Origin of the sequence: Aquicoccus sp. SU-CL01552 (genome assembly GCF_040365005.1) — a bacterium.
Lineage (GTDB): Bacteria > Pseudomonadota > Alphaproteobacteria > Rhodobacterales > Rhodobacteraceae > Antarcticimicrobium.
Genome location: NZ_BAABWV010000011.1, coordinates 1 through 56,351, shown reverse-complemented (window position 1 = coordinate 56,351; position 56,351 = coordinate 1). Strand labels below are relative to the sequence as shown.

At 65.4% G+C, this 56,351-nt stretch carries 52 protein-coding genes and 1 tRNA gene; 32 read left to right on the top strand and 21 right to left on the bottom strand.

The window, feature by feature from the left end; translation table 11 throughout:
- Nucleotides 1–4: 4 nt before the first annotated feature.
- Together ABWV23_RS13365 and ABWV23_RS13360 are read right to left on the bottom strand one after the other, a co-directional pair.
- Nucleotides 5–760: a class II aldolase and adducin N-terminal domain-containing protein gene (locus ABWV23_RS13365; protein ID WP_353348537.1), complete on the bottom strand. Its 756-nt coding sequence runs from the start codon at nt 758–760 to the stop codon at nt 5–7.
- A gap of 72 nt (nt 761–832) precedes the next feature.
- Nucleotides 833–1,267, bottom strand: coding sequence for a VOC family protein (locus tag ABWV23_RS13360; protein ID WP_353348535.1), 435 nt, complete (start codon nt 1,265–1,267; stop codon nt 833–835).
- Nucleotides 1,268–1,420: 153 nt separating this feature from the next.
- On the opposite strand from ABWV23_RS13360, the gene ade reads away from it, so the two are divergent.
- The 10 genes from ade (at nt 1,421) to msrA (ending at nt 10,325) form a co-directional block, all read left to right on the top strand.
- Nucleotides 1,421–3,142 (top strand): adenine deaminase, encoded by a 1,722-nt coding sequence (gene ade, locus ABWV23_RS13355; RefSeq protein WP_502901656.1) that lies wholly within the window; start codon nt 1,421–1,423, stop codon nt 3,140–3,142.
- Nucleotides 3,139–4,602 carry an AMP nucleosidase gene (locus tag ABWV23_RS13350; RefSeq protein ID WP_353348531.1) on the top strand — a complete coding sequence of 488 codons (1,464 nt, stop codon included), beginning with the start codon at nt 3,139–3,141 and terminating at the stop codon, nt 4,600–4,602. Before ade ends, ABWV23_RS13350 begins: the two co-directional genes overlap by 4 nt.
- 129 nt (nt 4,603–4,731) lie before the next feature.
- Nucleotides 4,732–5,019, top strand: a complete 288-nt coding sequence (locus tag ABWV23_RS13345) for an HU family DNA-binding protein (protein WP_353348529.1) — start codon at nt 4,732–4,734, stop codon at nt 5,017–5,019.
- Between the two features lie 158 nt (nt 5,020–5,177).
- A complete protein-coding gene (locus ABWV23_RS13340; protein ID WP_502901655.1) occupies nt 5,178–6,062 on the top strand; it encodes a cation diffusion facilitator family transporter in 885 nt (294 codons plus the stop codon).
- A gap of 141 nt (nt 6,063–6,203) precedes the next feature.
- Entirely contained in the window at nt 6,204–6,878 is a 675-nt protein-coding gene (locus tag ABWV23_RS13335) for a phosphatidylserine decarboxylase (protein WP_353348525.1), read from the top strand.
- Between the two features lie 10 nt (nt 6,879–6,888).
- The gene (gene pssA, locus ABWV23_RS13330) at nt 6,889–7,641 is read left to right on the top strand and encodes a CDP-diacylglycerol--serine O-phosphatidyltransferase (protein ID WP_353348523.1); all 753 of its coding nucleotides are present in this window, start codon (nt 6,889–6,891) and stop codon (nt 7,639–7,641) included.
- A 4-nt stretch (nt 7,642–7,645) separates the two neighbouring features.
- The gene (locus ABWV23_RS13325; RefSeq protein ID WP_353348521.1) at nt 7,646–8,263 is read left to right on the top strand and encodes a class I SAM-dependent methyltransferase; all 618 of its coding nucleotides are present in this window, start codon (nt 7,646–7,648) and stop codon (nt 8,261–8,263) included.
- Nucleotides 8,264–8,389: 126 nt separating this feature from the next.
- Nucleotides 8,390–9,286, top strand: a complete 897-nt coding sequence (locus ABWV23_RS13320) for a DMT family transporter (protein WP_353348519.1) — start codon at nt 8,390–8,392, stop codon at nt 9,284–9,286.
- 76 nt (nt 9,287–9,362) lie between these two features.
- Nucleotides 9,363–9,806, top strand: coding sequence for a peptide-methionine (R)-S-oxide reductase MsrB (gene msrB, locus ABWV23_RS13315; RefSeq protein ID WP_353348517.1), 444 nt, complete (start codon nt 9,363–9,365; stop codon nt 9,804–9,806).
- 3 nt (nt 9,807–9,809) lie between these two features.
- Nucleotides 9,810–10,325 carry a peptide-methionine (S)-S-oxide reductase MsrA gene (gene msrA, locus ABWV23_RS13310; RefSeq protein WP_353348515.1) on the top strand — a complete coding sequence of 172 codons (516 nt, stop codon included), beginning with the start codon at nt 9,810–9,812 and terminating at the stop codon, nt 10,323–10,325.
- 3 nt (nt 10,326–10,328) lie between these two features.
- Here the strand turns inward: msrA and mtaB are convergent, their stop codons facing one another.
- Nucleotides 10,329–11,591, bottom strand: coding sequence for a tRNA (N(6)-L-threonylcarbamoyladenosine(37)-C(2))-methylthiotransferase MtaB (gene mtaB / locus ABWV23_RS13305; protein ID WP_353348513.1), 1,263 nt, complete (start codon nt 11,589–11,591; stop codon nt 10,329–10,331).
- The gene (gene dapF / locus ABWV23_RS13300) at nt 11,588–12,436 is read right to left on the bottom strand and encodes a diaminopimelate epimerase (protein WP_353348511.1); all 849 of its coding nucleotides are present in this window, start codon (nt 12,434–12,436) and stop codon (nt 11,588–11,590) included. The genes mtaB and dapF overlap by 4 nt, the downstream gene beginning before the upstream one ends.
- A 220-nt stretch (nt 12,437–12,656) precedes the next feature.
- Between dapF and ABWV23_RS13295 the strand changes: the two genes are divergently transcribed.
- Nucleotides 12,657–12,732, top strand: a tRNA-Lys gene (locus ABWV23_RS13295).
- Between the two features lie 216 nt (nt 12,733–12,948).
- Here ABWV23_RS13295 and panC read toward each other — a convergent pair.
- Nucleotides 12,949–13,815, bottom strand: coding sequence for a pantoate--beta-alanine ligase (gene panC, locus ABWV23_RS13290; protein WP_353348509.1), 867 nt, complete (start codon nt 13,813–13,815; stop codon nt 12,949–12,951).
- A gap of 313 nt (nt 13,816–14,128) precedes the next feature.
- Between panC and ABWV23_RS13285 the strand changes: the two genes are divergently transcribed.
- The 5 genes from ABWV23_RS13285 (at nt 14,129) to ABWV23_RS13265 (ending at nt 19,515) form a co-directional block, all read left to right on the top strand.
- Nucleotides 14,129–15,619, top strand: coding sequence for an ABC transporter substrate-binding protein (locus tag ABWV23_RS13285; protein ID WP_353348507.1), 1,491 nt, complete (start codon nt 14,129–14,131; stop codon nt 15,617–15,619).
- A gap of 79 nt (nt 15,620–15,698) precedes the next feature.
- Nucleotides 15,699–16,103, top strand: a complete 405-nt coding sequence (locus tag ABWV23_RS13280) for a (R)-mandelonitrile lyase (RefSeq protein WP_353348505.1) — start codon at nt 15,699–15,701, stop codon at nt 16,101–16,103.
- Nucleotides 16,104–16,166: 63 nt separating this feature from the next.
- Complete coding sequence (locus ABWV23_RS13275) at nt 16,167–17,114, top strand: ABC transporter permease (protein WP_353348503.1); 948 nt, start codon at nt 16,167–16,169, stop codon at nt 17,112–17,114.
- The gene (locus ABWV23_RS13270; protein ID WP_353348501.1) at nt 17,111–17,926 is read left to right on the top strand and encodes an ABC transporter permease; all 816 of its coding nucleotides are present in this window, start codon (nt 17,111–17,113) and stop codon (nt 17,924–17,926) included. Before ABWV23_RS13275 ends, ABWV23_RS13270 begins: the two co-directional genes overlap by 4 nt.
- Nucleotides 17,923–19,515: an ABC transporter ATP-binding protein gene (locus tag ABWV23_RS13265; protein ID WP_353348499.1), complete on the top strand. Its 1,593-nt coding sequence runs from the start codon at nt 17,923–17,925 to the stop codon at nt 19,513–19,515. Before ABWV23_RS13270 ends, ABWV23_RS13265 begins: the two co-directional genes overlap by 4 nt.
- Nucleotides 19,516–19,777: 262 nt before the next feature.
- Here the strand turns inward: ABWV23_RS13265 and ABWV23_RS13260 are convergent, their stop codons facing one another.
- Nucleotides 19,778–20,296 carry a TetR family transcriptional regulator gene (locus tag ABWV23_RS13260; protein ID WP_353348497.1) on the bottom strand — a complete coding sequence of 173 codons (519 nt, stop codon included), beginning with the start codon at nt 20,294–20,296 and terminating at the stop codon, nt 19,778–19,780.
- 141 nt (nt 20,297–20,437) lie between these two features.
- Here ABWV23_RS13260 and ABWV23_RS13255 point away from each other — a divergent pair, with 141 nt between their 5' ends.
- The 4 genes from ABWV23_RS13255 (at nt 20,438) to ABWV23_RS13240 (ending at nt 27,379) form a co-directional block, all read left to right on the top strand.
- On the top strand, nt 20,438–21,601 hold the full coding sequence (locus tag ABWV23_RS13255; RefSeq protein ID WP_353348495.1) for an efflux RND transporter periplasmic adaptor subunit: 1,164 nt from the start codon (nt 20,438–20,440) through the stop codon (nt 21,599–21,601).
- Between the two features lie 3 nt (nt 21,602–21,604).
- Nucleotides 21,605–24,712 (top strand): efflux RND transporter permease subunit, encoded by a 3,108-nt coding sequence (locus ABWV23_RS13250; protein ID WP_353348493.1) that lies wholly within the window; start codon nt 21,605–21,607, stop codon nt 24,710–24,712.
- The gene (locus tag ABWV23_RS13245) at nt 24,709–26,064 is read left to right on the top strand and encodes an efflux transporter outer membrane subunit (protein WP_353348491.1); all 1,356 of its coding nucleotides are present in this window, start codon (nt 24,709–24,711) and stop codon (nt 26,062–26,064) included. The genes ABWV23_RS13250 and ABWV23_RS13245 overlap by 4 nt, the downstream gene beginning before the upstream one ends.
- Before the next feature lie 109 nt (nt 26,065–26,173).
- A complete protein-coding gene (locus tag ABWV23_RS13240; RefSeq protein WP_353348489.1) occupies nt 26,174–27,379 on the top strand; it encodes a multidrug effflux MFS transporter in 1,206 nt (401 codons plus the stop codon).
- 298 nt (nt 27,380–27,677) lie between these two features.
- Here ABWV23_RS13240 and pncB read toward each other — a convergent pair whose 3' ends face one another.
- From pncB to pncA, 3 genes are all read right to left on the bottom strand, one after another.
- A complete protein-coding gene (gene pncB / locus ABWV23_RS13235) occupies nt 27,678–28,967 on the bottom strand; it encodes a nicotinate phosphoribosyltransferase (protein ID WP_353348487.1) in 1,290 nt (429 codons plus the stop codon).
- Nucleotides 28,968–29,031: 64 nt separating this feature from the next.
- On the bottom strand, nt 29,032–31,284 hold the full coding sequence (locus tag ABWV23_RS13230) for a PAS domain-containing hybrid sensor histidine kinase/response regulator (RefSeq protein ID WP_353348485.1): 2,253 nt from the start codon (nt 31,282–31,284) through the stop codon (nt 29,032–29,034).
- 66 nt (nt 31,285–31,350) lie between these two features.
- Nucleotides 31,351–31,944, bottom strand: a complete 594-nt coding sequence (gene pncA / locus ABWV23_RS13225) for a bifunctional nicotinamidase/pyrazinamidase (protein WP_353348483.1) — start codon at nt 31,942–31,944, stop codon at nt 31,351–31,353.
- A 106-nt stretch (nt 31,945–32,050) separates the two neighbouring features.
- Here pncA and trhO point away from each other — a divergent pair, with 106 nt between their 5' ends.
- Together trhO and ABWV23_RS13215 are read left to right on the top strand one after the other, a co-directional pair.
- Nucleotides 32,051–32,956, top strand: coding sequence for an oxygen-dependent tRNA uridine(34) hydroxylase TrhO (trhO, locus tag ABWV23_RS13220; protein ID WP_353348481.1), 906 nt, complete (start codon nt 32,051–32,053; stop codon nt 32,954–32,956).
- A 131-nt stretch (nt 32,957–33,087) separates the two neighbouring features.
- Nucleotides 33,088–33,753: an SDR family NAD(P)-dependent oxidoreductase gene (locus tag ABWV23_RS13215; RefSeq protein WP_353348479.1), complete on the top strand. Its 666-nt coding sequence runs from the start codon at nt 33,088–33,090 to the stop codon at nt 33,751–33,753.
- Nucleotides 33,754–33,763: 10 nt separating this feature from the next.
- Here ABWV23_RS13215 and ABWV23_RS13210 read toward each other — a convergent pair whose 3' ends face one another.
- Both ABWV23_RS13210 and ABWV23_RS13205 read right to left on the bottom strand, forming a co-directional pair.
- Complete coding sequence (locus ABWV23_RS13210) at nt 33,764–34,435, bottom strand: NnrU family protein (protein ID WP_353348477.1); 672 nt, start codon at nt 34,433–34,435, stop codon at nt 33,764–33,766.
- Nucleotides 34,436–34,475: 40 nt separating this feature from the next.
- Nucleotides 34,476–35,420, bottom strand: a complete 945-nt coding sequence (locus ABWV23_RS13205) for an MBL fold metallo-hydrolase (RefSeq protein ID WP_353348475.1) — start codon at nt 35,418–35,420, stop codon at nt 34,476–34,478.
- Nucleotides 35,421–35,790: 370 nt separating this feature from the next.
- On the opposite strand from ABWV23_RS13205, the gene ABWV23_RS13200 reads away from it, so the two are divergent.
- Entirely contained in the window at nt 35,791–36,519 is a 729-nt protein-coding gene (locus tag ABWV23_RS13200) for a metallophosphoesterase family protein (RefSeq protein WP_353348473.1), read from the top strand.
- Here ABWV23_RS13200 and ABWV23_RS13195 read toward each other — a convergent pair.
- The 4 genes from ABWV23_RS13195 to ABWV23_RS13180 all read right to left on the bottom strand — a co-directional run bounded on the left by ABWV23_RS13195 (nt 36,516) and on the right by ABWV23_RS13180 (nt 40,436).
- Nucleotides 36,516–37,472 (bottom strand): PLP-dependent cysteine synthase family protein, encoded by a 957-nt coding sequence (locus ABWV23_RS13195; RefSeq protein ID WP_353348471.1) that lies wholly within the window; start codon nt 37,470–37,472, stop codon nt 36,516–36,518. The genes ABWV23_RS13200 and ABWV23_RS13195 overlap by 4 nt on opposite strands.
- Nucleotides 37,473–37,538: 66 nt before the next feature.
- On the bottom strand, nt 37,539–38,579 hold the full coding sequence (gene tdh, locus ABWV23_RS13190; RefSeq protein ID WP_353348469.1) for an L-threonine 3-dehydrogenase: 1,041 nt from the start codon (nt 38,577–38,579) through the stop codon (nt 37,539–37,541).
- Nucleotides 38,576–39,763: a glycine C-acetyltransferase gene (locus ABWV23_RS13185; RefSeq protein ID WP_353348467.1), complete on the bottom strand. Its 1,188-nt coding sequence runs from the start codon at nt 39,761–39,763 to the stop codon at nt 38,576–38,578. Before ABWV23_RS13185 ends, tdh begins: the two co-directional genes overlap by 4 nt.
- A 106-nt stretch (nt 39,764–39,869) precedes the next feature.
- Nucleotides 39,870–40,436, bottom strand: coding sequence for a helix-turn-helix domain-containing protein (locus ABWV23_RS13180; RefSeq protein WP_353348465.1), 567 nt, complete (start codon nt 40,434–40,436; stop codon nt 39,870–39,872).
- A 169-nt stretch (nt 40,437–40,605) separates the two neighbouring features.
- Between ABWV23_RS13180 and ABWV23_RS13175 the strand changes: the two genes are divergently transcribed.
- On the top strand, nt 40,606–41,781 hold the full coding sequence (locus tag ABWV23_RS13175; RefSeq protein WP_353348463.1) for an acetyl-CoA C-acyltransferase family protein: 1,176 nt from the start codon (nt 40,606–40,608) through the stop codon (nt 41,779–41,781).
- 78 nt (nt 41,782–41,859) lie between these two features.
- Here ABWV23_RS13175 and ubiB read toward each other — a convergent pair whose 3' ends face one another.
- Nucleotides 41,860–43,392, bottom strand: a complete 1,533-nt coding sequence (gene ubiB / locus ABWV23_RS13170; RefSeq protein WP_353348461.1) for a 2-polyprenylphenol 6-hydroxylase — start codon at nt 43,390–43,392, stop codon at nt 41,860–41,862.
- Nucleotides 43,389–44,141, bottom strand: a complete 753-nt coding sequence (gene ubiE, locus ABWV23_RS13165) for a bifunctional demethylmenaquinone methyltransferase/2-methoxy-6-polyprenyl-1,4-benzoquinol methylase UbiE (protein WP_353348459.1) — start codon at nt 44,139–44,141, stop codon at nt 43,389–43,391. Before ubiE ends, ubiB begins: the two co-directional genes overlap by 4 nt.
- 87 nt (nt 44,142–44,228) lie before the next feature.
- Here ubiE and mutM point away from each other — a divergent pair, with 87 nt between their 5' ends.
- The 8 genes from mutM to gyrB all read left to right on the top strand — a co-directional run bounded on the left by mutM (nt 44,229) and on the right by gyrB (nt 53,424).
- Nucleotides 44,229–45,080: a bifunctional DNA-formamidopyrimidine glycosylase/DNA-(apurinic or apyrimidinic site) lyase gene (gene mutM, locus ABWV23_RS13160; protein WP_353348457.1), complete on the top strand. Its 852-nt coding sequence runs from the start codon at nt 44,229–44,231 to the stop codon at nt 45,078–45,080.
- Between the two features lie 67 nt (nt 45,081–45,147).
- Nucleotides 45,148–45,924 carry an acryloyl-CoA hydratase gene (gene acuK / locus ABWV23_RS13155; RefSeq protein ID WP_353348455.1) on the top strand — a complete coding sequence of 259 codons (777 nt, stop codon included), beginning with the start codon at nt 45,148–45,150 and terminating at the stop codon, nt 45,922–45,924.
- A 183-nt stretch (nt 45,925–46,107) separates the two neighbouring features.
- Entirely contained in the window at nt 46,108–46,371 is a 264-nt protein-coding gene (gene rpsT, locus ABWV23_RS13150) for a 30S ribosomal protein S20 (RefSeq protein WP_353348453.1), read from the top strand.
- A 552-nt stretch (nt 46,372–46,923) separates the two neighbouring features.
- Nucleotides 46,924–48,339, top strand: coding sequence for a chromosomal replication initiator protein DnaA (gene dnaA / locus ABWV23_RS13145; protein WP_353348451.1), 1,416 nt, complete (start codon nt 46,924–46,926; stop codon nt 48,337–48,339).
- A 172-nt stretch (nt 48,340–48,511) separates the two neighbouring features.
- Entirely contained in the window at nt 48,512–49,630 is a 1,119-nt protein-coding gene (dnaN, locus tag ABWV23_RS13140; RefSeq protein WP_353348449.1) for a DNA polymerase III subunit beta, read from the top strand.
- 55 nt (nt 49,631–49,685) lie between these two features.
- A complete protein-coding gene (gene recF / locus ABWV23_RS13135) occupies nt 49,686–50,786 on the top strand; it encodes a DNA replication/repair protein RecF (RefSeq protein ID WP_353348447.1) in 1,101 nt (366 codons plus the stop codon).
- Nucleotides 50,783–50,929 carry a hypothetical protein gene (locus tag ABWV23_RS13130; protein ID WP_353348445.1) on the top strand — a complete coding sequence of 49 codons (147 nt, stop codon included), beginning with the start codon at nt 50,783–50,785 and terminating at the stop codon, nt 50,927–50,929. Before recF ends, ABWV23_RS13130 begins: the two co-directional genes overlap by 4 nt.
- Nucleotides 50,930–51,006: 77 nt before the next feature.
- On the top strand, nt 51,007–53,424 hold the full coding sequence (gene gyrB / locus ABWV23_RS13125; protein ID WP_353348443.1) for a DNA topoisomerase (ATP-hydrolyzing) subunit B: 2,418 nt from the start codon (nt 51,007–51,009) through the stop codon (nt 53,422–53,424).
- A 395-nt stretch (nt 53,425–53,819) separates the two neighbouring features.
- Here gyrB and ABWV23_RS13120 read toward each other — a convergent pair whose 3' ends face one another.
- From ABWV23_RS13120 to ABWV23_RS13105, 4 genes are all read right to left on the bottom strand, one after another.
- Nucleotides 53,820–54,404: an exonuclease domain-containing protein gene (locus tag ABWV23_RS13120; protein ID WP_353348441.1), complete on the bottom strand. Its 585-nt coding sequence runs from the start codon at nt 54,402–54,404 to the stop codon at nt 53,820–53,822.
- Between the two features lie 196 nt (nt 54,405–54,600).
- Nucleotides 54,601–54,933 carry a helix-turn-helix domain-containing protein gene (locus ABWV23_RS13115; RefSeq protein WP_353348439.1) on the bottom strand — a complete coding sequence of 111 codons (333 nt, stop codon included), beginning with the start codon at nt 54,931–54,933 and terminating at the stop codon, nt 54,601–54,603.
- A 379-nt stretch (nt 54,934–55,312) separates the two neighbouring features.
- Nucleotides 55,313–55,714, bottom strand: a complete 402-nt coding sequence (locus ABWV23_RS13110) for an IS3 family transposase (RefSeq protein ID WP_353348437.1) — start codon at nt 55,712–55,714, stop codon at nt 55,313–55,315.
- Nucleotides 55,715–55,722: 8 nt separating this feature from the next.
- A complete protein-coding gene (locus ABWV23_RS13105; protein ID WP_353348435.1) occupies nt 55,723–55,857 on the bottom strand; it encodes a hypothetical protein in 135 nt (44 codons plus the stop codon).
- Between the last annotated feature and the right edge of the window lie 494 nt (nt 55,858–56,351).

The following is a 56,351-nucleotide window of genomic DNA, read 5'->3' as shown; positions in this document are numbered from 1 at the left end:
GGCTCTAACTCGCGTAATTCGACCCTTCCGCGTCGAGGATCGCCTTGAGTTCCGACAGGTGCCGGGTGTCCTGTTCGGGATACGCCTCCAACTCCCGCGCGGTCTTTTCCGCCACCGCGTCGGACAGCACCCGCAGCTCCCGTCCGGTCTGCAGTGCGCGGATATAGGTCTCGGCGGCGCGCTCGAAGTAATAGAGCCTGTTGAAGGTCTCGGCGACGGTGTCGCCGATCACCATCACCCCGTGATTGCCCATGATCATCACCTTCTTCTTGGGGTCGGTGAGCAGCGCGGCACAGCGTTCCCCCTCGTCCTCGAAGGCCAGCCCGCCATACCCGTCATCGATCACATAGCGGTTGAAGAAGGTGGCGCAGTTCTGGTCGATCGGCGGCAGGGAACTGTCGGCGAGGCTGGCCAGAACGGTGGCATGGATCGAATGCACATGCATGGCACAGCGCGCATGCGGGCAGTGCCGGTGCAACCCGCCGTGCAGCCCCCAGGCGGTCGGGTCGGGGGCGTCGGGGCCGGCCAGCGTTTCGGGATCGTTGGCGTCGACCACGATCAGGTCGCTGGCGCGGATGCGGGCGAAATGCATCTGGTTGGGGTTCATCAGGAACCGGGTGCCATCCGCGTTGATGGCAAGGCTGAAGTGGTTGGCGACGCCCTCGTGCATGTTCAGCCGCGCGGTCCAGCGAAAGGCGGCGGCAAGGTCCACGCGCTCGGGCCAGTTTTCCAGGTTGGGGCGCAGGTCGGTCACACTCATGTCAGGCTCCTTGCTTTGATCGGGCGCAGATTGCCGCTTCGGGGCGTCCGGCGCCAGCGGAAAGCGGCGCCATCACCCTTTGGGTTCGGGGATCGGGCGGCTGGGCACCCAGGCATAGCCGTTCGGGCACAGGATATAGGCTTCGCGCAGCCCGTGGGGCTTGTCGGTGGGCGGCTGCAACAGGGTGCCTCCCGCCGGTTCGGCGCGGGCGGCGGTTCTGTCGGGATCGCAATCATAGAGTCTGATTTCGATCCCTGCCCCCCGCGGCGGGGTCTCGGGCAGGAGCGACAGCAGCGGGTTGGAATGATAGCCGTGATCGGCATGCAGTTGGAGCATTTGATCGCCAAGCGTCAGGATGGCGAAATCGTCGCTGACCCGGTGGGACGAGACGTCGAAAACAGTCTCTAAAAAGGCAATTTCGGCCCGAACATCCCGCACCAGCAGGTTCAGCCCGATGCCCCGCAGGGATCGGCCGAAGTCCTCGGCCGAAACGGTTTCAAGATCCATCTGAAACACCTTTCGAAAAAGCTTCACGATGGGTGAGCTTGATTGCCGAAAAATCCCGTGTCAACGTGCGTCATGGAGCAGAACACCGTGAAAACCTGGGCCGAATGCGCCCCCCGCCTCATCGCCGTCGCCGCCGGGCGCGCGCCCGCCGACATGGTCATCCGCAACGGCCAGTGGGTCAACGTGCACAGCCGCGAGGTGCTGCCGGACAACGATATCGCCATCGTCGAGGGTCGGATCGCCTGCGTCGTGCCCGATGCCACCTATTGCATCGGCGAGGATACGCAAGTGATCGAGGCCGACGGGCGCTTCATGATCCCCGGGCTTTGCGACGCGCACATGCATATCGAGAGCGGCATGCTGACCCCGGCGGAGTTCGCCCGCGCGATCATCCCGCATGGCACCACCAGCATCTTCACCGACCCGCACGAGATCGCCAACGTGCTGGGCCTGGACGGCGTGCGCTACATGCATGACGAGGCGCTGATGCAGCCGATCAACGTCTTGACCCAGATGCCCTCCTGCGCGCCCAGCGCGCCGGGGCTGGAGACGACGGGGCACGAGATTTCGCCCGAGGACGTGGCCGAGGCGATGACCTGGCCCGGCATCATCGGACTGGGCGAGATGATGAACTTTCCCGGCGTGGCGGCGGCCGATCCCAAGATGCTGGCCGAGATCGCGGCGACGCAGGCGGCCGGCAAGACCGTGGGCGGGCATTACGCATCGCCCGATTTAGGGCCTGATTTCGCCGCCTATGTCGCCGGCGGCCCCGCCGATGATCACGAGGGCACCTGCGAGGCGGATGCGATTGCCCGGGTGCGGCAGGGGATGCGTTCCATGATGCGGCTGGGCTCGGCCTGGTACGACGTGGAAAGCCAGATCACGGCAGTGACCGAAAAGGGGCTGGATCCGCGCAATTTCATCCTCTGCACCGATGACAGCCATTCCGGCACGCTGGTGCAGGACGGCCATATGAACCGGGTGGTGCGCCACGCGATCGCCTGCGGCTGCGATCCGCTGGTCGCACTGCAGATGGCGACGATCAACACCGCCACCCATTTCGGGCTGGAGCGCGAGTTGGGTTCGCTGACACCCGGGCGGCGCGCCGACGTGATCCTGTCCTCCGACCTGCGCGAACTGCCGATCGAACTGGTGATCGCGCGTGGCCGGATCGTGGCAGAATCAGGCTCTATCAAGGTGGATTGTCCGCATTTCGACTGGCCCGACAGTGCCCGGGGCACGGTGCACCTGGGCCACGTGCTGACCGATGCGGATTTCGAGATCACCGCGCCCGAGGGGGCCAATACCGCCCGCGCCAACGTGATCGGCGTGATCGAGAACCAGGCTCCGACCAAGGCGCTGCAGGCCGATCTTCCGGTTCGCGACGGGCTGGTCGAGGGCGAGGGCGAGGTGTGCCAGATCGCTCTTGTCGAACGGCACCGGGGCACCGGCGGTGTGGTCAACGGCTTTGTCTCCGGTTTCGGGTATCAGGGGCGGATGGCGATGGCCTCGACCGTGGCCCATGACAGCCATCACATGATCGTGGTGGGCACCGACCGGGAACAGATGGCGCTGGCTGCCAATCGGCTGGCCGAGGTCGGCGGCGGCGTCACCGTGTTCCGCGACGGGCAGGAATTGGCGCTGGTGGAACTGCCGATTGCCGGGCTGATGTCGGATGCCCCCGCGCGGGAGGTGGCCGCCAAGGCCGGGCGGATGATGCAGGCAATGCGCGATTGCGGGTGCGATCTGAACAACGCCTACATGCAGCATTCGCTGCTGGCGCTGGTGGTGATCCCGGAACTGCGGATCTCGGACCTCGGGCTGGTCGACGTGCGGAAGTTCGAGAAAATCGACTTGTTAGAGCCACAATCATGACCGCTCTGCTCGCGCCCGACGCCCCCGCGCCGGAGCGGTTCACCGACGCGGTGTCGGCGGTGGACCGGCTGCAACAGCTCTATGACGGCGCGGTGGCGTTCCTCTGCGCCCGCTTTGCCGAGGTGATGGCGCAAGGCGCCCCCGAGGCCCGCATTCGCGCCTATTACCCCGAGGTTCGCCTCACCACCACGAGCCATGCGCAGGTCGACACGCGGCTCAGCTTCGGTCACGTGCCGTCGCCGGGCACCTATGCGGCGACGATCACCCGCCCCGACCTGTTCCGCAACTACCTGATCCAGCAGATCGGTCTGCTGCTGGAAAACCACCGGGTGCCGGTGACCATCGGTCTGTCCGATACCCCGATGCCGGTGCATTTCGCGGTGTCCAACGATGCCGCGATCACGGTCCCGCAGGAGGGGGCGACCGATTTCATCCTTCGCGACGTTTTCGACGTGCCGGACCTCAACACCACCAACGACGATATCGTCAACGGCACCTACGCCCCGCCCGACGGAGTCGGGGCGCTGGCCCCCTTTACCGCGCAACGGGTGGATTATTCGCTGGCGCGGCTGGCCCATTACACCGCGACCGACCCCGAGCATTTCCAGAACCACGTTCTGTTCACCAACTACCAGTTCTATGTCAGCGAGTTCGAGGCGTTCGCGCGCGCGCAGCTTGCCGATCCCGACAGCGGTTACAGCAGTTTCGTCAGCACTGGGAATGCCGAGATCACCGATCCGGCCGCACCGATCTTATCGGCGGACAAGCTGCCGCAGATGCCGTCGTTTCACCTGAAGCGGCCCGATGGCGGCGGCATCACGCTGGTCAACATCGGGGTCGGCCCGTCGAACGCCAAGACCGCGACCGATCATATCGCGGTGCTGCGCCCGCATGCCTGGATCATGGTCGGCCATTGCGCGGGCCTGCGGAATACCCAGGCGCTGGGCGATTTCGTGCTGGCCCATGCCTACCTGCGCGAGGACAAGGTGCTGGACGACGATCTGCCGGTCTGGGTGCCGATCCCGGCGCTGGCCGAGATCCAGGTCGCGCTGCAGGAGGCGGTGGCCGAACTGACCGAGCTGGAGGGCTACGACCTCAAGCGGGTGATGCGCACCGGCACCGTCGCCACGCTCGACAACCGCAACTGGGAGCTGCGCGAACAGTCCGGCCCGGTGCAGCGGCTGAGCCAGAGCCGGGCCATCGCGCTCGACATGGAAAGCGGCACCATCGCCGCAAATGGCTATCGGTTCAGGGTGCCCTATGGCACCCTTCTGTGCGTGTCGGACAAACCCCTGCATGGCGAGCTGAAGCTGCCCGGCATGGCCTCCGACTTCTACAAGACCCAGGTCTCGCGCCACCTGAACATCGGAATCCGGGCGATGGAGCGCCTGCGAACGATGCCGTTGGAGCGGTTGCACAGCCGGAAATTGCGCTCTTTCGACGAAACCCCTTTCCTGTAAGGGCGAAAACAGGCAAATATCGCTCGAATCGGGGCGGGATCACGCCACTACGCGTTGTGTTCACCCACAAAATAACGCTAAACTCACGCGATGAGGCCCAAGATAGGGCAGACGAAGGAGACAGAAAAAATGGCAAAACCAATGACCAAGACCCAGCTCGTCGCCGCACTGGCCGAGGAAATGGGCGCCGACAAGAAGGCCGCCGGCGCGGCACTGGACGCGATCACCAACCTGATCACCCGCGAAGTGTCGGGCGGTGGTGCGGTGACCCTGCCGGGTGTCGGCAAGATCTATTGCCGTGAGCGTCCGGAGCGCATGGTGCGCAACCCCGCCACCGGCGAACAGTTCAAGAAAGAGGCCGACAAGGTGGTCAAGATGACCATCGCCAAGGCACTCAAGGACAGCGTCAACGCCTGAGCGGTTGCGCCGTACCAGTTGCGACAGGGCCGCCGGACCGGGCGGCCCTTTTTCGTTTCCGCGCCGCGCGGATCGCCGCAGGCAGGATCGGGCGGCTTGATCCGCCGCCGCGCCCGGTCTACCCCGCCGCCGATGCCAGAAGGACCCGCCGCGCCGTGATCTCCGCCACCAAACTCGCCCTGGGCAGCCTGCTGGTCGGTATTGCCGTTCTTGGGATCAAGCTGCTGTCCTGGCACCTGACCGGGTCGGTGGCGCTGCTGTCGGACGCGCTGGAAAGCATCGTCAATGTCGCCGCCGCCCTGGCGGCGCTGGTCGCGGTCCGCTACGCCAGCCGCCCCGCCGATGCCAACCACCCCTATGGCCACCACAAGGCCGAGCTGTTCAGCGCCGTGCTCGAGGGGGCGCTGATCGTGATCGCCGCCCTGATGATCCTGCGCGAGGCCTGGGGCGCCTTCCATGACCCGCGCATGATCGCCGCGCCGTTTGCCGGGCTGGCGATCAACGGGCTGGCCAGTGTTCTCAATGCGCTCTGGGCGATGGTCCTGATCCGCCAGGGGCGGCGGCTTCGGTCGCCGGCGCTGGTCGCCGACGGCAAGCATCTGCGCGCCGACGTGGTCTCTTCGGTCGGGGTGATCGTCGGGCTGGTCGCGGCGGTGCTGACCGGCCTGCCCTGGCTGGATCCGCTGATGGCGGTGCTGGTGGCGCTCAACATCCTGTGGTCCGGCTGGGGCGTCATGCGCCAGTCGTTCGGCGGGCTGATGGACGAGGCGCTGCCCGAAGACACGCTGGAAGAGATCCGCGAGGTGATCGCCGAGGCGGCGACCGGCGCCTATCAGGCGCATGACCTGCGCACCCGCCAGGCCGGCAGCGCGACCTTCGTCGAGTTTCACCTGGTGGTGCCTGGCGAGGCGACCGTGAACACGGCACATGAGGTCTGCGATCGGGTCGAGGCCGCGCTTGAGGTTCTGTTGCCCGGCAGCGTGATCACCATCCACGTGGAGCCCGAGGAAAAGGCCAAGCGGACCGGAATCATGGTGCATTAGGGTCTGTTCAAGGGGCGTCGTCCCGCTCCAAACCGGTCGGCAAGGATTGTCGCGCCGGGGCCGCACCCGGACACAAGCCCTTTGCAAGCGCGCCTGTTCACCCTATGAGTGTCACACATATCGACCGGGGGAAATCCGACCATGCAGATGCTCAGCACCTTCATCAAGCCGATGCATCGAGAAGGCATCCGGTTCGTCGCCATCTTTGCCGCTGTCACGCTCGGCCTGTTCCTGATCTCCGATGTCCTCGGATGGATCGGCGTCGGCCTGACGGTCTGGTGCTATTACTTTTTCCGTGATCCGGAAAGGGTGACGCCCGAACGCGAGGGGCTGATCGTCAGCCCCGCCGACGGCATCGTGTCGCTGATCGAGCCGGCGGTTCCGCCGGCGGAACTGGGGCTGCCGGATCAGCCACTGACCCGTGTCAGCGTGTTCATGAGCGTGTTCAACTGCCACGTGAACCGCCTCCCTGTCTCGGGAGAGATCACCGCCATCGCCTATCGCCCGGGCAAGTTCCTCAATGCCTCGCTCGACAAGGCCAGCGTCGACAACGAGCGCAACAGCCTGGCGATCCGCATGGAGGACGGGCGCTCGATCGCCGTGGTGCAGATCGCCGGGCTGGTGGCCCGCCGCATTGTCTGTTTCACCGAGATCGGCGCCAAGCTGGCCACCGGCGAACGGTTCGGGCTGATCCGCTTCGGCTCGCGGCTGGATGTCTACCTTCCCGAGGGGGTGGAACCGCAGGTGCGGATCGGACAGACCATGATCGCCGGTGAAACCGTTCTGGCCGACCTGCATCTCTCCGACCCGGCATAGAAGGCGCACGATGACGGACTCCCCTGAAAAGACCCGGTCGGAAATCGGACTGATCCAGCTGTTGCCGAACATGCTGACTGTGGCGGCGATCTGTGCCGGGCTGTCGGCGATCCGTTTCGCGGTGCACGGCGATTATTCGCTGGCGGTCCGCCTCATCCTGGTGGCGGGGGTGTTCGACGGGCTGGACGGGCGGCTCGCCCGGATGTTGCGCAGTGACAGCAAGATGGGCGCCGAACTGGATTCGCTGGCCGATTTCCTCAATTTCGGCGTGGTGCCGCCGCTGGTGTTGTATTTCTGGGCGCTGCAGGACACGCGCAACGCCGCCTGGCTGGCGGTGATGATCTATGCGGTCTGCTGCGTCATGCGGCTGGCCCGGTTCAACGTCTCGGCCAAGTCCGAGGACCGCGAGGCCGAGGCCGCCTATTTCACAGGCGTACCGTCGCCGGCCGGCGCCTTGCTGGTGCTGATGCCGATGATCGTCTCCTTTGCCTTTCCCGCCGCGCCGCAGCTGCCCGATGCGGTGTTGTGCGTTTACATCGTGCTGATCGGGCTGCTGCTGATCAGCCGCATTCCCACATGGTCGTTCAAGACCACGAAAATCTCGCGCGAGAACGTGAAGTTCTTTCTCGTGGGCTTCGCCCTCGTGGCGGCCGGTGTGCTCACCTATGCCTGGACCACGCTGGTGGTCCTGTGCCTGGCCTATGTGGCCATGATCCTCTGGGCGCTGGTCTCGAAACGCCGCTCAAAGAACAACGAAGAGTGATCCTTTGGATATCAAGGCCGTTCAAAACTCCTACGCGCGCTGGGCGCCGATCTATGACAAGACCTTCGGGGCGATCACCAACGACGGCCGGCGCCGCGCGGTGGGCTATATCAATTCCACCGCCGGGCACGTGCTCGAGGTGGGCGTGGGCACCGGGCTGTCGCTGGGTCATTACCGCCCCGACATGAAGGTGACCGGCATTGATTTCAGCGAAGAGATGCTGGGAAAGGCCCGCACCAAGGTGCAGGAGATGGGGCTGCGGCAGGTGGTCGATCTGCGTCAGATGGATGCCCGTGCGCTGGACTTTCCCGAGGCCTGTTTCGACACCGTGGCGGCGATGCACGTGCTGTCTGTGGTGCCCGAGCCCGAGCGCGTGATGTCCGAGATCGCCCGCGTCTGCAAGCCGGGCGGCCGGGTGGTGATCACCAATCACTTCAAGCGGACCAGGGGACCGCTCGCGGCGCTGGAGCGGGTCTCGGCGCCCTTTGCCAACGTCTTGGGCTGGCACTCGGATTTCGCTATCGAGAGGGTGCTGGGCGAACCCGACCTGGTGGAGGAGGAGCGCACCCACCTGCCGCCGCTGGGCATGATGACCTTCCTCGTCTTGCGCAAGACCGCCTAAGCACGGGACAGGGTCGCGACAGGGGCCTGCGCGTTCATGTCGTTTCCGCCTCTGGCCGCCCCTTGTCTTCCCCGCGTGCCGCGTCTAGCCATTTTCCCGAGCAACCGGCAGGGACAGGGACAGGTAATGGATATTCGCGCAATCGCCATGGGGCTGGCATTTGCCTTCATGTGGTCCTCGGCCTTTACCTCGGCCCGGATCATCGTCGCCGACGCCTCGCCGCTGTTCTCGCTGGCGCTGCGCTTCCTGATCTCGGGGCTGCTGGGGGTGCTGATCGCGCGGGCTATGGGGCAAAGCTGGCGGCTGAGCCGTAGCCAATGGTACGCCACCCTGCTGTTCGGCATCTGCCAGAACGCGCTTTATCTCGGGCTGAACTTCATTGCCATGCAGACAGTCGAGGCCGGGCTGGCGGCGATCATCGCCTCGTCCATGCCGCTGCTGGTGGCGCTGGCAAGCTGGCTGTTGCTGGGCGAAAAGCTGCGGCCGCTGGGCGTGTTGGGGCTGGCCGCCGGCTTTGCCGGGGTCGGGTTGATCATGGGCACGCGGATCGGGGCCGGTGTCGACCTCTACGGGGTGATGCTCTGCGGCATCGGGGCGCTGGCGCTGGCCTTTGCCACGATGGCGGTGCGCGGCGCCACCTCGGGCGGGAACTTCATGATGGTGGTCGGGCTGCAGATGCTGGTCGGTTCGGCCATCCTGTTCGTTGCCGCCCCGCTGACCGAGACCATTCACGTCACGCTCAGCCCGCGGCTGGTGGCGGCCTTTGCCTATACCACGCTGGTGCCGGGGCTGGCGGCGACCTATGTCTGGGTGGTGTTGCTGCACCGGATCGGGGCGACGCGGGCGGCGACCTTTCACTTTCTCAACCCGGTGTTCGGCGTGGCCGTCGCGGCGCTGCTGCTGGGTGAGAGGCTCGGACCGCTCGATGTGGTGGGGGTGTTGATCGTCACCGCCGGCATCCTCGCGGTGCAACTGTCGCGCCAGCCCGCGCCGGTGAAACCCGTCGCCGCCGCCGAAAGCTGACACGCCGGTGTGATCGCCCTTTGCATTTGGCGAAACAGGACCATCTAATACATCAAAGACGCGCAGGAGGCCGACCATGACCCGATACCAGAAGGACCCCGATGCCATCGCGGCACTGTCGCCCGAGGAATATTACGTCACCCAGGAGGCCGGCACCGAACGGCCCGGCACCGGCAAGCTCTTGTACAACAAGGAGCCCGGATTGTACGTCGACATCGTCTCGGGCGAGCCGCTGTTCGCCTCGTCCGACAAGTACGAATCCGGCTGCGGCTGGCCGAGCTTCACCAAGCCCGTCGAGCCGGCCAATGTCGCCGAGCTTCAGGATGGCTCGCTCGGCATGATCCGGACCGAGGTCCGCTCGGCCCATGGCGACAGTCACCTGGGGCACGTGTTCCCCGACGGGCCGCGCGACCGGGGCGGGCTGCGCTATTGCATCAATTCCGCCTCGCTCCGGTTCATTCCTCGCGACGACATGGAGGCCGAGGGCTATGGCGAGTATCTTGACCAAGTGGAGGGCTGAGAGATGAGCAAGACCGAACGCGCCGTTCTGGCGGGCGGCTGTTTCTGGGGCATGCAGGACCTGATTCGCAAGAAGCCCGGCGTGATCGGCACCCGAGTCGGCTATACCGGCGGCGATGTGCCCAACGCCACCTATCGCAACCACGGCACCCATGCCGAGGGGATCGAGATCACCTTTGATCCCTCGGTGATTTCTTACCGCGATTTGCTGGAACTGTTCTTTCAGATCCATGATCCCACCACGGTGAACCGGCAGGGCAACGACATCGGGCTCAGCTATCGCTCGGCGATCTTCTACGTGGATGAGGCACAGAAACAGGTCGCGCTGGACACCATCGCGGATGTCGAGGCCTCCGGCCTCTGGCCCGGCAAGGTCGTGACCGAACTGGCGCCGGTGGGTGATTTCTGGCAGGCCGAGGAAGAGCACCAGGATTACCTGGAGAAACATCCGCACGGCTATACTTGCCACTATCCCCGTCCCGGCTGGGTGCTCCCCAAGCGCGGGCAGGCGGCGGAATAGACCCTAGACCTCGGCGGTCAGGCGGGTTTCCGTCTGGCCGGTGATGCGGGCGGTGACGATCTGCCCCTCGGGCTGGGGCGTGGCGAAATCCACCTCGGTGAAATGCTCGGTCCGGCCCATGTGCGGGTTTTCCATCAGCACGCGATGGGTTGCCCCGAGTTGCGCCGCGAGATGGCGCGCCACCTGCGCCGCGCCCGCTGCGCGCAACCGGGCGGCGCGGGCCTTGGCCACATTGCCATCGACCTGGTTGGGGATCCGGGCCGCCGGCGTGCCTTCGCGCCGGGAATAGGGAAAGACATGCAGCCAGGTCAGGTCGCAGTCGGTCACCAGCTTGAGCGAGTTTTCGAAATGCGCCTGCGTTTCGGTCGGAAATCCGGCGATGATATCGGCGCCGAAGGTGATTCCGGGGCGCAGCCGCCGTGCCTCTTCGCAGAACCGGATCGCGTCGTCGCGCAGGTGGCGCCGCTTCATCCGTTTCAGGATCAGGTCGTCGCCATGCTGCAGCGACAGGTGCAGATGCGGCATCAGCCGCGATTCGGTGGCGATGGCCTGCATCAGGTTCTCGTCCGCCTCGATCGAATCGATCGAAGAGATTCGCAGCCGCGGCAAGTCCGGCACCAGTTTCAGGATCCGCATCACAAGATCGCCCAGCCGTGGTTCCCCCGGCAGGTCGGCGCCCCATGAGGTAAGGTCGACACCGGTCAGCACCACCTCGTTATAGCCCTTGCCTACCAAGCGCTTGATCTGGTCCACCACCACGCCGGCGGGCACGCTGCGCGAATTGCCGCGCCCATAGGGGATGATGCAGAAGGTGCAACGGTGATCGCAGCCGTTCTGCACCTGCACATAGGCGCGGCTGCGGGTGCCGAACCCGTCGATCAGGTGGCCGGCGGTTTCGGTCACGCTCATGATGTCATCGACCGTCACACGCTCGGTCTCGCCGATGAAATCGGGCCCCATGCGCGCCCAGGTCTCGGGCTGCATCTTTTCGGTGTTGCCGATGACGCGGTCGACCTCGGCCATGGCGGCAAAGGTCTCGGGCTCGGTCTGGGCGGCGCAGCCGGTGACGATGATGCGGGCCTCGGGGTTGTCGCGGCGCAGCTTGCGAATCTCCTGCCGGGCCTTGCGCACCGCCTCGGCGGTCACGGCGCAGGTATTGACCACCACAGCGTCAGACAGGCCGGCCTCGGCCGCCAGTTCCTTCATCGCCTCGGTCTCATAGGTGTTGAGGCGACAGCCCAGCGTGGTGAACTTTGGCGCGCTCATTCCGCCGAATCCAGGAAATCGCGCGTCAGCGTGCCGCTGAACACATGCATGGTCGGCCCGGTCATCCAGACCCCGTCGTCGCGCCAATCGACCTGCAGCGTGCCGCCATCGAGCGTGAGGGTGACCCGGCGCCCGGTCAGCCCGCGCCGCGCCGCCGCGACGGCTGTGGCGCAGGAGGAGGAGCCGGAGGCCAGCGTCACGCCCACGCCGCGTTCCCACACCCGCATGCGCAGCTGGTCGGAGCCGATCAGGCTGGCGAATTGCACGTTGGTGCGCTGCGGGAAAAGCGGGTGATGCTCGATCTCGGCGCCGCGCGCCTCCAGCTCGACCGCCTCGGCGTCGTCGACGAAAAAGGTGCAATGGGGGTTGCCCATACCGGTGGCGGTGGGGGTGCCCTCGATCGGCAGTTCCAGCGTGTCCATCGCGCGGGCAAGCGGGATCTCGGCCCAGTCCAGTTGCGGTTGCCCCATGTTGACCGAGGTCAGCCCATCGCCCGCATCGCGCGCGTAAAGCGTGCCGCGTTCGGTGGTGAGGGTCAGTTCGGTTTGGCCCCCCTCCGCCATCAGGTGGCGGGCGATGCAGCGGGTGGCATTGCCACAGGCCGCCGAGGTGGAGCCGTCGGCGTTGTAGAAGACCAGATGCGCGTCGGCCCCCTCGGCCCCCGGTGCGATCACCGCGAGCTGGTCGAATCCCACGCCGAACTGCCGATGCGCGATGGCCGTGACAAGGGCAGGAGACAGCGGCACGTCGCGCGTGCGCGCATCGACAATGACAAAGTCATTGCCCAGCCCGTGCATCTTCATGAAGGGCAATCCGGTTTCCGCGCGCTGTATCATGGCGGGCATATAACGATGCGCGCGTCGGGAATCCAGAGAATCCGGCCCCGTGGTCATATTCGGTGCGTTTTGGGCTTGACCCCCCAGCGCGGCTTTTCTAGGTAGGCCGCCAACCGGACGCCGGGGACGAAATTTTCCCGTGCCGGGGTGCAATTTAGGCGTTGATCCTTCCGGGTCATTTGGCTTAGAGAGCATCACGGCGACGGGCAGCCCCGGACGCCGCGAGAGTGGGCCGTTAGCTCAGTTGGTAGAGCAACTGACTTTTAATCAGTGGGTCGCAGGTTCGAACCCTGCACGGCTCACCACTCTTTTCAATGGGTTGGGTGGTTTCCCGTGACAGGGTGTGTCCCTGTCGTCGGATGGTGCCGGTTGCGCGCCGCAGGTTGGCAAGTGCGCCGTTGGAATCGCAATTCAACGCCTGCAGAATTCGGGCGCGCCTGATCCGCACGTGTGCCGCACGCGCGTCGGGACGGCGTTGAGCCAATCCATCCTGCTTCGAACCAAGGTCCGTGGATGCCCTGTCAGGCCCCTTCGGGCACGGCCGCCGGAACCGCCAGGTTGTCGATCAGGCGCACACCCTCGATCCAGGCCGCGGCGAAAATCCGTGCGGGCCGGTCGGGGTGGTCCAGCGCCTGCAGCGCTGCTTCGTCGCGCAGCTCCAGGTAGTCCACCTCGTCGAACCCGGCCTCGATCAGCCGGGCGCGGGCGCGCTCGGCCAGCGGTGGAAACCGGGCGCCATCGGCAAGTTCGGCCGCCAGGTCACGCAGCACCGGGTAAAGCTGCGCCGCCTGCGCCAGCCCGCCCTCGGAAAGCCGCAGGTTACGCGACGACATGGCAAGGCCCGAGGCTTCGCGCACGGTGGGACAGGCCATGACCTCGATCGGGATATCCAGGTCGCGGGCCATGCGGCGCACCACTTGCAATTGCTGGAAATCCTTTTCGCCGAAATAGGCCCGATCCGCGCCGGTCTGGAGAAAGATCTTGCTGACCACCGTGGCGACCCCGTCAAAGTGTCCCGACCGATGCGCGCCGCAGAGCACATCGGTCAGGCCCGAGACCGACACGTTGGTCGCGAAGCCGTCCGGATAGACCTGGTCGACGTCGGGCGCATAGACCGCATCGACGGCAAAGGGGGCCAGTTTCCCGGCATCCTCGACCTCGGTCCTTGGGTAATTCTCGAGATCCTCGGGGCTGTTGAACTGCTTGGGATTGACGAAGATCCAGACCACCACCCGGTCGCATTCGGCCTTGGCGGCCTCGACCAGGGACAGGTGCCCGCGATGCAGCGCGCCCATGGTTGGCACCACGCCGATGCGGGCGCCCTCGGCCCGCCAGCGCGCGGTATGGTCCCGCATCTCGGCCAGCTTGCGCAGGATGGGCGGGGTCATGTCGCGGCCCCCTTTGCCTGGTCGGAAAACACGTGCACGGGCCGAGGATCGCCGCCCTTGCGGGCGCGGATGTCATCGGTCGTCACGGCCGGGGGAGAGGCGGTTGCGCTCATCGTCCTCGTTCTGTGTGGCGCCGCCGGGCCGGGCCCATGGGCGGCTGGGTGAGCGGGGGATACCAACCCCTGCTGCTCTGATCCACCCTGATTGCGCCAACATGCCCGCCGATCAACCCCCCTTGATCATCGGACGAATTTGTGGGGACACTCCCGGTGACAGCCCCGAAGCGGGCAGGACAGACAGGAAGGACTCCCATATGCAACACACCCGTTTTTTCCGAGGCCTCGCCTCTGCCGTCGCGCTGAGCACCGCGCTGGGCGCCGGGGCGGCGCTGGCGCAATCCGACATCACGGTGGCGATGCAGCTCGAACCGCCGCACCTTGACCCGACCAGCGCCGCCGCAGGAGCCATCGACAGCGTGCTCTATGCCAACGTGTTCGAGGGGCTGACCCGGTTCATGGGCGACGGCTCGATCGTGCCCGGCCTGGCCAAGAGCTGGGCGATTTCCGAGGACGGGTTGACCTATACCTTTCACCTGCACGAGGGGGTGATGTTCCACGACGGCACCACGATGGACGCCGAGGACGTGAAGTTCAGCCTGGACCGTGCCCGTGCCGAGGACAGCGCCAACGCGCAAAAGGCACTGTTCGCCGGGATCAGCGACGTTGCCGTCGTCGATCCGCTGACCGTCAAGGTCACCCTGAGCGAACCGAACGGCAGCTTCCTGTTCAACATGGCCTGGGGCGACGCGGTGATCGTGGCCCCCGAGAGCATCGAGACCATCAAGCAGACGCCGGTGGGTACCGGCGCCTTCAAGTTCTCCGAATGGGTTCAGGGCGACAAGATCGTGCTGGAAAAGAACCCCGATTACTGGGGCACCCCGGCCAAGCTTGACGAGGCGACGTTCAAGTTCATCTCCGATCCGACCGCCGCCTTTGCCGCGGTGATGGCCGAGGACGTGGATGCCTTCATCAGCTTCCCGGCGCCGGAGAACCTGCCGCAGTTCGAAGCAGATCCGCGGTTCCAGGTGCTTGTCGGCTCGACCGAGGGCGAGACCATCCTGGCGATGAACAACAAGCAGCCCCCCTTTGACAACGTCAAGGTGCGTGAGGCGGTGGCCCATGCCATCGACCGGCAGGCAATCATCGACGGCGCCATGTTCGGCTATGGCACCCCGATCGGCACCCATTTTGCGCCGCACAACCCGGCCTATGTCGACCTGACCGGGCAATCGGCCTTTGACCCCGAACTGTCGAAAAAATTGCTGGCCGAGGCCGGGCTGCCCGACGGGTTCGAGACCACGCTGCACCTGCCGCCGCCCTCCTATGCGCGACGCGGCGGAGAGATCATCGCGGCGCAGCTGGGCCAGGTCGGCATCAAGGCCGAGATCGTCAACGTGGAATGGGCGCAATGGCTGGAAACCGTGTTCCGCGGCAAGAATTTCGGTCTGAGCATCGTCAGCCATACCGAGCCGATGGACATCGGCATCTATGCTCGGCCGGATTACTACTTCCAGTATGACAACCCTGCCTTCCAGGAGGTGATGACCACACTTGATGCGACCACCGATCCGGCCAAGCGGACCGAGTTGCTGCAAAACGCACAAAAAATCATCGCCGACGATTACGTCAACGGATACCTGTTCCAGCTCGCGATGCTGAGTGTCGCCAAGGCCGGGGTGCAGGGCCTGTGGGTCAATGCGCCGACCCAGGCCACCGACCTGACGGCGGTCAGCTGGGCCGAGTGAACCCGCGACCGAAACTGCAAAGGGCCCCGTTCGGGGCCCTTTTTCTGACCGACACACCCGAAATGACCCGGAGCGCATGATGGATATCCACCCCGTGGGCAGCCGCCCGACCACCGGCCCGAACCCCGATTACTTTACCGGTACGGTCAGCTTCGACCCGGTGATCGACGCGCCGGAGCCGGCCCGCGTCAACGCCCTGCGGGTCAGCTTTGCGCCCGGCGCGCGTACCGCATGGCACACCCACCCGCTGGGCCAGACGCTGCACGTGCTGTCCGGGTCCGGGCTGGTCGCGCTGCGCGACGCCGCGCCGCGTCGCATCCGCGCCGGCGACACCGTCTGGATTCCACCGGGAGAAGAGCATTGGCACGGCGCCGCGCCCGACACCGCGATGGTGCACCTGGCGATCCAGGAGAAGCAGGGCGACAGCGCCGCCGACTGGCTGGAGCAGGTCAGCGACGCCGATTATTTGCGCGCATCCGAATAGCGGTGCGCATGGGCGGTCGGATGGCTCTGGACGCCCCCGAAAACCATCCCTAAGTTGCCGGCCATGTTGCGCTATTCGCTCAAACGCCTGTTGTCGCTGATCCTCAGCCTGGCCGTCGCCAGCCTGGTGATTTTTTTCGTGATCGAGGTGGCGCCGGGCGATCCGGCCTCCTTCATGCTGGGCATCAACGCCCAGCCTGACACGGTCGCCGCTCTGCGCACCGAACTGGGCCTCGACGTGCCCAAGATCGAACGTTACCTGAGTTGGGTCGGGGGCATGGCGACCGGCGATTTCGGCACCTCTTACACCTATCGCACGCCGGTGACGCAGATGATCGCCGAACGGCTGTGGGTGTCGCTGCCGTTGGCGCTCTATGCGCTGGCGCTGTCGACGCTGATCGCCTTTCCCGCCGGCATCTATGCCGCCGCCCGGCGCGGGAAGCCCGGCGACGCGGTAGTGATGGGCGCGACGCAACTGGGGGTCGCGGTGCCGAACTTCTGGTTCGCGATGATGCTGGTGCTGATCTTTGCCATCAACCTGCGCTGGTTCGGCGCCGGGGGCTTTGCCGGCTGGGACAAGGGGCTGCTCGCCGGGCTGCATTCGCTGACCCTGCCGGCCATTGCGCTGGCGCTGCCGCAGGCGGCGATCCTGGCGCGGGTCATGCGCTCGGCGCTGCTGGACATCCTGGGCGAGGATTTCATGCGCACCGCGCGGGCCAAGGGCCTCAGCCGCCGCCAGGCGCTGTGGCGCCACGCGGTCCGCAACGCGCTGATCCCGGTGCTGACCATCATCGGGCTGCAATTCTCTTTCCTGCTGGCCGGCGCGATCATCATCGAACAGGTGTTCTACCTGCCCGGGCTCGGGCGGCTGGTGTTCCAGGCGATCAGCGCGCGCGACCTGATCGTGGTCGAATCGGTGGTGATGCTGCTGGTCTTTGCCGTCATCACGGTGAATTTCCTTGTCGACCTGGCCTATGCGCTGGTCGACCCCCGCCTGAGGTCCCGGACATGAGCCGCAATCTTGCCCTTGGCGTATTCCTGTCGTCGCTGGTGGTGCTTGCCGCGCTGGTCTCGTTTTTCTGGACGCCCTACGACCACACCGCGATGAACATCCCCGACAAGCTGCAGGCGCCCGGTGTCACGCATTGGTTCGGCACCGATCACTTCGGCCGCGACATCTTCAGCATGATCATGGTGGGCGCGCGCACCTCGATCGCGGTGGCGCTGCTGGCGGTGGGGATCGGCATGGGGCTGGGGGTGCCGCTGGGGCTGGCGGCGGCGGCGCGCAACGGCAGCTGGCTGGACGAGCTGATCATGCGCGGCAACGACCTTGTCTTTGCCTTTCCCAGCCTTGTCATCGCCATCCTGATCACCGCCGTCTTCGGGCCCGGCGCGGTCAACGCCATCATCGCCATCGGCATCTTCAACATCCCGGTCTTCGCCCGCATCACCCGTGGCGCCGCGCTGAGCCTGTGGGAACGCGAATTCATCATGGCCGCACGGGTCTCGGGCAAGGGCGCTGCGCGCATCTCGGCCGAGCATATCCTGCCCAACGTGCTGAACCTGCTGATCGTGCAGGGCACCATCCAGTTCAGCCTCGGTATCCTGGCCGAGGCCGGGCTGTCCTATGTCGGGCTGGGGGCGCAACCGCCGCTGCCAAGCTGGGGTCGGATGCTGGCCGATGCCCAGACCATGGTCAGCTTCGCGCCGCACATGGCGCTGATCCCCGGGGTCGCGATCATCCTGACCGTGCTCGGGCTGAACCTGATGGGCGACGGGTTGCGCGACCTGCTCGACCCACGGCTGAGGGTGACACGCCGATGAACCTGCTCGAGATCACCGACCTCACGCTGAAGATCGGCGCGCTGAAGATCCTCGACCGGGTCAGCCTCTCCATCGCGCCGGGCGAGATCGTGGCCGTGACCGGCGAAAGCGGTTCGGGCAAGTCGATGACCGCGCTGGCGGTGATGCAACTCCTGCCGGACCGGTCCGAGGCCAGCGGCCATGTCATGCTCGAGGGGCGCGACCTGCTAACCCAATCGGAAGCCGCGATGTGCGCCACCCGCGGGCGCGAGATCGGCATGGTGTTCCAGGAGCCGATGACCGCCCTGAACCCGGTCCGGAGCATCGGCGACCAGGTGATGGAGACGATCCTGATCCACAAGGCGATGGACCGCGACGCCGCCCGCGCCCGGGCCCGCGAGGTGCTCGACCGGGTCGGCCTGCCGGAGGATCGCTTTCCGCTGTCGCGGTTCCCGCATGAGCTTTCGGGCGGGCAACGCCAGCGGTTGGTGATCGCCATGGCCATCGCCCTGCGCCCGAAACTGTTGATCGCGGACGAACCGACCACGGCGCTGGACGTGACCACCCAGGCGCAGATCCTCGATCTGCTCAAGGGGCTGGTCGAGGACGAGGGCATGGGGCTGATGATGATCACCCACGACCTCGCCGTGGTCTCGGACATGGCTGACCGCATCGTGGTGATGCGGCACGGCGAGGTGGTGGAACAGGGCGCGACGCGGCAGCTGTTCGCGCAGATGCACCACCCCTATACGCGGATGCTGTTCGAGGCCTCGGGCCACCAGGTCACGCTGCCGGTCCCGCCCCCACCGGCGCCGCTGCTCGAGGTCCGCGGGGCGGTGCGCGACTATCGCCTGCCGCGCAAGCACCTGCTGCGCGATCCGGGCTCGCACCGGGCGGTCAACGAGGTGAGCTTTACCCTCAACCGGGGTGAGCGGCTGGGCCTGGTCGGCGAATCCGGCTGCGGCAAGTCCACCCTGACCCGCGCGCTGCTGGGGTTGGAGCCGCTGCAGGGCGGCGAGATCCTGCTGGATGGTCAACCGGTCTGGTCGGGCCATCGCCCCAACCTGGCGGTGCGGCGGCGCATGCAGGTGGTGTTCCAGGACCCGTTCGGATCGTTCAACCCGCGCCACCGGGTCGAGAGGCTGGTGACCGAGCCGTTCCACCTGCTCGACACCCCGCCGCGCGGCGCGGAGCGGCGCGACGCCGTGGCCGAGGCGCTGACGGCGGTCGGGCTGCGCCCCGAGGACGCGACCAAGTACATTCACGAATTCTCGGGCGGGCAGCGCCAGCGCATCGCCATCGCCCGCGCCCTGATCATTCGCCCCGAACTGATCCTGTTCGACGAGGCGGTCAGCGCGCTGGACGTCTCGGTGCGGGCGCAGATCCTCGATCTGCTGGTCGAACTCTGCGAGGCCTATCATCTGAGCTACCTGTTCATCAGCCATGACCTGAGCGTGGTGCGCACGGTCACCGACCGGGTGCTGGTGATGAAATCGGGCGAGATCGTGGAACAGGGCGAGACCGAGCAGGTGTTCTCGGACCCGCAGCACGACTACACGAGAACGCTGATCGCCGCCGCCCCCCGGCTGCCCGAGGTCGGGCCGGCCTGAGGCGGGGACGGTCGGAGAGTAACTCCGAGGTGACCATCTTGAATCACGGGGTTGGATTGTTCCAGCTTCGGCGCGCATCTCCATCTTTTTCGCCGAGGCAATGTCTTCTGCTGGCGGCGCCGGATGCCCGGGCCTGGCTGCGCCACGTCATCAATGACGAGACGGCCCGCATGAAAGCGGTTTCGCGCGTTTCCATGTGCTGACTTGTTCTCGCAGCGAAGGACGCCTTGCCGCTCCTTTGGGGCATGGGGCCTTTGCACCGCTAGGGATTCGCCAGCAGGCGCGCGGCGGCGATTTGCCCGGCCCAGACACGATCGAGCGCCTCTGCCAGCGAAACATTTTCCTCGTTTTCCCAAAGGTGGATCGCGCGCGCGGTACAGGCTGTCGCATTGGCCGCGAGCGCCATCGCGACCTGGTCATCATTGACACGCGGACGCAGGCACTCGGCCAGTTCGTCGCGTTCGCCAAGAACAACGCGGTCGAGCAGGCCGCTTGCCTTGCTGTTGGCGTGAACGACCTTGCCCACCATGCGCAGGATGGTCTCATCCTCGGCCAGCGCCGCCATATGCCTGTCGAGAAACTGCTTGAGATCCACGGCCAGCGCATTGCGCCCCGCGCGCAGCGCTGCCTTGTCCTCGTCCCGAAACCCCGGGGGCGTGCCGATCGCGGCGGCTTCCTTGTTGGGATAATAGTTGAAGAAGGTACGCGTGCTGACCCCGGCTGCCGCGGCAATCGCATCCGTCGTTATCGCATCCAGCCCTTCGGCCAGCGCCAGTTTCAACGTCGCCCGCTGGATGTCGCGGGCGGTTTGAAGTCGCCGTCTCTCTCTTAACGAAAGTGTCACCCGATTGTCCTTTGCATAGTCTGCAATTTGTGCGTATACGGCACCAACTATACGAAACAGTCAAGGAATGTGAAGGTCATGGCAGCCGGTATCTGGAAATTCACGGGGGCCGCGATGGTACTGTCGGCCCTTGCGTCGATGGCCTGTGCCCAGGGCGCTCCATCGGGCCCGATGGAGGTCGGCGTGATCGAGGTCAAGCTGCAGGACGTACCGCATATCGTCACCTTGCCGGGGCGCGCCGTCGCCTTTCAGGAGGTCGAGGTGCGCCCGCGCGTGGGCGGAGTGATCGAGGACATCCTCTATACGCCGGGTCAGCCGCTAAAGGTCGGTGATCCGCTGTTCCGGATCGACGACTCTGCCTATCTTGCCGCAGAGGCCTCGGCGCGCGCGGACCTGGCCACGGCGCAGGCGAACTTGCCGGTCGCGCAATCGGCCTATGATCGCGCCGAAGAACTGTCGGGGCGCGGCTATACCGAGGCCGAGGTCGAAGAGGCGCGTGCCAGCCTCGCCGAGGCCAAGGCGACCCTGGACGCCGCGCAGGCGGCCCTTGACTACGCCAGGATCGAACTGTCCTGGACCACCGTGACAAGCCCGATTGCCGGACGCGCCGATGTGTCCACAGTCTCGGTCGGGGATCTCGTGACCGCAGGGCAAAGCGACGAGCTGACGACCATCGTGCGCTCGGACCCGATCTATGTCGACATGATGGAAGCCAGTTCGCGGATCCTGTCCTTTCGCAAGAGCATCCACGAGGGCAGCGTAACGCGCAATGACACCCTGCGGGCGACCCTGCTGCTGGAAAACGGCGATATCTACCGGGGCACGGGATCGCTGGTGACTCCGGGCAATTCCGTCTCCACGACCACCGGCACGGTCACCGTCCGTTTCCAGTTCGACAACCCCCACCACATTGTCATTCCCGGCATGTTCCTGCGCGGCGAGATCGTGATGGGCACGATGCAGGCCATCCTCGTGCCGCAACGGGCCGCCACGCGGGCCAATTCCGGCCAGCTCGCCGTCTTCGTCGTGGGCGAGGACGACACCGCGAAACAGATCACCCTGAGCGATGAGGGCAGTTACCAGAACGCCTGGATCGTGCGCGAGGGGCTGAGTGAGGGCGACAAGCTGATCGTGGATGGCCTGTCTTCCCTCAGGGAGGGTCAGGCCGTGACGCCGGTGGCGGCAACGATCAATGCCGACGGCAATGTGCAAGACAGCGCGCCCAGCAGCGCAGAGGATTGATCAATGGCCTCGTTCTTCATTCACCGCCCGGTCTTTGCCTGGGTTCTTGCCATCGTCGCCATGCTAGTGGGCGCCTTCAGCGTCATCAGCCTGCCGATCTCGCAATACCCCGACATCGCGCCGACCACCGTGCGCATCAGCGCGACCTATACCGGGGCCTCTGCCGAGACGGTCGAGAACTCGGTCACGACGATCATCGAAGACGGGCTGACCGGTCTGGACGGGTTGACCTACATGACCTCCTCGTCGACCGAAGGGTCTGCCAGCGTTTCGCTGACCTTTGACGACACGATCGATCCCGACATGGCGCAGGTGCAGGTCCAGAACAAGCTCCAGCTCGTGGAATCCAGGCTTCCCGACAGCGTCACCGCCCAAGGCGTGTCGGTGACCCGCTCGACCACCTCAATCCTCATGGTCGGCGCCCTGGTGAGCGAGGATGGCCGATACAGCTCGCTCGAACTGGGCGACATCCTGGGCAGCACCATCGAGGATGCGGTGCAGCGCACCGAGGGGGTTGGCTCGATCAGCAGCTTTGGCAGCGAATACGCGATGCGCATCTGGCTCGACCCTGCGCGCCTTTATCAGTATCAGCTGACCCCCTCGGACGTGACCACCGCCGTCTCCGAGCAGAACACCAATATCACGGTGGGCAGCCTGGGCGATCAGCCGGTCACAGAGGGGCACCAGTTCACCGTCTCGCTCTCCGCGCAATCGCAGCTTGGATCGGTTCAGGACTTTCAGAACATCCTGCTGAAGACCAACAGCGACGGCTCGGCGGTTTACCTGGCGGACGTGGCCCGCGTCGAACTGGGCGCCGAGGACTACGGCAGCACCAGCCGCTTTGACGGCCACCCCGCCGCCGGTTTCGCCGTCAACCTCGCCACCGGGGCAAACGCCGTCGACACCGCCACCCGCGTGCAGGCCGTGGTCGAGTCCCTGTCCTCGGCCCTGCCCGAAGGCGTGACGGTCGAATACCCTTATGACACCACGCCCTTTGTCGAGGAGTCGATCCAGCAGGTCTATCATACGCTGATCGAGGCGGTGGTGCTGGTGTTCCTGGTGATCCTGCTGTTCCTGCAAAGCTGGCGCGCGACGATAATCCCGACCATCGCGGTGCCCGTCGTTCTGCTGGGGACATTTGGCGTGCTCTCCGCCTTTGGCATGTCGATCAACACGCTGACGATGTTCGCGCTGGTGCTGGCGATCGGGCTGCTCGTGGATGACGCGATCGTGGTGGTCGAGAATGTCGAACGCGTGATGGCGGAGGAGGGGCTGGACGCCGTGGCCGCCACCGAGAAAAGCATGGGCGAGATCTCGACCGCGCTGGTCGGGATCGTGATGGTGCTGTCGGCAGTGTTCCTGCCGATGGCCTTCATGTCCGGCTCGACCGGGGTGATCTACAAGCAATTCTCGGTCACGATCATTTCGGCCATGGTGCTGTCGCTGTTCGTGGCGCTGATCCTGACGCCGGCGATGTGTGCCCAACTCCTCAAGCCCGCGCATGACAGCAAACCCATCGCGCCGCTGCGCGGGTTCAATGCCGCGCTCGACCGGCTGACCGCGGGCTATGGCGGCACGGTCGCACGGCTCGGGCGGCGCCCGTTCCGGGTGCTGGTGGTGCTGACGGCTGTGGGGGTCTCGGCCTGGTGGGTCTATGATCGCCTGCCGACCTCGTTCCTGCCGACCGAGGACCAGGGCGTGCTGATGACCATCGTGGAACTGCCGCAGGGCGCGACCACGCAGCAGACCGAACACGCGATTTCCGCGCTCGAGACACATCTTCTGGAGGCCGAAACGGACATGGTGGAAAGCGTGTTTTCCAATGTCGGTTTCAGCTTCAGCGGCAGCGGGCAGAACTACGGGATGCTGTTCATCAAGCTCAAGGATTACGACGACCGCCCCGGCATGGACGCCGCCGACCTGATGAACCGCACCAACGGCGCCTTTGCGCAATCGCGGCTGGGCAAGTTCTTTGTCCTGCAGCCGCCTGCTATCCCGGGGCTGGGCACGGCTTCGGGCTTCACGATGTATCTCGTGGACCAGTCGGGCAGCGGACAGGCCGCGCTGAGCGCGGCGGCCGACAAACTGGTGTCGCTCGCCAATGCAGATGGCCGTGTGACCAACCTGCGGGGCAACGAGGCGGCCAGCGAACCCTCGCTCAAGATGACGATCGATCAGCAAAAGGCCGAGGCGCTCGGCGTGTCGCTCTCGGATGTGAACGCGATGTTGTCGACGGTGTTCGCCGGCTCTTACGTCAACTATTTCCCCCTTGGCAACGACCTGCGCGAGGTGATCGTGCAGGGAGATGCCTCGGCGCGGATGCAGCCCGAGGATATCGATCACTGGTACGTGCGCAGCGACAGCTCCGAGATGGTCCCGCTTTCGGCCTTCGTGACGCGGGAATGGGAAACCATCACCCCCAAGCTGTCGCGTTACGGCGGCACGCGCGCGCTGGAAATCTCTGGTGCGGCGGCCGCGGGGCTGAGCTCGGGCGATGCGATGAGCGCGATGGAGGAATTGACCGCCGATCTCGACGGCGGATATGGCGCGGCCTGGACCGGGCTGAGTTATCAGGAGCGGCTTTCGGGCAATCAGGAATCGATCCTCTATACCCTCTCCGCGCTGGTGGTCTTCCTGTGCCTGGCCGCCCTTTACGAAAGCTGGACGGTGCCCTTCGCGGTCATGCTGTCCGTGCCCGTGGGGATCCTCGGCGCCATGGTGGCGACCTGGGTGTTCGGCCAGTCCAATGACGTCTATTTCAAGGTCGGCCTGTTGACCACGATCGGCCTGGCCGCACGAAACGCCATCCTGATCGTCGAATTCGCCGAGAGCCTGCGCGCCAAGGGCACGGGCCTGCTCGAGGCCTCGGTCTCGGCGTCGCGTCTCCGGCTGCGCCCGATCCTGATGACCTCTCTCGCCTTCGGCGTTGGCATCATACCGCTGGTGCTGGCCTCGGGGGCCGGGGCCAATGCGCAGAAATCCATCGGCACCGGGCTGCTTGGCGGGATCGTCTTTTCCGCGCTGTTCGGGATCGTGATGGTCCCGCTCTTCTATATCGCTGTCATCAAGGCCGCGACCCTGTTGCGTGCCCCAGTGGAGACCAACCTGTGAAACCTCATTTCCTCTTGCTTGGCCTGATCGTTGCCGGCTGCGCCGTCGGCCCCGACTACCAGCGCCCCGACATCTCGTTGCAGGCACGCTTTGTCGGGGGCGATGCCGAGGCCGTTGAGGCCGTCGCCGCGCAGGCCTGGTGGCGCAGCTATGGTGATGCCGCGCTCGACGCGCTGGTGGCGCGGGGCCTGGCGCAGAACCTCGACGTGATGACCGCCATCGAAGCGATCCGGCAGGCGCAGGCGGAAGTGCGCAAAACCGGGGTCAACTCTGCCCTGGAGGGGTCGCTCTCGGCGTCGGACACGCGCGCCGGGGGGGACAACATGGCGACCTCCACCACCGGGTCAGCCGAGCTGGGCGCCAGTTTCGTGATTGATCTGTTCGGCAGCATCCGGCGCGAGCGCGAAAGCGCGGTTGCCTCTCTGGGCGCGGCGCGGGCAGATGCCGAGACCGCCCGGCTGGCCTGGCTGGCCGAACTGATCGCGGCCTATGCGGATGCCCGCTATTACCAGGAGGTGCTGGCCCTGACGCGCGACACGATCAGGGCGCGCGAGGAAACCGTCGACATCACGCGCAGCCAGTACGAGGCCGGCGCGGCGACGGAATACGAGCTGGCCGAGGCGCAGGCCCTGCTGTCCACCGCGCGCGCCTCCTTGCCGCAATATGCCGCGCTGTTCGATGCCAGGGTCTATGCAATCGCGACCCTGCTGAACGAGCCGGCCGGTCCGATCCTGCGCCGGATGCAAAAGGGCGCGGCGCAGTTGCGCACGCCGGGCGGGGCGCGCACCGGGGTTCCCGCGGACCTCTTGCGCAACCGCCCCGATGTGCGCAGCGCCGAGGCCGCGCTTGCCGCCGCCGTGGCCGAGGTCGGGGTTGCCGAGGCCGCGCTCTACCCGTCGCTGTCCCTGACCGGCGCAATCGGGCGCAGCGACGGCGCCGGTTCCTGGAGCTTCGGGCCAGCGCTGTCGTTCCCGGTGTTCAACCAAGGCAGCCTGAGGGCCAGCCGCGATGCGGAAATCTCGGCGGCGAAACAGGCCGAGATCACCTGGCGCGCCGCGGTTCTGGATGCGGTCGAGGATGTTCAGGTGGCGCAATCGAACCTTGCCCGTTCTCGCCAGAGGGCGGCGCTGTTGCGCACGGCCGCAAACGATTACCGCCGCGCACTGGCGCTTGCGCAGGAAAATTACCGCAACGGCGCGATCACGCTTCTGGATCTGCTCGAGACCGACCGCAACACCGCCTCGGCGCGGATCTCGGCCGCCTCTGCGGTGAACGATGCCGCCCAGGCTTGGGCGACACTGAAGATCGCCACCGGGGCCGGCGCGGCGGCCACCGCGCAAGGCGGCAACTGACGCACCAGGCCGCGATCGGAAACGCGTCACGAGGGGGATAATGGCTTTCTCTGACCCTCGAATTGGGGCCAGAGATGCAAGAGGTAGCCGAGAAGCAGGACATGTTGAAATGAATATCGAACAGCCAAGATTGGGTCGGCGCGGTACCTTGTTCCTACTGATTGTTCTGGGCGCCTTTCCGCCGCTGACCATGGATCTTTACCTTCCCGCATTGCCGCAAATGGCCGACACGTTTTCGACCAGCCACGCCATGATCAACCTGACCCTTGGGGCCTATATGGTCGCCTTCGCGGTCGGGATGCTGTTCTGGGGGCCGTTGAGCGAAAGGACGGGGCGCAAACCGATCCTGTTTGCCGCCCTCGCGATTTACATCGCCTCCAGCCTTTTATGTGCTGTGGCATCCCGCGTCGAAGGCTTGATCGCCTTTCGCATCCTGCAAGGGCTCGCGGGCGGTGGGGTGACGGTCATCGGCACCTCCATCGTCAAGGATCTGTTTGACGGGCGAGAGCGTGAAAAGGTCATGGCGACCGTGATGTCACTGGTCATCATTGCGCCCATGGTCGCGCCGGTGCTCGGGGCATTCCTGCTGCGGGTGGCGTCCTGGCACGCGATGTTTGTCGTCCTCGCCCTGTTTGGATGTATCGCAGCCGGGCTTGTCACGCTCTATCGCGAAACTGTCGTGGAGCGATCCACGGCCCCGATCCTGAAATCATGGAACCGCTTGGGTGTCGTCCTGAAGAACCCGCGTTTCGCCTATCTGCTGCTGTTGTTTTCACTGGTGCCCATGTGTTTGATGGCGTTCCTCGGCAGTGCCGCCTATGTCTATATCGACGGTTTTGGTCTGTCTGAGCAGGCCTTCAGTTTCATCTTTTCTTTCAACGCCATTTGCGCCGCCCTCGGGCCCACGCTCTACCTGCGGATGTCGCGTTACATTCGGGTGCAGTCGATAATCTTCGGCTGTTTCGTCGTGGTGATCTGCGCCGGGGCGGCGATGCTGTTATTTGGAAGCCTCTCTGCGTGGATATATGCCGCAGTGGCCGCCATGACGACCATAGCCGTCATCATCGTTCGGGTTCCGGGGGCGAACCTGTTGCTGGACCAGCAAACGAAAGACACCGGATCGGCTGCGGCCTTGATCCAGTTCAGCGGGACCCTATTGGGGGCTGCCGCCGTGCAGATCGTTTCCGCCAACTCGCATGATCTTATCCGCAACTACGGCCTTCTGTTGATCGCTATCGGTATCACCTGCGCGACGCTCTGGCTGATCGTGCGAGATCGTTCTTTTGTAACCGACACGTTATCCCAACCGTCTTAACGCAAACGGAGACCTTTGCGGTATCTGCAATTGTTTCCTGCGCATTGCCGCTATCCGAGCATGACGCAGCGAAGCTCAGGATGTCGCCCAAAGTGGCGGTGGAATAGCCCGAACATGGTCGCTTGCACTGCCGTGACCGATCAGTGCCCATGTCATTCGTGGAACTTCACTTGGTACACGAAGCTGTTTCACCACGAAGGATTTCGTAGCCAGAAAAGGTTTGGTTTCAAGTGGTTGCAGCGCTCCACCTGACAGATTCGGTGGGAGCGCCCGGAAAAGGAGAAGAATCGGGGGCGCGTCAGACCTCGACCTTGATCCGCTCCTGCTCGCCGACGCCGAAGACGCGCTTGTAGCGGGCGATCTCGTCCGCGGGGCCCATCGCCTTTTCCGGGTTGTCCGACAGCTTGACCGTGGGCCGCCCGTTGGCGCTGATCGCCTTGCAGACCAGGCTGAAGGGCGCCAGCGCGTCGTTCGGCACCAGCCCGCGGAAATCATTGGTCAGTAGCGTGCCCCAGCCGAAGCTGACCTTTACCCGGCCCTTGAAATGGGCATGCAGGGCGACGATTTTCTCGACGTCGAGCCCGTCCGAGAAGATGATGAGCTTCTTGCGCGGGTCCTCGCCGCGCGCCTTCCACCAGTCGATCGCCATCTCGCCACCCTTGACCGGATCGCCGCTGTCGATGCGCATGCCGGTCCAGCCGGCCAGCCAGTCGGGCGCATCGTCGAGGAACCCCTTGGAGCCGAAGGTGTCGGGCAGGATGATGCGCAGGTTGCCCTCGTGCTCCTCGTGCCAGTCCTCGAGCACCTTGTAGGGAGCCTGGGCCAGTTCCGCGTCTGTCTCGGCCAGCGCGGCATAGACCATCGGCAGCTCATGCGCGTTGGTGCCGATCGCCTCGAGGTCGCGGTTCTTGGCGATCAGGCAGTTGGAGGTGCCGGAGAAGCTCTTGCCCAGCCCCTCGACCATGGCGCGCACGCACCAGTCCTGCCAGAGAAAGGAGTGCCGCCGCCGGGTGCCGAAATCGGCGATCGGCGGGCCGCCGACCGCGCGCAGGCGCTCGATCTTTTCCCACACGCGGGTCATGGCGCGGGCGTAGAGCACCTGCAGTTCGAACCGCCGCATGTCGTTCAGCACCGCGCGGCCGCGCAGTTCCATCAGTACGGCGAGGGCGGGGATTTCCCACATCATCACCTCGGGCCAGCTGCCCTCGAAGGTCAGCTCGTACTGGTCGCCGCGCCGCTCCAGGTGATAGGGCGGCAGCCGCAGCCCCTCGAACCATTCCATGAAGTCGGGGCGGAACATCTGCCGCTTGCCGTAAAAGGTGTTGCCGCGCAGCCATGTGCTCTCGCCGCGGGTCAGGCTGAGCGAGCGGATATGGTCGAGCTGTTCGCGCAGTTCCCCCTCGTCGATCAGCTTGGCCAACGGCACGTTGTCCGAACGGTTGATCAGCGAAAAGGCGACCTGCGTGTCGGGCTTGTTGCGGAAAACCGACTGGCACATCAGCAGTTTGTAGAAATCGGTGTCGATCAGCGAGCGGACGATCGGGTCGATCTTCCACTTGTGATTGTAGACGCGCGTTGCGATGTCCAAGGTCGGCCTCGTGAATAAATGCCCGAGCGTGATACGTCAGACCGCCCCCCGGGGCCAAGGGAAATCATTGCGCCGGCTCCGATTGCGCCCGTTCGGCCACCGCCACCAGCCCGGCCAGAAGCTCGGCCCGGCGCACCGGCTTGGTCAGGAAACCGTCCATCCCGGCCTCCAGGCAGGCCTCCCTGTCGCTGTCGAAGGCATTGGCGGTCAGCGCCACGATCACCGGTTGAGCCACCGCTGCGGCGCGAATGCGGCGGGTCGCCTCCAGCCCGCTGATCCCTGGCATCGACATGTCCATGAGGACGATGTCGGGGCGGCTCTCCAGGGTCTTCTCGACCGCCTCCAGCCCGTCATGCGCGAAATCCAGGCGCAGGTCGATCCCGCCCAGGTACTTGCCGATCAGGATGCGGTTGACCTCGGCATCCTCGGCCACGAGGATCCGCTTGCCCGCCAGCAGGGTCTGCCCGGCGGCATCCGGCGGACTGGCATCCCGGGCCCGGTCATCGCCGGTGCTTTCGGCCGCAGGCAGGCACAGCGCGATTTCAAAGCAGGCGCCGCACCCCGGCTCGGAGCGGACCGCGATCGTTCCGCCCATCTCTTCGACCAGCATCCGCGAGATCGTCAGGCCCAGCCCGGTGCCGCCGTATTCGCGCGTGGTCGAGGCATCGGCCTGCGCGAAGCGTTCAAAGATATGCTCCTGCTTGTCCTTCGGGATGCCGATCCCGGTATCCTCGACCTCGATCCGCAGCGATGTCATCCCGTCCCCGGTGGGCGCGCGGCATACCCGAACGGCGATGCCGCCGGTGCTGGTGAACTTGATTGCATTGCCGATCAGGTTGATCAGGACCTGGCGCAAACGGCTGTCGTCACCATGGAGCCGGTCTCCCCCCTCGCCGGCAAAATCGAGCCGCAGCGACAGCCCCTTTTTGCGCGCCTGCGGTCGCAACAGGCGCACCGGCTCCTGCACGCAGGTTTTCAGGTCGAAATCCACCGGGTCCAGCGTCATCCGGCGGGCATCCAGCCGCGACAGGTCGAGCACGTCGTTGATGATGGTCAGCAGGGCCTGCGCCGAGCTGCGGATGGTTTCCGCGTAGACCCGCTGATCGGCATTGAGACCTGACTCGACCAGCAGGTCGGCCATGCCGATCACCCCGTTCATCGGGGTCCGGATCTCATGGCTCATGGTGGCGAGGAACTCGGACTTGGCGCGCGCGCCCTCCTCGGCGGCCTGGCGGGCCAGGCTCATTTCGCGCTGGTGGTGCTTGGTGGCGGTGATGTCGCGTTCGATGGCAACGATCACGTCGACCTCGCCGGCCGCGTCGATCACCGGGACCTGGTTGGTCTCGATCCAGATCGTCTCGCCGCTCTTGCTGCGGTTCTGGATCTCGCCACGGAACGGTACGCCCCGGGCAAGCGCGTCATTCAGTGCGGCCACGACCCTTTGGTCGGTTTCGGGTCCGTTCAGCAGGTCGCCGGGAAACCGGCCGACCGCCTCTTGCGGCAGATAGCCGGTGATCCGGGTAAAGGTCTCATTCACCCAGGCGATGCGGCCGTCGCGGTTGAGCAACAACACGCTGTCATGGGCATTGCGCGCCACCAGCGACAGTCTTTGCGCCTCTTTCTGCCGCGCGGCGAGCTCGATGTTCACCGCCTTGAGTTCAGCACTCTTCTCGATCACCGCCCGGGTGCTGGCCTGGTGCTGATGAAACCCGGACACCGCATAGTCGAGAAAGGAGAACACCATGAACCCCAGCATCAGCGTGCCCGCCGCGTTCATCGAAAACACGGTGTCGGGCGCCCCGTGCATGATCCCGGTCAGCACGAACAGCAGACCCGCCAGGGTCACGTAGATCACGAGGCGCACCGTCCCCGCCGCCCGGTGATAGGGCAGGACAAGCCCGCCGTTGATCGCCGCGCCGGCCAGAAAGGCGATCGCGAAAAGCGGCGAGGCGCTGGTGGTTTCTCCGAACCAGGACAGGGCGATGCAGACCGAGACCGCAAGGGCCTGGATCGTGGCGGTCAGCGTGCTGATGCCATAGACGCGTTCCAGCGCCTCGCCCTCTTTCAGCCGCGTCTCGGCGCTGCGCAGGTACAGGCAATCCACCGACTCGCCGATCAGCGCGATCGACAGCGCGGAGAGCCCGGCCAGCGGCCCGTTCATCATCCAAAGGAACAGCCCGCCCGCGACCGTCATGATCTGGCGACTGCCGAAATTCTTCACGCGCCCGTGCGCATAGCGCAGTAACAGGCCTTCCTTGCTGTTGCGGTGCCTGAACTCCACCAGCGGATCGGCCTCGGCCGCACCCCCGAATTGCATGGCCGATCCCTTTCGGCTGAACCTGACCCCCCGGTTCAGTTAGCCAGCCGATCGTTAACAATTCCTTCAGGAGAGGGTGACGCCGGCCTCTTTCATCGCCCCGAGCGCGGCGGAAAGCGACCCGTCAAGGTCGATGGCGCGGCAGGCATCCAGTCGCACGGTGACCTCGAACCCGAGCTTCGCGGCATCCACGGCCGAGAAATGCACGCAAAAATCGGTCGCCAGCCCGACCATGGTCAGGTGCTCGATCCCGCGGCTGCGCAGGTAGCCGTCCAGCCCGGTCGGGGTCTCGTGATCGTTCTCGAAAAAGGCGCTGTAACTGTCGATCTGGGCCCGGAATCCCTTGCGGATGATCAGGTCGCCGTCGGCCCGCAGGCGCGGGTGAAACGCGGCGCCTGGCGTGCCCTGAACGCAGTGATCGGGCCAGAGCACCTGCGGCCCATAGGCCATGTCGATCATGTCATAGGGCGCCGTGCCCGGATGCGACGATGCGAACGAGGAATGCCCCGCCGGGTGCCAGTCCTGCGTCAGGATCACCGCGTCGAAATCGGGCATCATCGCGTTGATCGGATCGACCACCGCATCGCCTTCGGGCACTGCCAGCGCACCGCCGGGGCAGAAGTCGTTTTGCACGTCGATGACGATCAGGGCATGGGTCATGGTCGCTCTCCTTTGCCCAAGGGGTAGAAAGCCGCCGTGCCCTAGTCAATGGCCGCGCCGATCTGCGCACTTGCCCAGGCCGGCCAGACCGCTTAAATCCGCGCCCATGTACACGATTGCCGCGCTTTATCACTTCACCCGTTTCGCCGATCCCGCCGCGCTGCGGTCGGCGCTGCTCGATCTCTGCCTCGCGCAAGGGGTCAAGGGCACGCTGCTTCTGGCGCGCGAGGGGATCAACGGCACCATTGCCGGCCCCCGCGCCGGCATCGACGCGGTGCTTGCCCATATCCGCGCGCTTCCCGGCTGTTCCGACCTGGAGTGGAAAGAGGCGGTCAGCGACCATCCGCCTTTTGCCCGGATGAAGGTGCGGCTGAAGAAGGAAATCGTGACCATGGGCCAGCCGGACGTCGATCCGCGCGCCCGCGTCGGCCACTACGTCGAGCCGCAGGACTGGAACGACCTGATCCGCAGCCCCGACGTGGCCCTGATCGACACCCGCAACGATTACGAGGTGGCGATCGGCACCTTCGAAGGCGCGGTCGATCCCGAAACCGACAGTTTCCGCGATTTTCCCGCCTGGTGGGCAGAGAACAAGGACCGTTTCCACAACAAGCGGATCGCGATGTTCTGCACCGGCGGCATTCGCTGCGAGAAATCCACCAACTTCCTGCTGGGTCAGGGGGTGGACGAGGTCTATCACCTCAAGGGCGGCATCCTGCGCTATCTCGAGGAGATGCCTGAAGAGGACAGCACCTGGCAGGGCGAGTGTTTCGTTTTCGACAACCGGGTGTCGGTCGGCCACGGGCTGAAAGAGGGCCCGCATGAGCTCTGCCACGGCTGCCGCCGCCCGATCCTGCCCGAGGACAAGGCCCGCCCGGAATACGAGGCTGGCGTCTCCTGCCACCTGTGCATCGACGAGACCTCGGAGGCGGACAAGGCGCGCTTTCGCGAACGCCAGAAACAGATCGCGCTGGCCCATGCTCGGGGCGAGAAGCACCTGGCGGCAGAGTAGACGCACGCACCATCCGGTTTCGTACGATTTGCGTCCGGGATTCCCCGATCCGGGGCGCGAATTGCCCAGAGGGCGCGGGCGCCGTCGCACAGCGAATTTGACACAGCTTCGCACCGCCATAGCTGAGCGTCATGGAAACGGCTGTGATCATCGGCGCCTCGGGCGGGATCGGCGGCGCGCTGGCCGATGCGCTGGCGGCGCGCGGCACCTGCGTTACCCGGCTGTCGCGGCGCGCCGACGGGCTCGATCTTACCGACGAGGCCTCGATCGAACGGGTGCTGGGGAAGCTCACCGCGCCGCAGGAGCTGGTCCTTGTCGCCACGGGCGTTCTTGCCGCCGACGGCCACCGGCCGGAAAAATCGATCCGTCAGGTCACGGCCGGGGCGCTGGCGGCGCAATTCGCGGTGAACGCCATCGGGCCGATGCTGGTGCTGAAACACGCGCTGCACCTGTTGCCGCGCGATCGCCCCTCGGTCTTTGCCGCGCTCTCGGCGCGGGTCGGCTCGATCGGTGACAACCGGCTGGGCGGCTGGCATAGCTACCGCGCCTCCAAGGCGGCGCTGAACCAGTTGATCCACGGGGCCGCCATCGAACTGGCGCGCAGCCACCCGCGCGCCTGCGTCACCTGCCTGCATCCGGGCACGGTGGAAACGGAGCTGACCCGGCGCTTCGCCGGCGGTCACCCCACCGTGACGCCGAAACAGGCCGCGCAGGCCCTGCTGCGGGTGATCGACGGGCTGCCCCCCGAGGACACCGGCGGGTTTCTCGACTGGGCCGGCGAACCGATCCCCTGGTAGCTGCGCCCCCTCACGGCAGCGGCGAGACGCCGATCACCGACGGATGCAGCGCGATCAGCGCACCATAGCCCGCCACGCCCAGTGCCAGCCGTATCCCCAGCATCGCCCAGCTTTGCGGCGCCGCGACCAGCGGCGCGGCGGCCACCTGCGCGCGCAGCGCCTGCCAGTGCTCCGCCCCCATCTCGCGCCGTTTGCGCCGGTCGATCAGGCCCATGCCCATCACCGCGAACCCGGCGAACATCCCGAACAGAAGTACATGTGCCAGATCCCCGTTCGGCAACAGGTGCGCCCCGGCCCAGAGCGCCAGCGCCAGAAGCACCGGGTGCCGCACCCAGCGCACCACGCCGGGGCGGTCGGGATCGAATGCCTCGTTGTGCATCCCCCCGAAGGAAAACGGGTTGGGCCGACCGAGGCCGAGCGCCAGCACGAGGCAGACCAGCGCCATCAAGGTCAGCGTCGCATGGGTTTGCCATGTCGCCCGGGGCCAGACCCCGACCCAAGGCGCCTCGCCCGCCGCGCGGATCAACCAGGCGAGGATCAGGATCGACAGCAGCGAGTAGGCCAGCGTGAAGCCCCGCGCACCCAACAGCACGACCAGCGGCCCCTTGATCGGCGGGCGCAGCAACAGCGAATGGCTCAGCAGGAACACCGCGAAGGCGGCGACGAAGTCCATCCATCCCATGGCGTGCTCTCCCATTTCGGGTCAGGACGGGCGCGGCGCCCTATTCCCACTCCATCTCTTCATAGGTGGCCTGGGCATTGCGCCCGGCCATCGCCTCGAACTGGGCCAGCCCGGAAAACGCCGACTGGTCGATTTTCGGCGCCGACATGATGTCACCGCCTTCCTCCAGCAGGGCGCCGATCCGGCTGCGCAGGTTGACGAGGTAATCATAGGTATCCGCGCGTGCGCGCTCCAGCGTCGTGGCCGGGCCGTGGCCGGGCACCAGATGCGCTGGGGCATGCGCCGCCATCGCCTCGAACACCGAGATCCAGCTTTTCACGTTGGACTGCGGCCCGACCCCCAGCAGCCGGTCGACATAGACGATATCGCCGGTGAACATCACGTCGCGCGCGGGCAGCCAGACAAAGCTGTCACCGGGGGTATGGGCCTGACCGGCATGGGTGATCTCGAATGTCAGCCCGCCCACCTCCAATGTATGGCTGTCGGCAAACCGGACATCGGCATAGGCCGGCACGGTCCCCGCCAGCCGGTCGCCGAGGAAACCGGCCAGCGCTGTCATCTGCATCGAGCCGCGATCCGCGTGGTCGGCGACGGCGGCCTCGGAGGCGATCACGGTGGCCCCCTGTGCCTGCCAATAGCCATTGCCGAGCCAGCGGTGATCCTGCCCGCCGGAGTCGATCACATGGGTGACCGGCGCATCGGTGATCTTGTCGATGGCCGCGTCGATCATCGCCGCACCGGCCCATGACCCGCCGGGATCGATCAGCACCACGCCATCGGCGGTCTCGACCAAGCCGAAGGTGGCGTTGTTGGCGAGGTTCTCGGAATCGCGTTGGTCCATCGGCCCGATCAGCGCCCAGACATCTGGCGCCACCGGCTGGATTTCCAGCACATCGGCCAGCGCCGGACCGGCACCAAGGGCGAGGATGGCCCAAAGCGCCCCCCGCCGGATGCCGCCGGTAATATACGAGATCGTTCCCGACATAAGACTCCCCCCTTGTCGCCAGGACGCGCGGGCCACAGCGCGGCCCGCATCGTTTGCAGCGATATAGGTTCTATCCACCCTGTGTGCCCAAGGGAAATGCCCCCGCCGCGTCGCTAAGACGCGGGCGGGCCTTGCGTGCCGGGTCCGCCTCGAAGGGCGTCGTGAGGGCGCCGCGCGAATCCGTTCATTTGAGGTTCATCCCTGTTGGCTCGGCCATTTCGTCGCGGGCGCCTGAAGCCAGGCGCGTTCTGGCGACCGATTCCGTTGATCCGCAGTAGCGCCCGACCGCATCCTCGTCGGGGATGCGGCCGATCACCCCTTTTCGTCGCCGGGCGGTTCGGGCATCAAGACAGCCGAAAGGACCGCTTGCATGACCGACCCGATCTATGCCGTGGGCGATATCCACGGACACCTCGATCAACTTGATCGCGCCCTTGCCCTGATCGCCGCCGATGGCGGGCCGGAGGCCAGGGTCGTTTTCCTCGGCGATCTTGTGGATCGCGGCCCCGACAGCCGCGGCGTGATCGACCGGCTGATACAGGGGCAGGCGGCTGGTCGGCCCTGGCAGGTCCTGCGCGGCAATCATGATGACATGTTCCGCCGGTTCCTGGTGGACGCGACAGAGGAAAACGCGCGGATCAAGTCCCGCGTGACCTGGACCCATCCGCGCGTCGGCGGGCTGGCAACGCTGGCCTCCTACGGGGTGGCGGCCGTTGACGACATGCCCCTGCCGGAGCTGTGCGCCGCCGCGCATGAGGCCGTGCCGTCGGAACACCTGGCGTTTCTCGACGGGTTGCCGCGCCACGTCGAACGCAACGGGTTGCTGTTCGTTCATGCGGGCATTCGGCCCGGCGTGCCGCTCGAGGCGCAGGATCCGGAGGACCTGATCTGGATTCGCGACCCGTTCCTTGATGACCCGCGTCCGCATTCCTGGCTGGTGGTGCACGGTCATACCGCGCTGGAGTACCCGCAACACTTCGGCAATCGCGTCGACCTTGACGGCGGTGCCGGATACGGCCGCCCGGTGCATCCGGCGGTGTTCGAGGGGCGCGACTGCTGGCTGCTCACCGACGCGGGGCGGGTGCCGCTGACCCCTTAGGGCCAGAGGTCGGTCGAGAGGTATTTCAGCCCGCTGTCGCAGATGATCACCCCGATCACGCCGCCCTGTTCCGGCCCCGCCAGCAATTCCAGCGCGGCGGCCACGTTGGCGCCGCCGGAGAACCCGCCAAAGATTCCCTCTTCGCGGGCCAGTGCGCGGGCAGTCTCCCGCGCCGTCTCGCCGCTGATGGCCAGATAGCCATCCACTGGCGCGCCAGCCAGTTGGTCAAGCGCGGCCATCGCGTAACCGCCGCCCTGGATCGGGTGGCCCGGTTGCGACACCGCCTGGCCCGACAGCGCCGCCGCGCCCTCCGGCTCGACCAGGTAGCCGCGCAGGTCCGGGTTGCGTGCCTTCAGTGCCCGGATCGTGCCGCCATAGGTGCCGCCCGAGCCGGCGAAATCGGCAAACGCCGTCAGCGTGCCATCCGAATCCGCCCACAGTTCCGGTCCGGTCGTTTCCTCATGCGCCGCCGCGTTGCCCGGATGGCCGAACTGGTCAGCACGAAAGGCCCCGCGTGCCTGCGTGATCCGCTGCGCCTCTGTCTCGACCCGGGCCAGATCGGCGCCCGAAACCTCGCCCGTCACCGATCCCGGCGCCTGGTCGACCAGCACCACCTCGGCCCCCAGCGCGGCCATCATCCGCGCCCGTTCGGGCGAGTTGCCCCGGCTCATCACCGCCACGAAAGGATAGCCCTTGATCGCGCAGACAATGGCCAGGCCGGTGCCCATGTTGCCGCTGGTCAGTTCCACCACCACCTGTCCCGGCGCCAGCGCACCGCTGGCCTCGGCGGCCTCGATGATGCCCATCGCCGCGCGGTCCTTCTTGGAAAAGCCGGGATTGAGGTAGTCCAGCTTGGCCAGGATCCGCCCCTCCAGCCCGCGCGCCGCGACCAGCCGGTCCAGCCAGACCGCCGGCGTGTTTCCGATTGCGTCAAGGATCGACGTCAATGCCATGTCTCGGATCTTCCTTTCACTCGAAATATCCCGGGGAGTCTCCGCAGGAGACGGGGCAGCGCCCCCTCACCCGGTCCAGTCCAGCACCACCTTGCCGCTCTGGCCCGAGCGCATCGCGGCGAACCCCTGTTCGAACGCCTCCGCCCCGAAGCGGTGCGTGATGATGCGGGTGATGTCCAGCCCGTCTTCGAGCATGGCGATCATCTTGTACCATGTCTCGAAGATCTCGCGTCCGTAGACCCCCTTGATCGTCAACGCCTTGAACACGATGCGGCGCCAGTCCACCTGCGATTTGCCCGGTGGCAGGCCCAGCATGGCGACGCGCCCGCCCATCACCAGCGCCTCGACCATCTGTTCCAGCGCGACCTGGTTGCCCGACATTTCCAGCCCGACGTCAAAGCCCTGTTTCATTCCAAGGTCCGAGATCACGTCGCGCAGATCGGTCTCTGCCGTATTCACCGCGACGACATCGGTGACCCTTTCCGCCAGCGCCAGGCGATAGGGGTTCACGTCGGTGATCACCACGTGCCGCGCGCCCACGTGCTGGGCCACGGCGGCGGCCATGATGCCGATCGGTCCGGCGCCGGTGATCAGTACGTCCTCGCCCACCAGGTCGAAGCTCAGCGCGGTGTGCACCGCGTTGCCCAGCGGATCGAGGATCGCGCCGATCTCGTCCGGGATCGCATCGGGCAGGGGGACAACGTTGAAGGCCGGCAGTTTCAGGTATTCCGCGAAACAGCCCTGTTCGTTCACGCCGATGCCGCGCGTTTCCGGGTCCAGGTGGAACCGCCCGGCGCGGGCCTGCCGTGACAGGTGGCCGATCAGATGCCCCTCGCCGCTGCAGCGCTGGCCGATCTCGAGGTCGTCGACATTGCGCCCCAGCGCGACGATCTCGCCGGCGAATTCATGCCCTGTGATCAGCGGCACCGGCACGGTGTGCTGCGCCCAGTCGTCCCAGTTCCAGATGTGCACGTCGGTGCCGCAGATGCCGGTCTTGCGCACCTTGATCAGCACGTCGTCCGGGCCGATCTCGGGCACCGGGGCCTCGACCCGCCACAGCCCCTCGCGGGGATACGATTTCTCCAGCGCCTTCATGGTCCGGGTCATCGGATCACACCACAGGCCTTGCCCGCCGCCTCGAAGGCGGCAAGCGCGCGGTCCAGCTCGTCGCGCGTCAGGGCGGCGTTCATCTGGGTGCGGATGCGCGCCTGTCCCTCGGGCACCACCGGGTAGAAGAATCCCGAGACATGGACCCCCTCGTCGAACAGCCGCGCGGCCATCTGTTGCGCCAGTTTCGCCTCGCCCAGCATCACCGGCACGATGGGGTGTTCGCCCGGCAGCAGGTCAAATCCCAGCCCGGCCAGCCCCGCGCGCCAATAGGCGGCGTTGTCGTGCAGACGATTGCGCAGGGCCTCGCCCGCCTCGATCAGTCCGATCGCCTCGATCCCGGCGGCCACCACGGCGGGCGGCAGCGAATTGGAGAACAGGTAGGGCCGCGAGCGTTGGCGCAGCAGGTCGATCACCGGTCGCGGCCCGGCGGTATAGCCGCCGATGGCGCCGCCCAATGCCTTGCCCAGCGTGCCGGTCAGGATATCGACGCTGGTGCCGAAGTGATCCGGCGTGCCGGCCCCGTTCGGCCCCATGAAGCCGGTGGCGTGGCAATCGTCGACCATCAGCACCGCGCCGTATTGATCCGCCAGCGTACGGATCTCGGGTAGTTTGGCCAGGTGGCCGTCCATGCTGAACACGCCGTCGGTGGCGATCATGATGTGGCGCGCGCCCGCGGCCCGCGACTTTTGCAACTGCTGCTCAAGATCGTTCATGTCGGAGTTGGCATAGCGATAGCGTTTCGCCTTGCACAGGCGGATGCCGTCGATGATCGAGGCATGGTTCAGCGCGTCCGAGATGATCGCGTCCTCTGGCCCCAGCAGCGGTTCGAACAGCCCGCCGTTGGCATCGAAACAGGCGGCGTAAAGGATCGCGTCCTCCATCCCGAGAAAACCGGCCAGCCGTTCCTCCAGCGCGCGGTGGATGTCCTGCGTGCCGCAGATGAACCGCACGCTGGCCATGCCGAAGCCGCGCTCGTCCAGCGCCCGTTTCGCCGCCGCGATCAGGGCGGGGTGATCGGCAAGGCCGAGGTAGTTGTTGGCGCAGAGGTTGATCACATGGGCGTCGCCCACATCGATCTCTCCGCCCTGGGGCGAGGTGATCATCCGCTCGCGCTTGTACAGCCCCTCGGCCTCGATCTGCGCGAGCGTTCGGGAAATCTGGGTCAGGAATCGATCCGACATGGTGCCCTCCGTGGTTGCCGAAAGGCTAGCACAGGTTCGGAGGTGCCCCAAGAAGAATGTACGTCAAAACGGATAAAAATCCGTTACAACGGAAAATCTGGTGATGTCAGGCGTTCTTGACGATCAGGAAGACCCGTGCGGCGCCCCCTTCGGCGGCAATTGCATGGTCGATGTCGGCGCGATAGCGGGCGGTATCCCCGGTGGCCAGCACCTCCTCTGCCGTGCCTGAGGTGACCCGCACCCGCCCGTCCAGCACGGTCAGCGCCTCTTCCGCCCCGTGCTGGTGTGGCTGGCTTGTCAGGCTGCCGCCGGAAGCAAAGGTGATGTCGTAGACCTCGTGCCGGCCGGCCTCTTCCGGCGGGGAAAGGATGCGGATGCGGCATCCCTCGCCCATGTTGTCGATCTGCGGCACCTCGTCACCGCGCAGAACGTCGATCCGTTCGCGGCCCGCGTCCTGTTCCAGCAGCCCGGCGAAATCCACCTGCAAGGCGCGGGTCAGGTTCCACAGGGTGGCGATGGTGGGGCTGGACTCGCCGCGTTCGATCTGGCTGACCATCGAGCGCGACACGCCCGAGAGCCGCGCCACCGCCTCCAGCGACAGCCCCTTGTCGCGGCGGGCCTGTTTCAGCCGGTCGGGCAGGCGGGACAGGATGTCGTCAGCAGTTTCCGTCATGGTGGAATTTGTGACCGGGGTCGGCGCATCTGTCAATCGGTTCCGGCCGCCCTCGCGTGACGGTCCGGCGCATGGCGCGCGGGGGCGCCTTGCGTTACGGAACGTTTCGGCAGACAGCGGCATTCCGCGGCTGCATACTGCGCCAAATTCCAAGACTCGGGAGAGATACATGACCGACATCGTAATTCTGGACGGTGCCCGCACCGCCATCGGCACCTTTGGCGGCGCGCTGGTCGGCACCCCGCCGATCGAGCTTGGCACCGTGGCGGCCAAGGCCGCGCTGGAGCGCTCGGGCGTGGACGGCGCCCAGATCGGGCATGTGGTCTTTGGCCATGTGATCAACACCGAACCGCGCGACATGTACCTGTCGCGGGTGGCCGCGATGCAGGCCGGGGTTCCAAGCGGAACGCCCGCGATGAACGTCAACCGGTTGTGCGGGTCGGGCGCGCAGGCGATCGTGTCGGCGGTACAGGCCCTGATGCTGGGCGATGCGGAGTTCGCCCTTGCCGGTGGTGCCGAGTGCATGTCGCGCAGCCCCTTCATCATGCCGCAGGCCCGCTGGGGCGCGAAGATGGGCGACGTGAAATCGCTCGACATGATGCTGGGCACGCTGAACTGCCCGTTCGGCAACGGCCACATGGGCGTCACCGCCGAGAACGTCGCCGATGAGCATGGCATCAGCCGCGAGGCACAGGACGCATTCGCGCTGGAAAGCCAGCTTCGCGCTGCCAAGGCAATCGAGGCCGGCTATTTCGAGCGCGAGATCACGCCGGTCGAGGTCAAGGTCAAGCGCGACATGGTCGAGTTCAAGGTCGATGAGCACCCCAAGCAGACCACCGCCGAGGGGCTGGCCGGCCTGCGCCCGGTGTTCAAGAAGGACGGCACCGTCACCGCCGGCAACGCCTCGGGCATCAATGACGGCGGCGCGGCGGTGGTGCTGGCGACGGCGGCGGCGGCGGATCATGCCGGGCTGAAGCCCAAGGCGCGCGTACTGGGCTATGCCCATGCCGGCGTGCGGCCCGAGGTGATGGGCGTCGGTCCGATCCCGGCGGTGCAGAACCTGTTCAAGAAGACCGGGCTTTCGGCCGGGGATTTCGACCTGATCGAGAGCAACGAGGCCTTTGCCGCGCAGGCGCTGGCAGTCAGCAACGAGCTTGGCTTCGACCCGGCCAAGGTCAACCCGAACGGCGGCGCCATCGCGCTGGGCCACCCGGTCGGCGCCACCGGCGCACTGCTGACCGTCAAGGCGATGTACGAGCTGGAGCGCACCGGCGGGTCCCGCGCGCTGATCACCATGTGCATCGGCGGCGGGCAGGGCATCGCGCTGGCGATCGAGCGGATTTGATTCCGCTTCGGCCTCAATGACGAAACCAAACCGGGCGCGGCGTCGAACAGGCGGCGCGCCCTTTTCTTAGCGGCGATCTCAGCCCAGCAGAACCACCGCCGCCACCGTCGCCGCGACGCCAAGGCCCAGGCCAAGCAGGCCGGCGATCACCGGCGAGGGGCCATTGTTTGGCCGCTGCGCGCTGTCGTGGGTCTGGGCGATCAGCGCCGATTCCACCAGTCCCGGCAGGCGCGGCCCGAACCGCGACATCACCCGCGCGGTCTTGAGCAGGTCGGACAGCATCGCGCGCGGGCCGATGGACTGCTTTATGTAATCCCCGACCACCGGCTTGGCGACCTCCCAGATGTTCATATGCGGATCGAGCGAGCGTGAGACCCCCTCGACCACGACCATGGTCCGTTGCAGCAGGATCAGCTCGGTCCGGGTTTCCATCCCGAAACGTTCGGTCACCTCGAAGAGATAGGACAGCAGCCGCCCCATGGAGATCCGGGTGGCATCCATGCCGAAGATCGGCTCGCCCACCGCGCGCAGCGCGCGGGCGAATTCATCCACGTCGCGGTCGGCGGGTACGTAGCCGGCCTCGAAATGCACCTCGGCGATCCGCTTGTAGTCGCGCTGGATGAACCCGAACAGGATCTCGGCATAGACCCGGCGGGTATATTCGTCGATATGGCCCATGATGCCGAAGTCATAGGCGATCAGGTCTCCGTTGGTGGCGACCTTGAGATTGCCCTGATGCATGTCGGCGTGGAAGTACCCGTCGCGCAGCGCATGTTTCAGGAACAGTTGCAGCACCCGTTGGGCCAGCACCGCCCGGTCGATGCCGGCGGCGTCGAGGGCATCGTTGTCGCCCAGCGCGATGCCATCGGCCCAGCCCAGCGTCATCACCCGGCGCGCCGAATGGTTCCACAGGATCGGCGGCAAGCGAAAGCCTTCGTCGTCGCCGGTGTTGGCGGCAAACTCCGAGGCGGCGGCGCTTTCCAGCCGCAGGTCCAGCTCGCCCTGCACCACCCCGTCGAAATGGGTGATCACGTCCATCGGGCGCAGCCGACGCGCGCCCGGCGCGAACAACTCGATGATCCGCGCGGCGAAATAGAACGCGTCGATGTCGCGGCGAAAGGCACGCTCGATCCCCGGTCGCAGGACCTTGACCGCCACGTCTTGCCCAGTATCGGCCAGCCGCGCCCGGTGCACCTGGGCGATCGAGGCCGCGGCGATGGGCTCAGAGAACTCGGTGAACAGCTCGTCGACCGACTGGCCAAGCTCGCGTTCGACCTCGGCCATGGCTGCATCGCGGGAAAACGGCGGCAGCTTGTCCTGCAGCACGCGCAGCTGTTGCGCCAGGTCGCCGCCCACAACATCCGGCCGCGTCGAGAGCACCTGGCCGAACTTGATATAGGCCGGACCAAGCGCGGTCAGCGCGCGGGTGGCCGGCGGCATCTCCGGGTTGCCCTTGTATCCCAGCCACTGAAAGGGTTTGCCGAGCGTATGGGCCAAGATGCGCACCGCACGCGGCGCCTCGAAGGCATCGAGCACCACGCCCATCGCGCCGGTCCGCTCCAGCGTGGCGCCGGTGCGGATCAGCCGCCAGATGTTATGCGGCCCCCTCACAGTTTCCAGCCCGAATGCAGCGCCGCAATGCCCAGCGACAGGTTGCGGTACTTCGCATTGTCGAACCCGGCGGCGCGGATCATCGCCAGAAACGTCTCCTGGTCGGGAAACTTGCGGATCGATTCGACAAGGTATTGGTAGCTGTCGTGGTCATTGGCGATCACCTGGCCCATGCGTGGGATGACGTTGAAACTGTAAAGATCGTACAGCTTTTGCATCCCCGGGTTGGGCAATTGGCTGAACTCCAGCACCATCAGCCGCCCGCCGGGTTTCAGCACCCGGTAAGCCTCGGCCAGCGCATCGGCGGGGCGGGTCACGTTCCGGATGCCAAAGCTGATCGTGTAGACGTCGAAGGTGTTGTCGGCAAAGGGTAGCGCCATCGCATCACCCACCACCCAATCAAGGCTGTCGGCCATCTGGTCGGCCTCGGCGCGCTTGCGCCCCTCGACCAGCATCGGTTCGGTCAGGTCCAGCACGGTGGCATGGCCGTGACCCGCGCGCTTGAGGAACCGGAACGAGATGTCGCCGGTGCCGCCTGCCACATCCAGCAGCCTCTGCCCGGGGCGCGGCGCCAGCCAATCCATCATCGCGTCTTTCCAGACCCGGTGGATGCCCATGCTCATCACGTCGTTCATGATGTCGTACTTCGAGGCGACCGAATTGAACACGCCCTGAACGCGCCCGGCCTTTTCCTCTTCCGGCACGGTCTGAAAGCCGAAATGCGTGGTCTTGTCCGTCTGGTCTACCATGGGGTCTTGCCGTTCGTTGCGATCCGCCCTTGTTATAGGGTGCTTGCGGGCAGGCACAATGCGGCCCGGTGCACGAGGAGCGTCAAGATGCCCGAATTGCCCGAGGTCGAGACGGTACGTCGCGGTCTGGCCCCCGTGATGGAGGGTCAGGTGATGACACAGGTCGAGGTGAACCGCCCCGATCTGCGCTGGCCGTTCCCGGACCGCATGGCCGAACGGCTGACCGGGGTCCGCGTGCTGCAACTGCGGCGGCGGTCGAAATACCTGCTGGGCGATCTCGACTCGGGCGAGACGCTGCTGATCCACCTGGGCATGTCGGGGCGGATGACGGTCTCGGGCGACCTGCTGGGGCGTTTCGTCCACGAGCACCCGGCGCCGCAAAAGCACGATCATGTGATCTTCCACATGGATAACGGCGCGCGCATCACCTTCAACGATCCGCGCCGGTTCGGTGCGATGGACCTGATGTCCACCACCGGGGCTGAGGCGCACAAGCTGTTGTCGGTGCTGGGGCCGGAGCCGCTGGGCAATGATTTCCACGAGGGCTATCTGGTCGCCGCCTTTCAGGGCCGGAACACGCCAGTGAAATCGGCGCTTCTGGATCAGGGAATCGTTGCCGGGCTGGGCAATATCTATGTGTGCGAGGCCTTGTTCCGGGCCGGAATCTCGCCCCTGCGCAAGGCGGGACGGATTGCCGCGCCACGGGTCGCGTCGCTGGTTCCCGCGATTCGCGACGTGCTGGAGCGGGCCATCGCGGCGGGTGGGTCATCGCTCAAGGATTTCCGGCAAGCCGATGGAGAGCTTGGATATTTCCAGCACAACTTCGATGTCTACGGACGCGAGGGCGCGCCCTGTCACACCCCGGATTGCGGCGAGACGATCCGCCGTGTCGTCCAGTCGGGGCGCTCAACCTTCTATTGTCCGTCCTGCCAAAGATAACTTGAACCGCCCGGCGCGCGTGGTAAGGAATCGCACCAGATTGCAACAAGCGAAAGCGGATAGCCAAATGGCCTTCGAGACGATCAACGTCGAAGTGGACGATCACGTCGCCCTAATCAAGCTGAACCGCCCCGAGGCTCTGAATGCGCTGAACGGCCAGCTGCTGGGCGAGCTTTGCGCGGCGCTGAAGGAAGCGGACGCGAACGACAAGGTGCGCTGCATCATCATCACCGGCTCGGACAAGGCCTTTGCCGCCGGCGCCGACATCAAGGAGATGTCGGAGAAGAGCTATGTCGATGTCTTCACCGAGAACCTGTTTGCGGAGGCCACCGACCGGGTCGCGGGCGTCCGCAAGCCGATCATCGCCGCAGTGGCAGGCTATGCGCTCGGCGGCGGCTGCGAACTGGCGATGGCCTGCGATTTCATCATCGCGGCCGATACCGCCAAGTTCGGCCAGCCCGAGATCAACCTCGGCGTCATCGCCGGCATGGGCGGCACCCAGCGGCTGACCCGTTTCGTCGGCAAGTCCAAGGCGATGGACATGAACCTGACCGGCCGTTTCATGGAGGCCGAAGAGGCCGAGCGTTCGGGCCTCGTCAGCCGCGTCGTCCCGGCCAAGAAGCTTCTGGACGAGGCGATGGGCGCGGCGCAGAAGATCGCCGAGAAATCCATGCCCTCGGCGATGGCGGCGAAAGAGGCGGTGAACCGCAGCTACGAATCGACGCTGAGCGAGGGCATCCTGTTCGAGCGTCGCGTGTTCCACTCGATGTTTGCGACCGAGGACCAGAAAGAGGGCATGGCCGCCTTCCTCGAAAAGCGCCAGGCCCAGTTCCGCGACAAGTGAATCGGCGGGCTTTGCCACCGGCGCGATTTTCCGGTTGGCAAAGCCGCCCAACTTGGCTAATCAGCGCCGCTATACATGCGCGTGCGGCCCGCTTTGGCCAGAATCGCACCCCACCGGGGTGGCTGGGCCGGGTTCGGCTGTACGCATCTGAAACGTAATCGAACCCGAAAAGGCCAGAACCACATGGCAAATTCACTTCAAGCCAAGAAACGCGCGCGCCAGAACGAGCGGCGCTTTGCCGTCAACAAGGCGCGCCGGTCGCGCATCCGTACCTTCCTGCGCAAGGCCGAAGAGGCCATCGAATCGGGCGACAAGGACGCGGCACAGGCCGCTCTGCGCGCGGTTCAGCCCGAACTGATGCGCGGCGTGACCAAGGGCGTGTTCCACAAGAACACCGCTGCCCGGAAAATGTCCCGCCTGTCGGCCCGCGTCAAAGCGCTGGGCTGAACGGCGAGCGGAACAACCTAAAATTGTTCTGAATTAAGGCGTTGCGCTTCGCGGCGCCTTTTTTCGTGCCTGCCTGGGCTGATTGGTTATTTCGCAGCTGCGAGAGATTCTTTGTGACCAATGCCTGAGTCAACATCATAGTTTCATTGCCGCTCCGCACCGCCTCTTGCTATCCATAGTCCTGCGATTCACTCGCTTGGGGGGACAGGCGGCTTTCGGATCGAACCGACGGGCATCGGAACGATTTGGAGTCTTATATCGAGGGGAATGAAGCGATTCATTCCGTTTGGTCTGCTGTGTGTCAGCCAATTTCGGCTGTGCGGCCCTGTCATGAACTATGAGTGTATAGCGGCGCTGTTTCGGTGTTCTCTTCGGGGTGCTGTTTCCCCGGACTTGTTCCTGCGCTGCTGTGACGCCCCGATTTTGGGGTAACGCCTGCCTGAAATGGGCGGCAGGCGCATGGACCTCGTGTGACGTGAATCCTGCCGGGCTTGCCCGGTCAATGACAGAGAAAAGGCCGCAAGGCCGGGGATGCGGAATGTGAGGCGCCGAATGACGCAAGAGAAATGGGGTCAGCTGAGACAACGTCTTTTGAAGACCGTTGGTCAGAACAACTACAAAACCTGGATTGAACCGCTGGAATTTGCCGAACTCGAGGACGGGGTCGCGATCTTCAACGTGCCGACCAGCTTCATGGGCAACTATGTCAACCAGAACTTTTCCGACCTGATTCTGTACGAGCTGGCCACCTCGGGCGAGACGGTCCAGCGGCTGTCATTCCAGGTCGCGGCCAATTCGCCGGTTCGCCCGGCCGCAAAGGGCGCGGCTCCGGAATCCACGGACTCCGCGCCGGTGGCTGCGGTCGCAACCCGGCCCGCTGCCGCGAAAGCCGCCGCTGGCGAGGGCGCCTCGGGTCTGGCCGAGGCCTTGCAGGCCGCGCCGCTCGACCCGCGGTTCACTTTTGAAACCTTTGTCGTCGGCAAGCCGAACGAACTGGCCCACGCCGCGGCCCGACGTGTCAGCGAGGGTGGGGCCGTCACCTTCAACCCGCTTGTGCTCTACGGCGGCGTCGGCCTCGGCAAGACCCACTTGATGCATGCCATCGCCTGGGAGTTGCGGGCACAGAAACCCGATCTGAACGTGCTGTACCTTTCCGCCGAGCAGTTCATGTACCGGTTTGTCCAGGCGCTGCGCGAGCGCAAGATGATGGACTTCAAGCACCTGTTCCGGTCGGTCGACGTGCTGATGGTCGATGACGTGCAGTTCATCGCCGGCAAGGATTCCACGCAGGAAGAGTTCTTTCACACCTTCAACGCGCTGGTCGATCAGAACAAGCAGATCATCATCTCGGCCGACCGTGCGCCGGGCGAGATCAAGGACCTCGAGGACCGCGTGCGTTCGCGTCTGCAATGCGGGCTGGTGGTGGATCTGCACCCGACCGATTACGAGCTGCGCCTCGGCATCCTGCAAAGCAAGCTGCTGCAATACCGCGATTCCTACCCCGAGTTGCAGGTCGCGGACGGGGTGCTCGAATTCCTCGCCCACCGGATCAGCACCAACGTCCGCGTGCTCGAGGGGGCGCTGACCCGGCTGTTCGCCTTTGCCTCCCTGGTCGGGCGCGAGATCGACATGGAGCTGACGCAGGATTGCCTTGCCGACGTGTTGCGCGCCTCCGAGCGCAAGATCTCCATCGAGGAGATCCAGCGCAAGGTCTCGGACTACTACAACATCCGCTTCTCGGACATCATCGGGCCCAAGCGCGTGCGTTCCTACGCCCGGCCGCGGCAGGTGGCGATGTACCTGTGCAAGAACCTGACCAGCCGGTCGCTCCCCGAAATCGGGCGCCGCTTCGGCGGGCGCGATCACACCACCGTCATGCACGGGGTGCGCCGCATCGAAGAGCTGAAGGTGACCGACGGCCAGATCGCCGAAGATGTGGAGATGCTGCGCCGCGCGCTCGAGGCCTAGGGCAACGGCGGTTCTCGGGGCAGGGCGGCAGGGAAATCCCACAGATGCCGCCCGCCGGGCCACCGGGGCCTTGACGCCCCGGCCTTTCCGGCAGAGAAATCCATAAAAAACTTGTGCCGCAGGGGCAAACGGCTAGTGTGCCCCTCCCGGCAGGTGCGAAGGGTGAGGGAATATGAAGATCAGCATCGAACGTGGCACGCTTCTGAAGGCCGTGGCGCAAGCCCAGTCGGTGGTGGAGCGGCGCAACACGATTCCGATCCTGGCGAATGTGCTGATCGAGGCCGAGGGCGACCAGGTCCAGTTCCGCGCCACCGATCTGGATATCGAGGTGGTCGACAAGGCCAACGCCCAGGTCGAACGCGCCGGCGCGACCACGGTGGCCGCCACCACATTGCACGAAATCGTCCGCAAATTGCCCGATGGCGCGCTGGTGACCCTCACCGCCGACAGCGCCGCCGGGCGGCTCACGGTCGAGGCCGGACGCTCCAACTTCTCTCTCGCGACCCTGCCGAAGGAAGATTTCCCGGTCATGGCCTCGTCGGAGTATCAATCGAACTTCTCCGCCCCGGCCACCGTGCTGCGGCGGCTGTTCGACAAGTCGAAATTCGCCATCTCGACCGAAGAGACCCGCTATTATCTCAACGGCGTCTACATGCATGTGGCCGACGGCGAGGACGGCAAGGTGCTGCGCTGCGTGGCCACCGACGGTCACCGTCTGGCCCGGATCGACGCCGATCTTCCGGCCGGCGCCGAGGACATGCCGGGTGTGATCGTGCCGCGCAAGACAGTGGCCGAGCTGCGCAAGCTGCTGGATGACGACGACATGCAGATCGCGGTTTCGGTCAGCGAGACCAAGGTGCGCTTTGCCACCCCCGACCTGACCCTGACCTCCAAGGTGATCGACGGCACCTTCCCCGACTATTCGCGGGTGATCCCGCAGAACAACACCCGTCGGATGGAAGTGGATGCCGCGGATTTTGCCAAGGCGGTCGACCGGGTGGCCACAGTAAGCTCGGAACGCTCGCGCGCGGTCAAGCTGCAGCTTGACGAGGACCGGCTGGTTCTCTCGGTCAACGCCCCCGACAGCGGTGCGGCGGAAGAGGAACTGGCGGTTGCCTACAACGACGAGCGGCTGGAGATCGGGTTCAACGCGAAATACCTGCTCGAGATCGCCAGCCAGGTGGATCGCGAGAACGCTGTATTCATGTTCAACTCCTCCGGAGACCCGACCCTGATGCGCGAAGGCAGCGACACAAGCGCCGTCTACGTGGTCATGCCGATGCGCGTGTGATCGGCGCCGCCGACGCCTCCGGCGGGAGTACTTTCAAAGAGAAGAAGGGGCCGCCATGTCCCTTGCCCTGACCGAGTTGACCCTGTCGCATTTCCGGTCGCACCGAACCGCGCGGATCGCGGGCGACGGCCGGCCGGTCGCGATATACGGCCCCAACGGCGCCGGCAAGACCAACATCCTCGAGGCGGTATCGTTGTTTTCGCCCGGGCGCGGCCTGCGCCGGGCCAGCGCCGGTGAGATGGCGCGGCGCCCCGAGAGTCTGGGCTGGAAGCTGACCGGCCGGCTGCGGGCCGGGGGCCGCCCCCACGAGATCGAGACCTGGTCCGAGAGCGGCGCCGCACGGCAGGTGCGCATCGACGGAAAACCGGCAACGCAGATCGATTTGGGGCGGCTGTCGCGGGTGGTTTGGCTGATCCCCGCGATGGACCGGCTGTGGACCGAGGGGGCGGATGGGCGGCGGCGATTCCTCGATCGGTTGGTGATGAGTTTCGATCCCGCCCATGCCGAGGCCTCACTCGCCTATGAAAAGGCGATGCGCGACCGCAACAGGTTGCTCCGGGACCAGGTCCGCGACGCCGCCTGGTACGGCGCGCTGGAGGCGCAGATGGCGCGGGCCGGGATCGCGATCCACCAGGCGCGGGCGGCGGCGCTGGAGCGGCTGACCACGGCGCAGGCCGAGGCGGAGACGGGTTTCCCGGTGGCGGAACTGGCCCTGGTGCAGGCCGAGGGGGAGATGCCGCAGAGCGAGGAGGCGCTGCGCGCCGCGCTGGCCGGTAGCCGCCCGCGCGACCTCGCCGCCGGTCGCACCCTGGTCGGGACGCATCGCGCCGACCTCGATGCCATCTATGCCGCCAAGGGGGTGGCCGCACGCGATTGCTCCACCGGGGAACAAAAAGCGCTGCTGGTCTCGCTGATCCTGGCCAATGCCCGGGCGCTGGCTGCGCGCGACGGCGATGCGCCGATCCTGCTGCTGGACGAGGTGGCCGCGCATCTGGACGCCGGGCGGAGGGCGGCGCTGTTCGACGAGATCTGCGCGCTGGGGGCGCAGGCCTGGATGACCGGCACCGGCCCCGAGCTGTTTGCCGAACTGGGCGAGCGGGCGCAGTACCTGGAGGTGGCGGATCACGGCGGGCTGTCGGAGGTGCGGGCGCGATGACCCTCTCGCCGGGCGATCTCTGCTTTGCCTTCGTGGTGGACCGGATGCCGCAGGTCCTCACCGCGCCATCGGCGCTGCGGCGGCTCAATCTGGGGGCCGGGTTCCTGCTGATCTGTGTCGGTCTGAACCTGCCCTTTGCATGACACAAAATATGGGGCGGGGACGTGACATTCCCCCCTAGGAATCGTATAAAATCACAAAAATACAAAGGAACTTCGCGATGGCCGAAGGCAATCAGGCGCCGGCCGAATATGGCGCCGAATCCATCAAGGTTCTCAAGGGGTTGGAGGCGGTTCGCAAACGCCCCGGGATGTATATCGGTGACACCGACGACGGCTCGGGCCTGCATCACATGGTCTATGAGGTCGTTGACAACGGCATCGACGAGGCGCTGGCCGGTTACGCCGACCACGTGGCGGTGAAGATCCACCCGGATTCCAGCGTGTCGGTCTCGGACAATGGGCGCGGGATTCCGGTTGGCATCCATGAGGAAGAGGGCGTTTCGGCGGCCGAGGTCATCATGACCCAGCTGCACGCGGGCGGCAAATTCGACAGCAATTCCTACAAGGTGTCGGGCGGTCTGCACGGGGTCGGCGTGTCGGTGGTCAACGCGCTTTCGGTCTGGCTGGAGCTGCGGATCTGGCGCGACGGCAAGGAGCATGTCGCGCGGTTCGAGCATGGCGAATGCACCGAGCATCTGAAGGTCGTGGGCGATTGCGGCGACCGCACCGGAACCGAGGTGCGTTTTCTCGCCTCGACCGAGACCTTCTCCAACCTCGATTACTCCTTTGAAACGCTGGAGAAACGCCTGCGCGAACTGGCCTTTCTCAATTCCGGCGTCCGCATCCTGCTGGAGGACGAACGTCCGGCAGAGCCGCTGAAAAACGAGCTGTTCTACGAGGGTGGGGTCAAGGAATTCGTCAAGTACCTCGACCGGTCCAAGTCGTCGATCATGGCCGAGCCGATCTATGTCATCGGAGAGCGGGACGATATCGGGATCGAGGTCGCGATGTGGTGGAACGACAGCTATCACGAGAATGTCCTGCCCTTTACCAACAACATCCCGCAGCGCGACGGCGGCACCCACTTGGCGGGCTTTCGTGGGGCCCTGACCCGGACGCTGACCCGATACGCGCAGGAAAGCGGTATCGCCAAGAAGGAAAAGATCAACTTTACCGGTGACGACGCCCGCGAGGGGCTGACCTGCGTGTTGTCGGTCAAGGTGCCGGATCCGAAATTCTCCAGCCAGACCAAGGACAAGCTGGTCAGTTCCGAGGTGCGTCCGGCGGTGGAAAACCTGGTTGGCGAAAAGCTGTCGGAATGGCTGGGCGAGCACCCGAACGAGGCCAAGATCATCGTCGGCAAGATCGTCGAGGCCGCCTTGGCGCGCGAGGCGGCGCGCAAGGCGCGCGAACTGACCCGCCGCAAGACGGCGATGGACGTGAATTTCCTTGCCGGCAAGCTCAAGGATTGCTCGGAAAAGGACCCCTCCAAGACCGAAGTCTTCCTTGTCGAGGGTGACAGCGCCGGCGGCTCGGCGCAGACCGGGCGCGACCGGCGGACCCAGGCGATCCTGCCGCTGCGTGGCAAGATCCTGAACGTGGAGCGGGCGCGGTTCGACAAGATGCTGTCGAGCCAGGAGATCGGCAACCTGGTGATGGCGCTGGGCACCGGGATCGGGCGCGACGAGTTCAACATCGACAAGCTGCGGTACCACAAGATCGTCATCATGACCGACGCCGACGTGGATGGCGCGCATATCCGCACGCTGCTTCTGACCTTCTTCTACCGGCAGATGCCGGAACTGATCGAGGGCGGCTATTTGTACATTGCGCAGCCGCCATTGTACAAGGTCGCCCGAGGCAAGTCCGAGGTCTATCTCAAGGACCAGGCGGCGCTGGACGAATACCTGATCGAACAGGGCGTCGATGGTGCGGTTCTGCGCCTGGGCACGGGCGAAGAGATCGTCGGTCACGACCTCAAGCGGGTGGTGGAAGAGGCGCGGCAGCTGCGTCGCGTGCTCGATGCCTTTCCCACCCATTATCCGCGGCACATCCTGGAACAGGCGGCGATTGCGGGGGCTTTCGTGCCCGGCGCGGTGGAGGCCGACCTCCAGGGGGTCGCCGACCGGGTGGCGGCGCGGCTCGACCTGATCGCGCTGGAGTATGAGCGCGGCTGGCAGGGCCGGATCACCCAGGACAAGGGCATCCGTTTGGCCCGCATCCTGCGCGGCGTCGAAGAGGTGCGCACGCTGGACGGTCCGATGCTGCGGTCGGGCGAGGCGCGCCGCACCGGCACCCTGACCGAGTCGCTGCAAGAGATCTATGGCACCGCGGCACAACTGGTGCGCAAGGAACGGTCACAGGTCATCTACGGCCCGCTGGGCCTGCTCAAGGCGATCCTGGACGAGGGCGAAAAGGGCCTGACCCTGCAACGCTACAAGGGGCTGGGCGAAATGAACCCGGAGCAGCTGTGGGAAACCACGCTGGACCCCGAAGCGCGCACGCTGCTGCAGGTCAAGGTCGATGACGTGGCCGAAGCGGACGACCTCTTTACCAAGCTGATGGGTGACGTCGTGGAGCCGCGCCGAGAATTCATCCAGAAAAACGCGCTGAGCGTGGAAAACCTGGATTTCTGAGGGCGTGTAGGTGAGCGCGTATTTTTTCGCGGCGCGCATATTTTTTCGCGCCGCGAGAATGTGGAAAACGACTGTATCTTTTAATTATCAATAACTTAGGCGAGGAAAGCCGTTTAGCGGTGTTTTGTGCGTCTCTGTTCGCAGTCAATATTGCATGGGCGTCAAGATCTTCGCCCTCCGATCCTGATCTCCTGGATTCCGCCATTGCCCATGAAAATCACCGCAAGCTCCGGTAGCCTCGTCGTGATGCCTTGTCTCCCTCGTTCGCAAATATGGCTACGGCGGCGCGGACTGGCGCCTTGGGTCGGTTCGACCGGACAAATGCGATCCGGTAAGGGGCCAGACTGGTCCGGGCGCCAATGGGCACAATCCGATCGCCCAACCAGGCACGCCGGTCATCGTGCGGACGTCCTTAGACCTTCTGCACGCAGGACAACCTCGGCGGCAGCGCGGGCGTCCTCGCCGGCGTCGTGATGCTCGAAACTCAGGCCGAGATGGGCCTTCAGCGAAGCCAGCCCATGGCCGCCGTTGCCTTTCAGCTCCGGCCATGCCCGGCGGGCGACGCTGACGCTGTTCTGCCAGTCCCAAACAGGCTCCTCGCACCCAACTGTGGCACAAGCGGCACGGATCGCGCTGCGGTCGAACCCTGAATGCTGATAGACGGTATGGCCATCGAGGGCCTGTCGCAGCACGGGAAGCGCTTCGGCGAATGTGGGGGCCCTGGTGACCGTGGCGTTGGTGATCCCGTGCAGGCCGGAAAATACCCAATGGGTTGTCCGAGGGTCGACGTAGGTCATCCAGGTCCGGATCGCGTTGTCCGGAAGAACGCAAGCCACGCCGATCTGGCAGATACTGCCGCGATCATGGTTCGCGGTTTCCACGTCCAGGGCGACGAACCGGAACGGCCCGCCGGGAAACGCGGGGAGCGATGACCCCGACGTCGAGCGACTATCGGTGGAGAGGCGGCTCTTCGCTCTCATTCTGGCAGATTCAGCCTGGGCAGCGCGCGCAAGATCCTCACCGCCTCCAAGCTTTCCATGATGACGCGTTGGTACAAGGGTGGCGTCCGCGCGTCAGTTCGGAGATTGGAACTCACCGAACTCTTACCCCCGACCCGCCCCCAGAAAACAGCACCGATCAGTCTCTGCTTTTGATTTATACGCGGGATCATGACCATCACTCGTCTCCCCAGGACCAAGGTTCGTTTTTCTTGTTTTCGTCAGGGAGAGGGCGTGCGCGCTGGCGTAACTCGCTCCTCGGGTCCAACGGGCTTATCCTGCCGTCCGGTACAAGCCAGTTGAGCCTCTCTTCGATATCCATGGCTTTCATGATCCGGATCAGGCTATCGATCGTCCCTCCCTCGCCGGCCTCGAGGCGGACGATCACACCACGCGAGACGCCTGCTTTCGAAGCGATATCGCTCTGCCTCAGATTGCAGGACAAACGAAAGGCTGCGAGGCGCTCACCGAATTCCTTCGCCAGTATCACGACTGGTTTTTTGTAGCTCATTTTGCGTTCCAAAGATAACCCACAAAGCCGGATTTTAGCGGTAATGGCTCGAAATCGATACACTGTAAATAGCTGTGAGATCCCATGGTTGGCGCTTGGATCCATTCCTATGGTTCAATTCAATAGAAGCCGTGATGGAAGCGTCTCGTCCCTTCCAGACCTACTGAACCAGGTCCCCAAAATCGAAGAGAGCAGCACTGTGATCGCCGAAATGGTCGTGCGCCTTCAAGGCAAGCTTTCGGAGATTGAGGAGGTCGCCATGGACTGTAGGCCTGTGGGAGAGAACGGCCCATAGCGGCCATTCAGATCACCTGCAATGCTGCTGCGCAGCTTCGCTGATCCAGTCACTCGCTTCTGTCGCGGCGAAATATGCAGCTGTCTAAGGATCGGAACGTCCCAGTTGCATTCGGGGGCGATACCGGAGCGCGTGGGCATAGAGTTGTCCAACGCGTGAACCGCTGCACTTCGAGGTAGTCGTCTTTCTCCGGCTCGCGCATCGCGTCTGAAATCCCGCGCAATATCTCGGCGATTTCCGCATGAGCCGCATCAACCGGCGTATCCGCTTCCCGTTCACGAAGTGTCCGTCGTTGCGCAGGTGCCAGGTCATCTGCCGAACACCGAAGAACGGCGTCTCCAGGAACTGCTCGTCGATCCGCCGCATCAGGTCGAGGTTCCGTTCGGTCTCGCCCTTTGGCGTGTCGTAGAAGGACGAGCGCGCGATCGACAGCAGCTTGCACTGCTGCCCGATGGACAGCTCCGGGGGGGCGGCGGGCTCGATCATGCCGCGCCTCACTTCCCGCCCCAGGGCTTCAGCTTTCGTTCCCAAAAAGAGTTGACCACCGCCAGCTCCCCGATCTTGGCGTGTAGCTCCTTCACCTGCTCTTCGTCTATCTCGGGTTTCTTGCGCCCTCCGCGCTCGAACACGCCCGATGCGCCTTCGAGCAGGGCACGCTTCCATTGATGGATTATCGTCGCCTCTCGGTGTTTGCATGCAAACACCTGCCGGTAACAGATGCACCCCGAACCAGCTCGCCAGCTCGGCCGCGTTGTTCTGGCTTACGCCGCGCCACTGGCGCGACGGTCCCCCCCCAACCCTCGCCCTTCAGGGCTTCCAGCGCAACCTTCGCCTTGAACTCAAGCGCGTGTTGCTTGAGTTTCGACATCTCTGATCTCCTTTTCGTCGAAGATCAGCAGACTGCAAATCGTAGCTTACGTCACTGTCCGAATTTCAGGGGATAGCTCATGGAAGGCTTCTGATATGCAGGTGCGCAGGCTTGACCAGGTTAACATCCAGACCACCCAGGTTGAGACAATGGTGGTGTGGTATCGCGACATATTGTGCCTGCGCGCCGATCCACGTCCCGCGTTCTCTTTTCCGGGCGCGTGGCTCTTTGCGGGGCGGGACGCCGTTATCCATC

Excerpts from the sequence above, each read along its gene's own strand:
- ABWV23_RS13120 (WP_353348441.1), bottom strand. The coding sequence starts at position 54,404 with ATGAGAGCGAAGAGCCGCCTCTCCACCGATAGTCGCTCGACGTCGGGG.
- msrA (WP_353348515.1), top strand. The coding sequence starts at position 9,810 with ATGAGCAAGACCGAACGCGCCGTTCTGGCGGGCGGCTGTTTCTGGGGC.
- ABWV23_RS13275 (WP_353348503.1), top strand. The coding sequence starts at position 16,167 with ATGTTGCGCTATTCGCTCAAACGCCTGTTGTCGCTGATCCTCAGCCTG.
- ABWV23_RS13205 (WP_353348475.1), bottom strand. The coding sequence starts at position 35,420 with ATGTCGGGAACGATCTCGTATATTACCGGCGGCATCCGGCGGGGGGCG.
- mutM (WP_353348457.1), top strand. The coding sequence starts at position 44,229 with ATGCCCGAATTGCCCGAGGTCGAGACGGTACGTCGCGGTCTGGCCCCC.
- ABWV23_RS13360 (WP_353348535.1), bottom strand. The coding sequence starts at position 1,267 with ATGGATCTTGAAACCGTTTCGGCCGAGGACTTCGGCCGATCCCTGCGG.
- rpsT (WP_353348453.1), top strand. The coding sequence starts at position 46,108 with ATGGCAAATTCACTTCAAGCCAAGAAACGCGCGCGCCAGAACGAGCGG.
- ABWV23_RS13265 (WP_353348499.1), top strand. The coding sequence starts at position 17,923 with ATGAACCTGCTCGAGATCACCGACCTCACGCTGAAGATCGGCGCGCTG.
- ABWV23_RS13230 (WP_353348485.1), bottom strand. The coding sequence starts at position 31,284 with ATGCAATTCGGGGGTGCGGCCGAGGCCGATCCGCTGGTGGAGTTCAGG.
- ABWV23_RS13180 (WP_353348465.1), bottom strand. The coding sequence starts at position 40,436 with ATGACGGAAACTGCTGACGACATCCTGTCCCGCCTGCCCGACCGGCTG.
- ABWV23_RS13345 (WP_353348529.1), top strand. The coding sequence starts at position 4,732 with ATGGCAAAACCAATGACCAAGACCCAGCTCGTCGCCGCACTGGCCGAG.
- ABWV23_RS13210 (WP_353348477.1), bottom strand. The coding sequence starts at position 34,435 with ATGGGATGGATGGACTTCGTCGCCGCCTTCGCGGTGTTCCTGCTGAGC.
- mtaB (WP_353348513.1), bottom strand. The coding sequence starts at position 11,591 with ATGAGCGCGCCAAAGTTCACCACGCTGGGCTGTCGCCTCAACACCTAT.
- ABWV23_RS13215 (WP_353348479.1), top strand. The coding sequence starts at position 33,088 with ATGGAAACGGCTGTGATCATCGGCGCCTCGGGCGGGATCGGCGGCGCG.
- ABWV23_RS13255 (WP_353348495.1), top strand. The coding sequence starts at position 20,438 with ATGGCAGCCGGTATCTGGAAATTCACGGGGGCCGCGATGGTACTGTCG.
- ABWV23_RS13285 (WP_353348507.1), top strand. The coding sequence starts at position 14,129 with ATGCAACACACCCGTTTTTTCCGAGGCCTCGCCTCTGCCGTCGCGCTG.
- ABWV23_RS13185 (WP_353348467.1), bottom strand. The coding sequence starts at position 39,763 with ATGTCGGATCGATTCCTGACCCAGATTTCCCGAACGCTCGCGCAGATC.
- ABWV23_RS13335 (WP_353348525.1), top strand. The coding sequence starts at position 6,204 with ATGCAGATGCTCAGCACCTTCATCAAGCCGATGCATCGAGAAGGCATC.
- ubiE (WP_353348459.1), bottom strand. The coding sequence starts at position 44,141 with ATGGTAGACCAGACGGACAAGACCACGCATTTCGGCTTTCAGACCGTG.
- acuK (WP_353348455.1), top strand. The coding sequence starts at position 45,148 with ATGGCCTTCGAGACGATCAACGTCGAAGTGGACGATCACGTCGCCCTA.
- recF (WP_353348447.1), top strand. The coding sequence starts at position 49,686 with ATGTCCCTTGCCCTGACCGAGTTGACCCTGTCGCATTTCCGGTCGCAC.
- ABWV23_RS13175 (WP_353348463.1), top strand. The coding sequence starts at position 40,606 with ATGACCGACATCGTAATTCTGGACGGTGCCCGCACCGCCATCGGCACC.
- gyrB (WP_353348443.1), top strand. The coding sequence starts at position 51,007 with ATGGCCGAAGGCAATCAGGCGCCGGCCGAATATGGCGCCGAATCCATC.
- ABWV23_RS13320 (WP_353348519.1), top strand. The coding sequence starts at position 8,390 with ATGGATATTCGCGCAATCGCCATGGGGCTGGCATTTGCCTTCATGTGG.
- dapF (WP_353348511.1), bottom strand. The coding sequence starts at position 12,436 with ATGCCCGCCATGATACAGCGCGCGGAAACCGGATTGCCCTTCATGAAG.
- tdh (WP_353348469.1), bottom strand. The coding sequence starts at position 38,579 with ATGACCCGGACCATGAAGGCGCTGGAGAAATCGTATCCCCGCGAGGGG.
- msrB (WP_353348517.1), top strand. The coding sequence starts at position 9,363 with ATGACCCGATACCAGAAGGACCCCGATGCCATCGCGGCACTGTCGCCC.
- ABWV23_RS13130 (WP_353348445.1), top strand. The coding sequence starts at position 50,783 with ATGACCCTCTCGCCGGGCGATCTCTGCTTTGCCTTCGTGGTGGACCGG.
- ABWV23_RS13195 (WP_353348471.1), bottom strand. The coding sequence starts at position 37,472 with ATGGCATTGACGTCGATCCTTGACGCAATCGGAAACACGCCGGCGGTC.
- ABWV23_RS13350 (WP_353348531.1), top strand. The coding sequence starts at position 3,139 with ATGACCGCTCTGCTCGCGCCCGACGCCCCCGCGCCGGAGCGGTTCACC.
- ABWV23_RS13250 (WP_353348493.1), top strand. The coding sequence starts at position 21,605 with ATGGCCTCGTTCTTCATTCACCGCCCGGTCTTTGCCTGGGTTCTTGCC.
- dnaN (WP_353348449.1), top strand. The coding sequence starts at position 48,512 with ATGAAGATCAGCATCGAACGTGGCACGCTTCTGAAGGCCGTGGCGCAA.
- ABWV23_RS13110 (WP_353348437.1), bottom strand. The coding sequence starts at position 55,714 with ATGATCGAGCCCGCCGCCCCCCCGGAGCTGTCCATCGGGCAGCAGTGC.
- pssA (WP_353348523.1), top strand. The coding sequence starts at position 6,889 with ATGACGGACTCCCCTGAAAAGACCCGGTCGGAAATCGGACTGATCCAG.
- dnaA (WP_353348451.1), top strand. The coding sequence starts at position 46,924 with ATGACGCAAGAGAAATGGGGTCAGCTGAGACAACGTCTTTTGAAGACC.
- ABWV23_RS13200 (WP_353348473.1), top strand. The coding sequence starts at position 35,791 with ATGACCGACCCGATCTATGCCGTGGGCGATATCCACGGACACCTCGAT.
- ade (WP_502901656.1), top strand. The coding sequence starts at position 1,421 with ATGGTCATCCGCAACGGCCAGTGGGTCAACGTGCACAGCCGCGAGGTG.
- ABWV23_RS13365 (WP_353348537.1), bottom strand. The coding sequence starts at position 760 with ATGAGTGTGACCGACCTGCGCCCCAACCTGGAAAACTGGCCCGAGCGC.
- panC (WP_353348509.1), bottom strand. The coding sequence starts at position 13,815 with ATGACCCCGCCCATCCTGCGCAAGCTGGCCGAGATGCGGGACCATACC.
- ABWV23_RS13280 (WP_353348505.1), top strand. The coding sequence starts at position 15,699 with ATGGATATCCACCCCGTGGGCAGCCGCCCGACCACCGGCCCGAACCCC.
- trhO (WP_353348481.1), top strand. The coding sequence starts at position 32,051 with ATGTACACGATTGCCGCGCTTTATCACTTCACCCGTTTCGCCGATCCC.
- ABWV23_RS13240 (WP_353348489.1), top strand. The coding sequence starts at position 26,174 with ATGAATATCGAACAGCCAAGATTGGGTCGGCGCGGTACCTTGTTCCTA.
- pncA (WP_353348483.1), bottom strand. The coding sequence starts at position 31,944 with ATGACCCATGCCCTGATCGTCATCGACGTGCAAAACGACTTCTGCCCC.
- ABWV23_RS13270 (WP_353348501.1), top strand. The coding sequence starts at position 17,111 with ATGAGCCGCAATCTTGCCCTTGGCGTATTCCTGTCGTCGCTGGTGGTG.
- ABWV23_RS13115 (WP_353348439.1), bottom strand. The coding sequence starts at position 54,933 with ATGAGCTACAAAAAACCAGTCGTGATACTGGCGAAGGAATTCGGTGAG.